This is a genomic window from Acinetobacter seohaensis (assembly GCF_056431365.1).
This window is the reverse complement of the sequence record NZ_JBWKMK010000021.1, coordinates 1-56,678: the sequence shown is the minus strand read 5'-3', so window position 1 is coordinate 56,678 and position 56,678 is coordinate 1. Positions and strand designations below refer to the sequence as shown.

The 56,678-nt window shown below is 39.4% G+C and carries 60 protein-coding genes and 3 pseudogenes (1 of these 63 running past the window's edge); 36 read left to right on the top strand and 27 right to left on the bottom strand.

Annotated features, from left to right (window positions below; all coding sequences use genetic code 11):
* A protein-coding gene (locus AC07E5_RS03225; RefSeq protein ID WP_131261443.1) for a phospholipase D family protein crosses the window boundary here: on the top strand, positions 1-966 show its 3' portion. Its footprint begins 558 nt before the window's first position; only the last 966 of its 1,524 coding nucleotides appear in the window; the start codon falls outside the window, past its left edge; the stop codon is at positions 964-966.
* 77 nt (positions 967-1,043) lie between these two features.
* Here the strand turns inward: AC07E5_RS03225 and AC07E5_RS03220 are convergent, their stop codons facing one another.
* Together AC07E5_RS03220 and AC07E5_RS03215 are read right to left on the bottom strand one after the other, a co-directional pair.
* Entirely contained in the window at positions 1,044-1,628 is a 585-nt protein-coding gene (locus AC07E5_RS03220; RefSeq protein ID WP_498624579.1) for a uracil-DNA glycosylase family protein, read from the bottom strand.
* A gap of 381 nt (positions 1,629-2,009) precedes the next feature.
* Positions 2,010-2,837, bottom strand: coding sequence for a BRO-N domain-containing protein (locus AC07E5_RS03215; RefSeq protein WP_498624578.1), 828 nt, complete (start codon positions 2,835-2,837; stop codon positions 2,010-2,012).
* 169 nt (positions 2,838-3,006) lie between these two features.
* Between AC07E5_RS03215 and AC07E5_RS03210 the strand changes: the two are divergent.
* Together AC07E5_RS03210 and AC07E5_RS03205 are read left to right on the top strand one after the other, a co-directional pair.
* Positions 3,007-3,138, top strand: a pseudogene (locus AC07E5_RS03210) (Arc family DNA-binding protein); the annotation flags it as partial.
* A gap of 410 nt (positions 3,139-3,548) precedes the next feature.
* A complete protein-coding gene (locus AC07E5_RS03205; protein ID WP_498624577.1) occupies positions 3,549-4,220 on the top strand; it encodes a hypothetical protein in 672 nt (223 codons plus the stop codon).
* A gap of 11 nt (positions 4,221-4,231) precedes the next feature.
* On the opposite strand, the gene AC07E5_RS03200 is transcribed toward AC07E5_RS03205, so the two are convergent.
* The 3 genes from AC07E5_RS03200 to AC07E5_RS03190 all read right to left on the bottom strand — a co-directional run bounded on the left by AC07E5_RS03200 (position 4,232) and on the right by AC07E5_RS03190 (position 6,662).
* Positions 4,232-4,840, bottom strand: coding sequence for a RipA family octameric membrane protein (locus AC07E5_RS03200; RefSeq protein WP_498624576.1), 609 nt, complete (start codon positions 4,838-4,840; stop codon positions 4,232-4,234).
* Between the two features lie 107 nt (positions 4,841-4,947).
* Positions 4,948-6,021 carry a helix-turn-helix domain-containing protein gene (locus AC07E5_RS03195; protein WP_498624575.1) on the bottom strand — a complete coding sequence of 358 codons (1,074 nt, stop codon included), beginning with the start codon at positions 6,019-6,021 and terminating at the stop codon, positions 4,948-4,950.
* A 20-nt stretch (positions 6,022-6,041) separates the two neighbouring features.
* Positions 6,042-6,662: a hypothetical protein gene (locus AC07E5_RS03190; RefSeq protein WP_136144301.1), complete on the bottom strand. Its 621-nt coding sequence runs from the start codon at positions 6,660-6,662 to the stop codon at positions 6,042-6,044.
* A 521-nt stretch (positions 6,663-7,183) separates the two neighbouring features.
* Between AC07E5_RS03190 and AC07E5_RS03185 the strand changes: the two genes are divergently transcribed.
* Positions 7,184-7,579, top strand: a complete 396-nt coding sequence (locus AC07E5_RS03185) for a hypothetical protein (RefSeq protein WP_180061122.1) — start codon at positions 7,184-7,186, stop codon at positions 7,577-7,579.
* Between the two features lie 41 nt (positions 7,580-7,620).
* On the opposite strand, the gene AC07E5_RS03180 is transcribed toward AC07E5_RS03185, so the two are convergent.
* Positions 7,621-7,986: a hypothetical protein gene (locus AC07E5_RS03180; RefSeq protein WP_178319057.1), complete on the bottom strand. Its 366-nt coding sequence runs from the start codon at positions 7,984-7,986 to the stop codon at positions 7,621-7,623.
* 153 nt (positions 7,987-8,139) lie between these two features.
* On the opposite strand from AC07E5_RS03180, the gene AC07E5_RS03175 reads away from it, so the two are divergent.
* Positions 8,140-8,733: a hypothetical protein gene (locus tag AC07E5_RS03175; RefSeq protein WP_096902561.1), complete on the top strand. Its 594-nt coding sequence runs from the start codon at positions 8,140-8,142 to the stop codon at positions 8,731-8,733.
* 66 nt (positions 8,734-8,799) lie between these two features.
* Here AC07E5_RS03175 and AC07E5_RS03170 read toward each other — a convergent pair whose 3' ends face one another.
* From AC07E5_RS03170 to AC07E5_RS03150, 5 genes are all read right to left on the bottom strand, one after another.
* On the bottom strand, positions 8,800-9,510 hold the full coding sequence (locus tag AC07E5_RS03170) for an SGNH/GDSL hydrolase family protein (protein WP_096902562.1): 711 nt from the start codon (positions 9,508-9,510) through the stop codon (positions 8,800-8,802).
* A 162-nt stretch (positions 9,511-9,672) separates the two neighbouring features.
* Complete coding sequence (locus AC07E5_RS03165; protein WP_004973576.1) at positions 9,673-10,416, bottom strand: SDR family oxidoreductase; 744 nt, start codon at positions 10,414-10,416, stop codon at positions 9,673-9,675.
* A 10-nt stretch (positions 10,417-10,426) separates the two neighbouring features.
* Complete coding sequence (locus AC07E5_RS03160) at positions 10,427-11,125, bottom strand: histidine phosphatase family protein (protein ID WP_004973573.1); 699 nt, start codon at positions 11,123-11,125, stop codon at positions 10,427-10,429.
* Positions 11,122-12,243 carry a phosphotransferase family protein gene (locus tag AC07E5_RS03155; protein WP_498624574.1) on the bottom strand — a complete coding sequence of 374 codons (1,122 nt, stop codon included), beginning with the start codon at positions 12,241-12,243 and terminating at the stop codon, positions 11,122-11,124. Before AC07E5_RS03155 ends, AC07E5_RS03160 begins: the two co-directional genes overlap by 4 nt.
* A 130-nt stretch (positions 12,244-12,373) precedes the next feature.
* Positions 12,374-13,615 (bottom strand): acyl-CoA dehydrogenase family protein, encoded by a 1,242-nt coding sequence (locus AC07E5_RS03150; RefSeq protein WP_004973568.1) that lies wholly within the window; start codon positions 13,613-13,615, stop codon positions 12,374-12,376.
* A 93-nt stretch (positions 13,616-13,708) separates the two neighbouring features.
* On the opposite strand from AC07E5_RS03150, the gene AC07E5_RS03145 reads away from it, so the two are divergent.
* Complete coding sequence (locus AC07E5_RS03145) at positions 13,709-14,626, top strand: LysR family transcriptional regulator (protein ID WP_104851971.1); 918 nt, start codon at positions 13,709-13,711, stop codon at positions 14,624-14,626.
* A gap of 104 nt (positions 14,627-14,730) precedes the next feature.
* On the opposite strand, the gene AC07E5_RS03140 is transcribed toward AC07E5_RS03145, so the two are convergent.
* From AC07E5_RS03140 to AC07E5_RS03120, 5 genes are all read right to left on the bottom strand, one after another.
* The gene (locus AC07E5_RS03140; RefSeq protein WP_004973565.1) at positions 14,731-15,222 is read right to left on the bottom strand and encodes a hypothetical protein; all 492 of its coding nucleotides are present in this window, start codon (positions 15,220-15,222) and stop codon (positions 14,731-14,733) included.
* Between the two features lie 376 nt (positions 15,223-15,598).
* Positions 15,599-15,982, bottom strand: coding sequence for a type II toxin-antitoxin system HicB family antitoxin (locus AC07E5_RS03135; RefSeq protein ID WP_004973564.1), 384 nt, complete (start codon positions 15,980-15,982; stop codon positions 15,599-15,601).
* A 2-nt stretch (positions 15,983-15,984) separates the two neighbouring features.
* The gene (locus AC07E5_RS03130; RefSeq protein WP_498624590.1) at positions 15,985-16,173 is read right to left on the bottom strand and encodes a type II toxin-antitoxin system HicA family toxin; all 189 of its coding nucleotides are present in this window, start codon (positions 16,171-16,173) and stop codon (positions 15,985-15,987) included.
* 133 nt (positions 16,174-16,306) lie between these two features.
* Complete coding sequence (gene fumC, locus AC07E5_RS03125) at positions 16,307-17,701, bottom strand: class II fumarate hydratase (protein WP_498624573.1); 1,395 nt, start codon at positions 17,699-17,701, stop codon at positions 16,307-16,309.
* Between the two features lie 173 nt (positions 17,702-17,874).
* Positions 17,875-18,879, bottom strand: coding sequence for an SDR family NAD(P)-dependent oxidoreductase (locus AC07E5_RS03120; RefSeq protein ID WP_498624572.1), 1,005 nt, complete (start codon positions 18,877-18,879; stop codon positions 17,875-17,877).
* Positions 18,880-18,940: 61 nt separating this feature from the next.
* On the opposite strand from AC07E5_RS03120, the gene tusD reads away from it, so the two are divergent.
* The 4 genes from tusD to AC07E5_RS03100 all read left to right on the top strand — a co-directional run bounded on the left by tusD (position 18,941) and on the right by AC07E5_RS03100 (position 20,423).
* Complete coding sequence (gene tusD, locus AC07E5_RS03115) at positions 18,941-19,309, top strand: sulfurtransferase complex subunit TusD (protein ID WP_498624571.1); 369 nt, start codon at positions 18,941-18,943, stop codon at positions 19,307-19,309.
* A 43-nt stretch (positions 19,310-19,352) separates the two neighbouring features.
* Positions 19,353-19,703 carry a hypothetical protein gene (locus AC07E5_RS03110; protein ID WP_004973555.1) on the top strand — a complete coding sequence of 117 codons (351 nt, stop codon included), beginning with the start codon at positions 19,353-19,355 and terminating at the stop codon, positions 19,701-19,703.
* A gap of 65 nt (positions 19,704-19,768) precedes the next feature.
* Entirely contained in the window at positions 19,769-20,053 is a 285-nt protein-coding gene (locus tag AC07E5_RS03105; protein WP_498624570.1) for a DsrH/TusB family sulfur metabolism protein, read from the top strand.
* Positions 20,054-20,111: 58 nt separating this feature from the next.
* A complete protein-coding gene (locus AC07E5_RS03100) occupies positions 20,112-20,423 on the top strand; it encodes a TusE/DsrC/DsvC family sulfur relay protein (protein WP_026438386.1) in 312 nt (103 codons plus the stop codon).
* Between the two features lie 31 nt (positions 20,424-20,454).
* Here the strand turns inward: AC07E5_RS03100 and AC07E5_RS03095 are convergent, their stop codons facing one another.
* The 5 genes from AC07E5_RS03095 to AC07E5_RS03075 all read right to left on the bottom strand — a co-directional run bounded on the left by AC07E5_RS03095 (position 20,455) and on the right by AC07E5_RS03075 (position 23,333).
* Complete coding sequence (locus tag AC07E5_RS03095) at positions 20,455-20,943, bottom strand: winged helix-turn-helix transcriptional regulator (RefSeq protein WP_004973550.1); 489 nt, start codon at positions 20,941-20,943, stop codon at positions 20,455-20,457.
* Between the two features lie 198 nt (positions 20,944-21,141).
* Positions 21,142-21,600 carry a hypothetical protein gene (locus AC07E5_RS03090; protein ID WP_026438387.1) on the bottom strand — a complete coding sequence of 153 codons (459 nt, stop codon included), beginning with the start codon at positions 21,598-21,600 and terminating at the stop codon, positions 21,142-21,144.
* Positions 21,590-21,967 carry an immunity protein Imm33 domain-containing protein gene (locus tag AC07E5_RS03085; RefSeq protein ID WP_096902818.1) on the bottom strand — a complete coding sequence of 126 codons (378 nt, stop codon included), beginning with the start codon at positions 21,965-21,967 and terminating at the stop codon, positions 21,590-21,592. Before AC07E5_RS03085 ends, AC07E5_RS03090 begins: the two co-directional genes overlap by 11 nt.
* A gap of 141 nt (positions 21,968-22,108) precedes the next feature.
* A complete protein-coding gene (locus AC07E5_RS03080; protein WP_167846019.1) occupies positions 22,109-22,996 on the bottom strand; it encodes a DMT family transporter in 888 nt (295 codons plus the stop codon).
* 187 nt (positions 22,997-23,183) lie between these two features.
* A complete protein-coding gene (locus AC07E5_RS03075; RefSeq protein ID WP_004973540.1) occupies positions 23,184-23,333 on the bottom strand; it encodes a hypothetical protein in 150 nt (49 codons plus the stop codon).
* A gap of 207 nt (positions 23,334-23,540) precedes the next feature.
* On the opposite strand from AC07E5_RS03075, the gene AC07E5_RS03070 reads away from it, so the two are divergent.
* Positions 23,541-24,965: an aminotransferase-like domain-containing protein gene (locus tag AC07E5_RS03070; protein ID WP_253106905.1), complete on the top strand. Its 1,425-nt coding sequence runs from the start codon at positions 23,541-23,543 to the stop codon at positions 24,963-24,965.
* A 75-nt stretch (positions 24,966-25,040) separates the two neighbouring features.
* On the opposite strand, the gene AC07E5_RS03065 is transcribed toward AC07E5_RS03070, so the two are convergent.
* The 3 genes from AC07E5_RS03065 to AC07E5_RS03055 form a co-directional block, all read right to left on the bottom strand.
* Positions 25,041-26,363, bottom strand: coding sequence for a DcaP family trimeric outer membrane transporter (locus AC07E5_RS03065; RefSeq protein WP_498624569.1), 1,323 nt, complete (start codon positions 26,361-26,363; stop codon positions 25,041-25,043).
* A 108-nt stretch (positions 26,364-26,471) separates the two neighbouring features.
* Positions 26,472-27,845, bottom strand: a complete 1,374-nt coding sequence (locus tag AC07E5_RS03060) for an MFS transporter (protein WP_104851979.1) — start codon at positions 27,843-27,845, stop codon at positions 26,472-26,474.
* A 290-nt stretch (positions 27,846-28,135) separates the two neighbouring features.
* The gene (locus tag AC07E5_RS03055) at positions 28,136-29,050 is read right to left on the bottom strand and encodes a LysR family transcriptional regulator (protein WP_096901617.1); all 915 of its coding nucleotides are present in this window, start codon (positions 29,048-29,050) and stop codon (positions 28,136-28,138) included.
* Between the two features lie 116 nt (positions 29,051-29,166).
* Between AC07E5_RS03055 and AC07E5_RS03050 the strand changes: the two genes are divergently transcribed.
* The 12 genes from AC07E5_RS03050 (at position 29,167) to pcaD (ending at position 40,397) form a co-directional block, all read left to right on the top strand.
* Positions 29,167-30,276 carry a muconate/chloromuconate family cycloisomerase gene (locus AC07E5_RS03050; RefSeq protein ID WP_004973532.1) on the top strand — a complete coding sequence of 370 codons (1,110 nt, stop codon included), beginning with the start codon at positions 29,167-29,169 and terminating at the stop codon, positions 30,274-30,276.
* Between the two features lie 13 nt (positions 30,277-30,289).
* Positions 30,290-30,580: a muconolactone Delta-isomerase gene (gene catC / locus AC07E5_RS03045; protein WP_096901615.1), complete on the top strand. Its 291-nt coding sequence runs from the start codon at positions 30,290-30,292 to the stop codon at positions 30,578-30,580.
* 147 nt (positions 30,581-30,727) lie between these two features.
* Entirely contained in the window at positions 30,728-31,648 is a 921-nt protein-coding gene (gene catA / locus AC07E5_RS03040) for a catechol 1,2-dioxygenase (RefSeq protein WP_004973528.1), read from the top strand.
* 73 nt (positions 31,649-31,721) lie between these two features.
* Positions 31,722-33,110, top strand: a complete 1,389-nt coding sequence (gene benA, locus AC07E5_RS03035) for a benzoate 1,2-dioxygenase large subunit (protein WP_096901613.1) — start codon at positions 31,722-31,724, stop codon at positions 33,108-33,110.
* Entirely contained in the window at positions 33,107-33,598 is a 492-nt protein-coding gene (gene benB / locus AC07E5_RS03030; RefSeq protein WP_096901612.1) for a benzoate 1,2-dioxygenase small subunit, read from the top strand. The genes benA and benB overlap by 4 nt, the downstream gene beginning before the upstream one ends.
* A gap of 95 nt (positions 33,599-33,693) precedes the next feature.
* The gene (gene benC / locus AC07E5_RS03025; RefSeq protein WP_180009199.1) at positions 33,694-34,710 is read left to right on the top strand and encodes a benzoate 1,2-dioxygenase electron transfer component BenC; all 1,017 of its coding nucleotides are present in this window, start codon (positions 33,694-33,696) and stop codon (positions 34,708-34,710) included.
* A gap of 38 nt (positions 34,711-34,748) precedes the next feature.
* Entirely contained in the window at positions 34,749-35,534 is a 786-nt protein-coding gene (gene benD / locus AC07E5_RS03020) for a benzoate diol dehydrogenase BenD (protein ID WP_004973522.1), read from the top strand.
* A gap of 58 nt (positions 35,535-35,592) precedes the next feature.
* Positions 35,593-36,813, top strand: coding sequence for a benzoate/H(+) symporter BenE (gene benE, locus AC07E5_RS03015; RefSeq protein ID WP_004973520.1), 1,221 nt, complete (start codon positions 35,593-35,595; stop codon positions 36,811-36,813).
* 27 nt (positions 36,814-36,840) lie between these two features.
* Complete coding sequence (locus tag AC07E5_RS03010) at positions 36,841-37,527, top strand: 3-oxoacid CoA-transferase subunit A (protein WP_104851986.1); 687 nt, start codon at positions 36,841-36,843, stop codon at positions 37,525-37,527.
* Positions 37,528-37,549: 22 nt separating this feature from the next.
* Entirely contained in the window at positions 37,550-38,203 is a 654-nt protein-coding gene (locus AC07E5_RS03005; RefSeq protein ID WP_104851987.1) for a 3-oxoacid CoA-transferase subunit B, read from the top strand.
* Between the two features lie 138 nt (positions 38,204-38,341).
* Positions 38,342-39,547, top strand: a complete 1,206-nt coding sequence (gene pcaF / locus AC07E5_RS03000) for a 3-oxoadipyl-CoA thiolase (protein ID WP_070155120.1) — start codon at positions 38,342-38,344, stop codon at positions 39,545-39,547.
* Between the two features lie 70 nt (positions 39,548-39,617).
* Positions 39,618-40,397, top strand: a complete 780-nt coding sequence (pcaD, locus tag AC07E5_RS02995; RefSeq protein WP_096901607.1) for a 3-oxoadipate enol-lactonase — start codon at positions 39,618-39,620, stop codon at positions 40,395-40,397.
* Positions 40,398-40,517: 120 nt separating this feature from the next.
* Here the strand turns inward: pcaD and AC07E5_RS02990 are convergent, their stop codons facing one another.
* On the bottom strand, positions 40,518-41,687 hold the full coding sequence (locus AC07E5_RS02990; RefSeq protein ID WP_096901606.1) for a thiolase family protein: 1,170 nt from the start codon (positions 41,685-41,687) through the stop codon (positions 40,518-40,520).
* A gap of 438 nt (positions 41,688-42,125) precedes the next feature.
* Here AC07E5_RS02990 and AC07E5_RS02985 point away from each other — a divergent pair, with 438 nt between their 5' ends.
* Positions 42,126-42,734: a TetR/AcrR family transcriptional regulator gene (locus AC07E5_RS02985; RefSeq protein WP_004973506.1), complete on the top strand. Its 609-nt coding sequence runs from the start codon at positions 42,126-42,128 to the stop codon at positions 42,732-42,734.
* Between the two features lie 180 nt (positions 42,735-42,914).
* On the opposite strand, the gene cysK is transcribed toward AC07E5_RS02985, so the two are convergent.
* Positions 42,915-43,913, bottom strand: coding sequence for a cysteine synthase A (cysK, locus tag AC07E5_RS02980; RefSeq protein ID WP_004973505.1), 999 nt, complete (start codon positions 43,911-43,913; stop codon positions 42,915-42,917).
* Between the two features lie 242 nt (positions 43,914-44,155).
* On the opposite strand from cysK, the gene plsB reads away from it, so the two are divergent.
* The 8 genes from plsB to AC07E5_RS02940 all read left to right on the top strand — a co-directional run bounded on the left by plsB (position 44,156) and on the right by AC07E5_RS02940 (position 54,097).
* Positions 44,156-46,660, top strand: coding sequence for a glycerol-3-phosphate 1-O-acyltransferase PlsB (gene plsB / locus AC07E5_RS02975; protein WP_498624568.1), 2,505 nt, complete (start codon positions 44,156-44,158; stop codon positions 46,658-46,660).
* 191 nt (positions 46,661-46,851) lie between these two features.
* The gene (locus tag AC07E5_RS02970; protein WP_004973501.1) at positions 46,852-47,163 is read left to right on the top strand and encodes an ArsR/SmtB family transcription factor; all 312 of its coding nucleotides are present in this window, start codon (positions 46,852-46,854) and stop codon (positions 47,161-47,163) included.
* 118 nt (positions 47,164-47,281) lie between these two features.
* The gene (locus AC07E5_RS02965; RefSeq protein WP_498624567.1) at positions 47,282-49,006 is read left to right on the top strand and encodes a SulP family inorganic anion transporter; all 1,725 of its coding nucleotides are present in this window, start codon (positions 47,282-47,284) and stop codon (positions 49,004-49,006) included.
* A gap of 212 nt (positions 49,007-49,218) precedes the next feature.
* A complete protein-coding gene (sstT, locus tag AC07E5_RS02960; protein ID WP_179994194.1) occupies positions 49,219-50,415 on the top strand; it encodes a serine/threonine transporter SstT in 1,197 nt (398 codons plus the stop codon).
* 37 nt (positions 50,416-50,452) lie between these two features.
* The gene (locus AC07E5_RS02955) at positions 50,453-51,127 is read left to right on the top strand and encodes a YoaK family protein (RefSeq protein WP_131261946.1); all 675 of its coding nucleotides are present in this window, start codon (positions 50,453-50,455) and stop codon (positions 51,125-51,127) included.
* Positions 51,128-51,142: 15 nt separating this feature from the next.
* Complete coding sequence (locus AC07E5_RS02950) at positions 51,143-51,676, top strand: DUF2058 domain-containing protein (protein WP_004973493.1); 534 nt, start codon at positions 51,143-51,145, stop codon at positions 51,674-51,676.
* 273 nt (positions 51,677-51,949) lie between these two features.
* On the top strand, positions 51,950-53,236 hold the full coding sequence (locus tag AC07E5_RS02945) for a mechanosensitive ion channel family protein (protein WP_096901601.1): 1,287 nt from the start codon (positions 51,950-51,952) through the stop codon (positions 53,234-53,236).
* 486 nt (positions 53,237-53,722) lie between these two features.
* Entirely contained in the window at positions 53,723-54,097 is a 375-nt protein-coding gene (locus AC07E5_RS02940; protein WP_498624566.1) for a hypothetical protein, read from the top strand.
* Here the strand turns inward: AC07E5_RS02940 and AC07E5_RS02935 are convergent.
* Positions 54,094-54,845, bottom strand: a pseudogene (locus tag AC07E5_RS02935) (IS5 family transposase). The gene AC07E5_RS02940 and the pseudogene AC07E5_RS02935 overlap by 4 nt on opposite strands.
* A 369-nt stretch (positions 54,846-55,214) precedes the next feature.
* Here AC07E5_RS02935 and AC07E5_RS02930 point away from each other — a divergent pair.
* The 4 genes and pseudogenes from AC07E5_RS02930 to AC07E5_RS02915 form a co-directional block, all read left to right on the top strand.
* Positions 55,215-55,307: pseudogene (locus AC07E5_RS02930) on the top strand (IS1595 family transposase); the annotation flags it as partial.
* 36 nt (positions 55,308-55,343) lie between these two features.
* Positions 55,344-55,523, top strand: a complete 180-nt coding sequence (locus AC07E5_RS02925) for an HpaII family restriction endonuclease (protein WP_498624589.1) — start codon at positions 55,344-55,346, stop codon at positions 55,521-55,523.
* A gap of 81 nt (positions 55,524-55,604) precedes the next feature.
* Positions 55,605-56,114 (top strand): DinB family protein, encoded by a 510-nt coding sequence (locus tag AC07E5_RS02920; RefSeq protein ID WP_179989139.1) that lies wholly within the window; start codon positions 55,605-55,607, stop codon positions 56,112-56,114.
* 164 nt (positions 56,115-56,278) lie between these two features.
* Positions 56,279-56,678: transposase (locus tag AC07E5_RS02915; protein ID WP_498624565.1), on the top strand; the 400-nt coding region annotated here is incomplete at its 3' end.

The window sequence follows — 56,678 nt, the reverse complement described above, 5'->3', positions numbered from 1 at the left end:
TTTCAATTTACTGATATGGATATTCTATTCTATGGCAGTGCTGTCCCCCAAGCCAATGCCGTGTTTTTAGAGTTTTGGAATGACGAACTAAGCTATTCAGTAAAGCAATTATTAGGCACAGGCAACGCGTTGCAATTGAGAGAATTGCGTAATCGCTATGAATTAAATGCCAAATATAAAGATAAAATTCGTGAACGTGTGGCTAACGCGCAAGAAGAAGTCAGCATCAAATTAGAACAACATCCTGTACAGTGGGTATGTGCGCATTTTGTGGCAGATTCTCCGAATAAAATTCGGGGTACAGCTCAAGGCGAGCAACTGATTTACAAACAAATGTTAAAGTTAATGGGTGAGCCCAAACAACATTTAGAACTGGTTTCTGCCTATTTTGTCCCAACAGAAGATGGTCTTAAAACACTCACTCAACTGGCTGAAAAAGGAATACAGATACGTGTATTGACCAATTCATTTTTAGCCAATGATGTGCCTTTGGTACATGCATTTTATCAGCAGTATCGCGTAGATTTACTTAAATCAGGTATTCGTTTATATGAATTTAAGCCTTATATTGAACGAAAAAAGCGTACTTGGTATGAAGTTGCAACGGGTAACGTAATTCCTGCCAAAGGCAAAAACGCCTCGAGTTTACATGCCAAATTCTTTGATATAGATGGCATGGTCTTTGTAGGTTCTTTTAACCTTGATCCTCGTTCTGCAAAATTAAATACCGAAGTTGGCTTGGTGTTAGAGTCTGAACAATTGCAAAACGATGTTTCTCAATCTTTAGACCGCTATTTGCCACAAATTGCGTATGAACTGCAATTAGACGAAAACGGTCAAATTATTTGGTTAGATCATCAGGCAGATGGCAGTATTCAAACGTATCATCATGATCCTGAAACCACACAGTTTCAGCGTTTTATGATGAAAACAGTTTCATTATTCCCTATTGAATGGATGATGTAATGACAATAGATAGACATTAATTATGGAAGCGTATTTTTCTTTCTCTGCCATCACTGTCTACAATTATTTAAAGTTACTTATAGTAAGCCTATTTCTTTAAATAAGTTAAAATACGCTTCTGCCTTTTTCTCTAAAGCTAAAGGATAGGCTCGTGAAGATGAAGGCATCCGATATAAATGCAGCTCACGCTTGGCAAAATAGCAATGTGTCGCCTGCCCAATTTGAGGTTTTTCGGCAGATTCAGGCATAGATAACATGAGTGTATCAGTCGCTTTATCGCCTGTGGTCATAATGCTTTGACATAAAGGTATCTTGCTTAAAAGTGCTGCAATATCCATTGGTTTTTCAATCTGTAAAAATTTGTCTGATGCATTGCCTTTTAAGCGAATCACCTGCTGCGCCGTATCTGAAATAGCAATGCCAGTGGTGTTTAAAAAATCAATAATTTTATGAAGATGAAAATTTTTAGCTTCTAAATCTAAAAAGTAGTTTTTATCTTGAAAAAAGCATAAGCCCAAAATTCGCCACATATCATTTTGATAATTCGGATAATAAAAATCCATTTTCCAACGGCTTTTAGGTGGTGGAAAACTCCCAAGCATTAACAGCTTGGCATTGGCTGGTAAAAAGGGTTCGAGTGGATGGGTTTCCATTTCTGACATTGTTTAAAATCAATAAGTTATAATGCGATTTAAAAAATAATTTTGACTAAATATCAAAAGACTGTTTCTTAAATTTTAGCATAATTACAGTTTTTTCAACGATACAATCCATTCCATTTAGTGCTTTTTTAATTAATTCCTGCAAAACTTTTGCAAAACTATTATGGAAAATATAGAACGCATTGACCATTATGACAAAATAAAATTATAAAAATTTGGTACTAAAATGGGTGATTTTTCATAAAAAAATAGCGAACAGTAAGTCACTACTGACTTAAAAATATCGTCTAAATACGCTGTTCTTTGGAATGAAAAAGGCACCATAAGATTAATGCCAGTCACTCTCTTAACTGACTGGCATTAACCCAAAGGTGGCTAAAACTAAATGACAGGAGTTAAACTGCGGCATTCTGACAGTGCTTTGTAGCCTATCCCGCCATTATGCCAATCATGTCTTTGCGCCAACTCATAAATCGGCATATAGATTTCCCTACCTACAATTTGCCGTGCATCTTCTGCAGCAAATTTAAAATGGTCATGGATGCCATGTCCCATTGTCGGGCTGATCTTACGGATCACGTCTCCAAACTCTGTCCACCAGTGACTGAGCCATAGCGCATGCAGTGCCATTGAACGTGAGCGATCTGAAACAGCAGTATGGCTTTTCTCTGCTTGAGAAAATAACGCTATTAAGTGATGCACGTATTCCACTGCCACTGGTATAGCTTCATACGGAATATCTTCGATATGCTCTACATTGAAGCGTTGATGCACAAGTTTATAGGCTTCTGAGTAATTTAAGTGCTTGGTTTTAGCCACGAGCATATTCACAGCATTGGTTAGTGGTTCACGCTCTGATTTGTGGGTTTTGGCTACTGGTGCATCTACCGCTTTGTCCAAAATATCTAAAACCCATTTTCGGAATTGCTTAGCGATAACTGTTTTGGAAAACATAGCAATTAGGTGAGCACCACGAAGCGAGAAAATACGGTTTTCCATTTCCACTTTACCCGTCTTTCTAACGACACTCATTTTGAGGGTCGTTGTCATTGATGCAGTAAACTCATCTTTATTACGCTCATACACTTGAGTAACTGCATCAGATTTTACATAACCTAGTGCCCCTGCCAATTCGCTCGCAGTTAACCAAACTTGCCCATCTTGCTGTATGGGATTAAATTTAACTTCATTAAATGTTAGACTAATCATGTCTTTTCTCCTGGTAGAGAATTAGATAGAGCCCCTTGTTTGATGTGAGAGTCGCAAGGGGTTTTTTATCCCCATTGGGGATGTATTAAACTGTATTCTTCAAAATATATGTTGTCAATCCCCATTGGGGATATTATTATGAAAATAATTTGGACTGAACTAACTAAAAATGGCTAGAAATTTAGACGTCGAATACAAAATGCGTATGACGCAAGAGCTAAAAGACAAAATTGTCGAATCGGCTAAAGAACTAAATCGCTCAATGAATGCGGATATTGTGGCTCGACTTGAAGAAAGCTTTTTGAGAAATGAGAGTTCTGCTCCTGCCAGTTCTGATGTAAAAATCATTCATTTAAAAAATGGAAAAAAACGTGTGGTTTATGGAAAGTTGCTCAATACGCTTGATTTAGACTACACACAAGAACTCTCTGCCCTACAAAATGATATTCACCTTTCTCTTGAAGTATTAAGTGGCTCTTCTTTTTGGAATTCATTAAAGTTTTTCAATAAAGATGTTTTAGTTTTTAAGGGCGACAATCATATTGATGTTGTAGATAACGGTAAAAGAAGTCTTGGTTGGTTGGTTGTAGAAGATCATGATGTCAGTACTTAAAAAAGAAGTGATGAAAATTAATTTTAAGCTTAACTAAAACTCTTAAATTTAATAAGTATGAATATCAGCAAACTAAATTATCAATAGGGCCTTTTTAAATGGATATTTTTTCTAATATATGGGGCTTTCTTAAAGAGTATAGTGGTATTTTTGCTAGTATTCCTGTACTGATCTACTTAACAAACCTTATTATTTTAAAATTTATTAAAAAAGATGAACTGGTGCTTCAAAAGGACTTAAACATTCAATTAGAGCGAGAGAAAGCTAATTTTAATGCCAAACTTGAACGAATAAAGGCACACTATACTCAAGAGAATGAAAAGTTAAAAAGCGAATTGTCACATCAAAATGCAAGATTACAAATTGCATATTCAGGCGTATATAAAGATCAAGCTGAAGCATTACGTTTACTTTATACTTTAATCTTAGAATTTGAAGTAGCAATACGAGATAGAAGGAATCCAAATATTATAGATTCGAGCAAATATAAAAAGCCTGCCGAAATACTAGAAACTTTTAAAATTGAATTCTACAAAAATGCTATTTTTTTACCTCATCATCTCGATGAAAAAATATTTGAAATTATTGGCTTTGGATTTTCGAAATTTCTTTTCGATAAGTTTTTGCTTGCTGAACAAAAGGCAATTCAGGGTGATTTAGATGAGGCAAACAAACTTAGTGATGAAGGCTTTGTTAATGATGCTGAATTTATTAAACTTAGAGATGATTTTAGAAATGAAATAAGAAAAATCTTAGCCATCAATGAGTAATAAAAAGCCCCTCAAGGGGCTTTTTCAAAATTAATTCCATATATAAAATTTGAAAAATCAAAGCTATGAAACCAACCTAATGTGCTAAAAAACAGTGCTATCCAAGTGAGCATTAATATAAATCCAGTATAGACTGGTACCCGACTTACTGAATATTTTGTAATAATAATTTTATTAAAATCTATTTCTAAAAATTTACTTTCAGCTTTTTCAATTTTAGCTCTAACCTTTTCTTTAAACTCCTCCGTTTCTTCACCTTTTTCCAAACTAAATAAAGGAATAAAATTTTCTTTGCCAATTGTTTCTTTTAATTTGTCTTCAATTTCACTTGTCTTAAGCTCCCACCATTCTTGCCAGTACTTTGCACCTGCGGCAACTTTAATTTGATGGCCTGAAATTAATATCCCTGAAAAACAAATTATAAATTCAACGATAGGCTTAGGAGCTTGATTGCTAAAAACAGCAGCCAATAAGACCCCCTGAAATAACATGAAAAAGTTATTTCTATTGATTAATTGTGTTATCTCAAAATTTCTCGTTTCAATAGCTAATTTATACACAGCTTTCAGTTCAGAAACTTTAGCTTCATTCGACATTATTTCGCTATCTTGATTACACATATCACACTTCTTGGTTTTAAAATCAAGGGATAAAACTACTAACTTTATAATAAAAAGTAAAATTATATTTTTGAAATATTTAAAAAAAGCGCCATTAGGCGCTTCTTTTAAACAATGGTAAGAGTTCTTGGCTTTTTAGGAACATCCATTCCAACAAGATTTTCAAGGAAGCTGACATTCACATCCAAAGCTTGAGCAATATCCTCAGCAAAAATTTTCTTTTTTGCGAGCATTGCAAAGCAAGTTTGAAGAAGCTCAGGATTTTCCTTAGGAATCAAATAGTCTTCTTTTTCAGTAATGGATTCACTATTTTTTCTCAGTGCAATTACACCACTGGTGTATTGTTCCTGAGTCAATAAACCCAAAGACTTGGCTCTGTAAAGAATTGCGGCCTTACTTACCTTCCACGTCTGTTTAAACTCACTTAATTTAGCCCAGTTATAACGACCACCTTTAAACCATGTAGGGAAATGAGTTCGCATCATTGTTTGTGGAATTAACAGTGCCGAAGCAAATTGATTTGCCTCTGATTCAGTAAGACGATCGCCTGTCACCGTACCATCATGAAGAACTAAATGTCCAAGCTCATGAGCAAGGTCAAAGCGCTGGCGACATTCACTTTCTTTTGCTTCATTACGTACAAAAATAGGTCGCTTTGTTGCTAAAGATAAGGCATCTACTTCTTTTGATACAGAAGAAAATGTCGTTACTACGATTCCATGAGTTTCACAAAGACGAATCATATTGCTAATTGGACCTAAACCAAGCCCCCAATCAGCACGACACTGTTCTGCTATCGCTTCAATAGAAATAGACCGATCATAAGCCTGAATATCATATTTAGGCAATCTAAGTTTAGAATCCAGATATTCAGTCAATCGCTTAATATATTCTCCACGAGCAATAACAACTTGTTTTGTTGCTACTTTTGTAGATCTTAGGCTTCTAAAGTGGATTTGCTCTTCCTGTAAGACAGGTTTTAAATGAGTAAATAGCCCTACGGGAACATTAAAGTATGCGGCAGCTTGTTGAATAAATTGAGGACTTGGCATGGTCTGCCCTGTCTCAACTTTGTGAACATACTGCCGTGTGCACTCAAGGTGCTGACCTAACTCCTCTAAAGACAGTTGATTAAACTGTCTCAGAAGTTTTAGTTCTAATCCATTAAAAGGCGTGTTCATAATGACATTGCTTGCTACTACTATTTAAATTTGGTATCCAAATCTTCGTATTGAAGATCATCTTCATCAGGATCTCCAACTGATGGTGCATCTAAATGAATAGGTTCTGGAGTAATTGGATCTACTAAATGTAACTTATTACCATCCAGATTGTCATTAGATCGCCAATAAGCAACAGGCACTGTGGCTAAATTAAAGCCAACAAATTCAACAAATGCTTCTTCTTCCTCTGACTTTGGCGCATTCAGAATGAACTTCCAAATCACAGGCTGGTTATTATCAACCTGAAATAGGTCATAATTTGCAGGTGTATATTTTCTTAATTTTAATGATTTGGGATCCGTAAAGTCGCCTTTACAGAAACCAATTTGCGCATAACCAATTTGAAAAACGAATCTAAACGTCCCATCTTTTAAGTGAACTTCTACAGGACAGTCCTGTGATACGATTAATTTTTTAAATTGTTCATACGTACGGCCAAATATCGCTGTACCGCGAGTATAGTTATTATCATTTTCACTATTTAAAATTTCGTGAACATCAAAATAAATATCAAGCATTGGGGTAGCGAAGTATTCAAGCACTTCATCTGTTAGTAAGGGCTCAAAAGCCGATGGAGGATGCAACTTTGTTTCTGTCATATAAATTAGTCCAAAATTAATTTTGAGATGTTGGTTAAAATTAAAATAGGACTAAATTGTGAATTTGTCAACCAACTTTTTGGACTAAAACTTGGATTTGTCAACTATAGTGACATTTGGGCATTAGTACTGAAAAATAAAAGCCCGCATCAGCGGGCATTTTTTATTCTTTATTTTGTTTTGCTTCGATCTGCTCCTCACCTATATCAAAACCTATTTCTACAGCACCGTTTAGCCCAAATATAGACAACAATAATTTAAACATCATTTTCCCCAAGTTAATTCTTATCTATTTGGGTAGATTTGAGTTATGTTTCATGCGGTTCATTCGATCAATATCTGCAGGTTTGTAACCATGATCCAAGAGATACTTGGTCTTATCATCGGGATAGTCTCTCAGAATATTGACTCTCCGACAAACCCGGTACGGTTTATTCCTTCTAGAATTACTATAGATTTCCAATAATTTAAGCCACAAGGTGTATACTCTCACGCGATCATTAATCACATAAATAGACATTATGAAATTCATTATCTTGGCTTTATTTTTCTTTTCTACTTGGGCATCGGCAAAAGAAATTAATTCAATTCCAAATGAGTATATTGGACTCTGGGGTGATAGCGTCCGCACATGCAAAACTAAAGAGCCTAACGGGGACTTTATGCTCCTTGTAAATGTTACTCCAAAGCTTATTGAGGGGAGTTATGCGGAATCAAGCTTTACATTTAAACCTATTTTTATAGAAGATGACTGGATGCACAACAAAGCTCTACCAACTGCAGGATGGTATGCGCCATATTACGATGAAGATGGTGATCAGCAACAAAAACCAGTATTGATGAATGTAACGCTTTTCAAAGAGCGCAATGGATTGTACATATTGCCATTAGCTAGCACAAAACTTGTAAAATGTTAAAAAGAAGCCCGCAATCAGCGGGCTTTTTTAATAGAAAGAAATTAATAAATAATACCATCCCACCAACCACGCACATCTCTGTTGGTAGTATATGAGGCAGTGTTACCTGGTTTCAGTGTGTAGTTGCAGGTGTAAACTGTTGCATACTGACGGCCAGTTCTTGCATGTGTCAGATAATTGGTTTGTACCGCTCTTCCAGTAGAACAACCAGATAAGCTCAAGGCTTCTGATAATGTCGTATAGGAGGTTGATAGTCTTTGTGTTGGTCCATCACATTGATATTTACCTGAATTGGTCTGCCAACAAACCGCAAGTGCTGTATTAGGAGAGTCATCAGCTATTACTTGCGTGGATCCAAAAATTGAAAAACACATAGTTATAGCTGCAAATAATTTTAAAGTCTTCATCTTTAATTCCCCTTAAAAAATTAACTCTGAAATGCTGCTTAAAAATTCATATATAGCAAGACTATTTAAATAAGGATACTCCCAATATTGGGATGTCTTTTGAAAGGATCGTAGATTAATTTAAGAACAATACTGCAATAAAGGGACGCAAAAATGAAAAAAAATATAGTTGGACTAATCGTGTTTTCATTTATATCCATGTGTACATTTGCTGCGACTAATGGAACATATTCCATTCAAAATGGATATTATTCAATTGATGCGAGATTTGAAGAAAACAAACTTGTAATTGTTGAGCCGAATAAGACATCAACCTACCTAAAGAATAGTTCTGGCGATTATATTTTTACGAATCCTACAAACAATATCACCTATGGTATGCGCGTGTTGGACGATAAAACTTTAGAAGCTTTTAAACCAGGTGTTCCAAACTCGTCGACTATCCTAACTTTGAAATCTTCAGCACCAAAGGTTCAATCAGCCTCAAATGATGGTAAAAGCAATCAAATGAAAGCACTCGCTGATAAATATTTTAAGCTTGCAGAAACAGATAGTGATAATGTTCATACTTGGGCAAATTGTGCATCGGTAGCTTTGGCGTATTCAAGTCTGTCTATGGACAAAGCAAAAGAAATGGAGCTACAGGCAGCAACTTTAATTAAGTTAAGTCAATCGCCTGTAGCAAGCACATCTCCTTGCTCTGAAGTAATATCTAATAAGACTTGGATGTCCGCTCCAAGCTATTAAGCAAAAGCCCACTATTAGCGGGCTTTCTTATACGCATTACCGAGTTTTACATCATAAGAATTCTACCTAAAACCGTTCTAAAATCATCTCCGCGACTTCTTTGCCCCAAATTTGGTAAATTTCTTTACTTGGATGAAAACCATCTTTTGCCATTTCTAAATTCATGGATTGATATTTTCGAATATCATATTCAATCCACTGCATATCTTCTTGTTGTGCAATCATTTTTTCTAATTGTAAGTTCATTTGTTTTGCGTATTGTCCAAATAGCCAAGACAAGGGATTAGGTAATGCAGGAAATAAATGCATTGGTGGAACCCCCGTAGCAATGATTAATTCAGGTTGGAATTTCGCTTGAATAAGTTGATAAAAATGTTGCTGTTGTTTAATCCAAGTCTGTGCCGACATTAAGCGTGTTACATCGTTGACACCAACAGAAGTAACCACAACATCATATTTTTGATTTACCAGTTTTTTCGTTTTTTGAATGACTTGTGAGGTAGTATCTCCAGACTGCGCCTCTAAACGCCAATGTACTTGGTACTGATGCTGCAAAGCAGAAATCACCGCACCTAAAAGCGCATCATTTTGATGTGCTACCCCAACGCCTGCAGCGGCAGAATCGCCTAAAATCAATAATGACAGCGTTTGCCCTTGCCCTGTAATACCTTCTCGTGCGCCTTCGGCTTCAGGCAATCGGATCGTGTTCTTTTTAACACGACTTCCCTGAATCACCAAAGCGGGAATTAAGGCAAGGGTTGCTGTTCTAAGCCACATCACATTTCACTCTTAAATACGAAAACCGAAAATACAAATTTTAAACCCAAACAAAAGTAGAGACTCAAATATAAAAATAGCATCGTGTCATTTAAAGTGATTGCATTCATCATCAGCTTTAAATTTCAGGATGCTATTCAAATACTATGATATCGCTGCTATTTAGCCGAGTTTATTGACCAATTTTAATGGTAAAACTTTCATAGCTAAGCCCAATGGCAACCATGGCCATTTAGGTACATAGGCTTTAATTGGCGCTTTTTCAATTTCTGCAGCAAGTAAGCGTGAACCTGTTTTTTCATCAACTTCAAAAGGCAGTTTTTTTGCACCTTCGTTGATTTCGGTACGAATATAACCAGGGAAAATAGTCGTAACTTGAATAGGTGTATCAATTAATTCTGCACGAATTCCTTCTGCTAAATGTGCTACTGCAGCTTTACTTGCACCGTAAGCAGTAAGATGTTTTGGCATACCACGAATGGCACTCATAGATGAAATCATCACCAAATGCCCTGAGTTTTGCTCACGGAAAATTTCAACCGCGGCTTCACACTGCGCCAAAGCTGAAATAAAGTTGGTTTCTACTGTGGCTTTGTTGATGGCAAAATTACCTTTACCAATGCGACGTCCTTCGCCCACGCCTGCATTGACAATAATGCGGTCAATTTGTCCAAAATCTTGTTTAAATTCACGAAACACCTGAAACACCTGATCATAATTGGTGACATCCAGCGTTTTTGCAATAACACGAATACCAAACTGGCTTTCCAGTTCTTGTTTCAGCGTTTCCAAACGCTCTAAACGTCGGGCGCAAATTGCAAGGTTATAACCCATTTGAGCAAATTCACGTGCCATACCCGCACCAATACCTGAACTTGCACCTGTAATTAGAATTGTTTTTGTCATGGTTTGATCCTTAAATCCAAGTCAATAAATTTGAGTTTTCAGCTTTAATAAAATGATGTTCATTCAAGCTTAACAGTTGTGGTTCACTGCCGACCAAACGTAAAGTGGTGATACTTGAGTTAGTAATTGCCCAGTTCAATGCAAAGGTTTTATTGGGCGTTAAGCCTAAAATTTTACCTGCAGCCACAGAAATCACACCACCAGAAGTAAATACCACAGCATATCGTGGTTGTTTTTGGGCTAAGTCATCACATAAATGCTGCAATGCATCTTCGACACGCTGTTTAAAATGCGGCCAAGATTCTTCATATTCATGGTGATATTCACCGCCCGTCCAGCGTTCTATCGCACCTTCAAAAATTTTTGCCAAATATGCACGAGGATTGACCTCTTTGGCGACATCTTCTTTCATCAATTCAGGTTGATTAAAACGCGGTTCATACTGCGCGAAAACCTGTTGATGATTAAACTCGTTCCATGCACTGTCGGTATGAATTTCGACCTCAGGAAAACATTCTGCCAAAGCCAGTTGTGCAGTTTGCTGATGGCGCTGCATTGAACCAGCCACCACATAGGGTGCTTCTTTTAAAATGCGATCAAAATAACGTCCGAGCAATTTGGCTTGTAACTCACCATTAGGCGAAAGTTGATCATAACTTTCTGCCCCAAAAGATGCTTGCCCATGACGAATTAAATAAATGGTGGTCATTTCGGCATCAATTCCTTAAATTTGGCGATATATTTTTGTGCTAGTTCATTTGCTTCCAGTTTTTGTAAACCAATTAACTTTAAGGCACGAATATGCAAAGCATGAATGACAATCCAGAAATCCTTAAATGCAGGATTATTGGTTTGCTTGTGGAAATAACGATAATAAATTTGCTGGGCGATCACCGCTAAACGGAAAATTCCAAACACTTCATAGAATGTCCAGTTATCGGTGCTCAAGCCTGTTTTTTGCAAATAATAGTCCACCACTTGCTGACGTGTGAACATGCCTTTTAAGTGCGTTGGTTGACGACGGGTGGCTTTAAAAATTTGATTATCGGTATCTTCAACCCAATATGCCAAAGCCGAGCCTAAATCCATGAGTGGATCGCCCAGTGTTGCCATTTCCCAGTCCAAAACGCCAATCACTTGAGTCGGATGTTTCGGGTCTAAAATCACATTATCAAAACGCCAGTCGTTATGAATAATGCAGGTTTTTGAATCTGCAGGAATATGGTCTAACAACCATTTACGCACATATTTAAAAGATGACACGTTGATGGTATGTGCTTTGGCATAGCGTGCATCCCAACCTTCTACCTGACGTCGGCAATAACCATCACCTTTCCCTAATTTTTCTAGCTCAGTTCCTGCATAAGGTACTTGATGCAGCTCAATCAGTTTATCAATGACATTTACACAAAGTTCATGTACTTGAGTTTCGCTAAAATCAAGCTCTGGTGGCAATTTTGCACGTGGGATAATGCCTTCAATACGTTGCATCACGTAAAAATCGCAGCCAATTACAGCTTCATCCTGACACAACGCCACCATTTCAGGTAACACAGGATAAAACGGGGCTAAATTCTTTTGCACATGATATTCACGCGCCATGTCATGTGCAGATTTAGCTTTAGTACCTTTGGGCGGACGACGCAAAATTAAATCAGCATTGCTGTACTTAAGGCGATATGTCCAGTTCGATGCACCGCCTGAATATTGTGTGACTTCTACAGGTTCTACGACATCGACATTTTGTTGTTTTAACCATGCTGTCACTGCCTGAATATCGAGTTCTTCGCCTTCGCGTACTGTGCCGCCTACATCAATAACTGACATTATTTTTCCCTAATTTTCCAATTTTTTTAATCTAACATAGATTTTCCGTGTTCTCTTGAGATGTATCGGCAATATCAGAAATATTGCCGAATACACTACCAAGCGACACAATAAAAAATTCGCAACTGACTTATTTTTTTCGGCTGCTACGATAACCACGTTTAGCCAACTCAAGTTTGGCAATCATGCCTTTGTGTACTTCGTCTGGTCCATCGGCAAGACGTAAACTACGCGCTTGGGCAAAGAAACCTGTCAACGGTGTATCTCTAGATACGCCTGCACCACCATGAATCTGCATCGCCATATCAACTACTTTTTCCAAGACACTTGGTGCAACCACTTTAATGGCAGAAATTTCGGTAAGTGCTGCCATATTGCCTAAAGTATCCATTTTATAGGCTGCATAGAGAGTTAATAAACGTGCTTGGTCAATCGCCACACGTGCTTCCGCTACACGCTCCAAATTGCCACCGAGTTTCAGAATTTCCTTGCCAAATGCGGTACGACTCATGCCACGGTCAATCATCAACTCCAAAGATTTTTCGGCTGCACCAATACAACGCATACAATGGTGAATACGCCCCGGACCTAAACGACCTTGTGCAATTTCAAAACCTTGTCCTGCACCGCCAATAAAGTTGGCAACAGGCACACGCACGTTATCAAAACTGACTTCGCCATGACCGTGTGGCGCGTCGTAATCACCAAATACAGGTAACATGCGTTGAATTTTAACGCCCGCAGTATCCACAGGGACTAAAACCATAGAGTGTTGATGATGACGGTCTTTGGTTTCATCGGGTGTATGCGCCATAAAAATAATAATTTTGGCATTTGGATCGCCCAAACCTGAAGACCACCATTTACGACCATTCAAGACAATTTCATCGCCGTCTACGACTGCTGTTGCCTGCATATTGGTCGCATCACTTGAAGCCACTGCAGGTTCAGTCATACAAAACACAGAACGAATTTTACCTTCAAGCAGCGGTGTCAGCCATTCTGCCTTTTGTGCTTCAGAACCATAGCGCCATAAAACTTCCATGTTGCCGCTGTCGGGTGCATTACAGTTAAATACGGTTGGCGCAATCAAACTGCGTCCACTCAACTCTGCAATGTGTGCATATTCTTGTACCGACAAACCTTGTCCTAATTCTGGACAAGGTAAAAACATATTCCATAAACCTGCAGCTTTGGCTTTGGCTTTTAATTGTTCTAATTGTGCTGGCCATTGCCATTTAGTCCAGTCACCACCCTGATTTAATTCGTGAACTTCTGCCCAGAATTCAGCTTCAATCGGCTCAATTTCTTTGGCAATAAAGGCTTTGGTACGTTCTATATAGTCTTTGGCGCGTGCAGATAGCTCAAACATGGTTCAAATCCCTTAAAATATTGTATTCATTGCTTTACAACACCTTAACTTGAAAAGTAATATGAACAAAATGATTTAATTCAATAAAACACTATGAATCATGTTCATAACAATGCAAAAGTTGATCTTACCGTTTTTCATCGTTTAGACATCAATTTATACCCGATGTTTGTTGCAATTTATGAGCAGCGCAGTATTTCCAAAGCTGCACAAATTTTGTGTATTAGCCAATCTGCCGCCAGTCATGCTTTGCAGCGTTTAAGACAACATTTACAAGATGATTTACTGGTGCGAAGTGGCAATAAAATGCTGCCTACGCCTTTTGCCGAGCAAATTTATCCGACTATTAAAAATGCCTTGTTGGCGATTCAAAGTATTGCAATACAGAAACAGCAATTTGAGCCGAATATGTTGCAATCGCTCAAAATTGCTATCCATGATGAAATTGAACCGATTATTTTTCCTAAATTGGTGGCGCATTTTCAAAAGTTGAACTTGGATATTCAATTTCTGAGCCACAAATTAGACCGCAAAACGGTTTTGGCAGATTTAGCAACACAACAAATTGATTTTGTAATTGATTTAGAACAAAACTTTGGCGATAAAATTCAGTTTCAATCCTTAGTTCAAGACCAATTTGTGGTCTGTAGTTCACAACAAGAAATGAATACTGCACTTTATTTATCTTCTGCACATATTGGGGTTTCATCACGGCGTACTGGTATGTTGCTAGAAGATATTTATTTGCATCAAAAGCAATTATCACGGCAGGTTTTTTTACGTTGTCAGCACTATTCTACGGCGTTACAGATTTTACAGCAGCATCCTCAAGCCATACTAACTATTCCTAAAATGATTTTAAAGCATTTGAATATGAGCCAAAAATTGAATATTTTTGATGTGCCTGTAGACTTGCCTGTAATTAATATGGGGATGTATTGGCATAAAGATTTACAGGAAAATTCAAGGCATTATTTCTTAAGAGAGGAAATTTCTAAAATCTTTGCTTAGGCTATTTTGAATTAATCTTGAATTTGCAAGTGGTTGCTAATCGTCTTGTATGATTCTATAAAAAATAAAAGCCGCCGAGACAGCTTTTTAATATGGGTTTGTTCTTAAAACTTCGCTTCCAATACTTTTGTAGATACTTTGCCTTTCCATAAATCACGCAAAATTGGCAAATAGAACTTTTCACCTACTTCTACCAATTCAGCATCAATTAAGGCATGTGTTTCATGCATAAATAAGTAATCTAGCTCCACAGTTTGTAATTGTTGTTGTGCTTTGGCGAAATCTTTACGTTTTTGTTGGGCTTGTTTCACTAACTGATCTGCAAATGTCTTGCCCTTGAACTGACTGAGCGCATTTAAACGTAATTCAATCACGCCCCACCCACTGAGCAGCAATTTAAATAACTCTAAATCTGCAGTGGTTGATTCCCACGTCATTTCTTCCAGATTTTCATTTTCAGGCAATACAGGTAGTAAAAGCTCCATTACACTTGGAAAAATCTTTTTAAAATTCAAGATAAATTTAACAGGCTGCTCACCCGGGTAATCTTTAAATTGCACGTGTTGCTGAACATCTGTTAAATAAATTGAGAGCATTGAAAATTTCCGTAGTTAAGATATTGAGTTGCTTATAAAAAAATTAAATTTTGCAAAATAAATGCAAAACTTTAGCAAAACAGTATTTTGAAGTATTGCGTATTCTAGCAATTATGGCAGCTTAATCAATGTAAGTTGAATAAGGAACGGACATAAAAGAAAGCATCTAAAAGTGGTTAATGCGACTAAATGACGGGTTTTTAACTATTACATTTAGATAGCACCTTGTAGCAGCCTATTCTGCCGTTATGCAAATTATGTCTTTAAACCAACACATAAATTTAAAATCGTATTAGGATGAATTACCCCTCTACATTCAAATTAGGTGCAATAGAAAACCCAGCATTTAGGCTGGGTTTAGTATATTTTTATTTGATTAATGCAACGCCATTTCCGCACTTTTAGCTAAGAATGCCGAACGGCTTAAATGTTGTTTTTTTGCAACAGCATCAATACGTTTTACTAAAGCTTCTGGCATGCTGATATTAATACGAATAGACTTTGTATTTACTTTTGTTGTATCAATATCAACTAACAACCAAAAACCACCCTCAAATCGCTCATCACCTAACCATTGCTCTGGGCTTGATGGTTCTGGTAACGGAATATCTTCACCATCAAAGTGAACTTCAACCGCTTCCTGTGCCATGCGCTGAATATCTTGCATCTCATCTGCTGCGCTAAAGCATCCATCAAAGTCAGGAAAGGTTAAACCGTATGCGCTATCTTCATCTTTGTGAACATATACTGGATATAACATTTTTACCTCCACTCCCAACCAGCCTGTTTATATATATTGCGTAGAGTTCCTATTGGCATATCTTTACGTGGATGTGGTACCACAACATGTCCAGGCTTTTCAGGATGCTTATACTTTTCATGGTCGCCTTTACCACCCACTTTGTACCAGCCTTCCTGCTCAAGACGCTTAATAATGTCTTTGCTGCTCATTGTGTAATTATACACAACATAATTTTAATAAGAAAGAATACTTCAAAGTTTCACTGATTTTTATAAACAAAGTCTGTGTTTATCTGTCATCTTGAGCAGACAAACACAGACCTCTCAATTTACTTAAAACTGACTATTTGGTATTCGGAGCAATCATCTGTTCAGGACGTACCACTTCATCAAACTGCTCTGCTGTGACCAAATTCAGCTCTACTGCAACTTGCTTTAAGGTTTTATTTTCCTTATAAGCTGTTTTTGCCACCTCCGCTGCATTCTCATAACCAATTACAGGATTCAAAGCGGTCACTAACATGAGTGAATCATGCAAAAAGTGATCTATTTTTTCACGGTTTGCTTGAATGCCAACGGCGCAATGCTCATTAAAGCTATTACATGCATCACCCAAGAGTTGAATAGATTGCAATAAGTTATATGCAATTACTGGCATAAATACATTCAGCTCAAAATTGCCCGATGCACCAGCCACGTTAATTGTGGTGTCATTGCCCAATACCTGTGCAACTACCATGGTCATTGCTTCGCTTTGTGTTGGATTAACCTTGCCCGGCATAATACTTGAACCAGGTTCATTTTCTGGAATACGCAACTCACCAAAACCACAACGCGGGCCACTGGCTAACCAGCGAATATCATTGGCAATTTTATTTAAACTCACCGCCAAAGTTTTTAATGCACCCGAAGCAAATACTGCAGCATCACGCCCTGCCAAAGCCTCAAACTTATTTGGTGCAGTCACAAAAGCTAAGCCTGTAAGCTGTGCCAATTGCTCCGCTGCCTGTACCGCATAATCAGGATGTGCATTTAAGCCTGTACCGACTGCTGTACCACCAAGCGGCAACTCATACAAGCCTGTTAAAGCCTGTTCCAAACGCTTTAAACTATGATCTAATTGAGATACATAGCCACTAAATTCCTGCCCTAAAGTTAATGGTGTCGCATCTTGTAAATGTGTACGTCCAATTTTGACAATTTCAGAAAATTCTTCACTTTTGGCATGCAACGTATCACGCAAACCCTTTACTGCAGGAATGAGCAGTTCATTAATTTGCAAACTCGCTGCTACATGAATTGCAGTTGGAAAAGAATCATTCGTCGATTGGGCACGATTGACATGATCATTCGGATGTACAGGCTTTTGCGCACCTAAAGGATTCCCCAGTTTTTGATTGGCGATATTGGCAATCACTTCATTGCAGTTCATGTTACTTTGCGTACCCGAACCTGTTTGCCACACCACCAAAGGAAATTGGCTATCCCACTGCCCTGCAATGACTTCATCTGCTGCACCGACAATGTATTGCGCCAACTCTTGCGGGATTTGCCCTAAGTTTGCATTGGTGATTGCCGCAGCTTTTTTAACCAAACCCATAGCGCGAATCATGGCGCGTGGTAAACGCTCATTGCCAATTTTGAAATTTTGTAAGCTGCGCTGAGTTTGTGCGCCCCAAAGCGCGTCATTCGGAACTTCAACCTCACCCATGGTGTCATGTTCAATACGTGTTTGCATGTTCAGCCTCATTCCTTCGTGATTTCAATGATGTCATGTGCTCTTATCTCGATCTTATAAAAAACAGACAGCCTAGTAAATGATAATTATTATCAATAATTCCGTTGCATTGTATCTGTTTCAGCTATGAGGCTTCGTGAATCGCATCTCAACGAATTTTATAGCGCTTACTTTTAATGCTTAAGCGTATTTTGATAAAAACGCCATTCATCCTCTAGCATTTTTTCCAGACTACGTTTTGGCTGCCAGTGTAAATATTGTTGTGCCTTATCTACGACTGCACCTAACTGATCTAACTCAGGATATTCATAATGAATTGCAGGAACTGTAGCAATTTCAGTGTCAGTGACTTCACTAATACGTGCAAGTAATTGTTGAATTGAAACCACTTCTCCCGCAATATTAAAAGCTTCACAGCTATGCGTTTGCTCAAATAACCAATGCAGGCTTGCAATCACAGCATCACAGGCATCGAGTACGTGCACAAAGCTACGTTCTACAGTTTGATCTGCAGTATTAGCTTGCTGACGTAATTCAATCGCTTCACGCTGCTGTACTGCGACTTGCATCGCCAAAGGAATAATATTTTTAGGTAACGGAGCAACGACTTCACCTAAAATGCCGTATTCAAATGCACCTGCTATATTACTCAAGCGCAAAATAGCAATATTCCATTCATTATCGGTTCTAAAAGTATCGCGGATGATTTCTTCAACCATCTGCTGAGATTTCACATACGGATTGGCATAGGTGTAATTAAAACTCTGGCTTTCTTCCAGATTCAATCCTGACTTGCCATAGACCGCTATACTTGAAAGATGCACTAAACGACGCACACCTGTACGTTGCATGGAACGCAATAAACTCATAATACAACTGACGTTATCGTTATAATATTCCAGTGGTTTAAGCACCGATTCTTCTAAAGATTTAAACCCTGCACAATGCACCACCGCAATAATCGAATATTGTTCAAAAACTTTGTTCAGCGCAGGCGTATTTCTTACATCCAGTTTGGCAAAAGGCACATAACGCCCTGCAATATATTCAAGTCGCTCTAAAGTCTGCATACTTGCATTGGATAAATTATCTACAATAATGACCTCTTGCCCTTGAGCCATTAGGCTTAATGCAATGTGTGAGCCTATAAAGCCTAAACCACCAGTCACTAAAATCATTTATACTACCTTTTTTTATAAAGTCTGAATGCGCCTTGGCACATTGCATTAGTGAATTTTGATGAGCACCTTATTACTAATAACCTCCGCACCAACCTCTATTCATGCATGGCATGCACTCGGTCTTGCTCAAGCCTTACAACAGAAAAATGAGGCTTTTCGTGTGTTTTTTTATCAAGATGGCGTTGCTGTAGCGAATGAGTTGCAATGGGTACCCGATGATCAACGCAACCTCAAAATAGAATGGCAAAAATTGTCTATTCGTTTACCCGTATGTGTAAGTGCCGCACTGGCACGTGGTATTAGCGATGCAGACAATGCCAAACGCCATCAACTGAGCCAACACAATTTAGCCGCAGGCTTTGAATTGGTTGGCTTGGGCGAACTGGCCGATGCAGTGCAAAGCACAGAACGCCTGATTCAATTTTAAGCGATTCATTTTGTAAATCTGTTGCATTTAAAAGGTAAATTGTGTGAAAACTGTACTCGTGGTTTTACGTCAGGCCAATTTAAACAGCTTACAAGTGCATGAAAGCTTGTCTGCAACAATGGTACTGGCAACTTTTGGTTGTGAAGTCAAAGTATTATTACAAGATGCGGCATTAAGCCTATTACAGTCAGAACTGGCTTTTGATTCACTAAAACATGCCTTTAAAGTGGCATCCAACTTGGTTGATAGCTTTGAGTTTTATGACCTCAGCCCAATTTTGATTGAAAATAAACATGCTAACTCGCCGTTTATCAAAAATACGGTACATGAGATTGAATGGGTGGAACTGAATCGGGAGCTGATTCAAACCTTTGATCGAGTTTTATATTGGTAGGCTGATCGGTGGTTTAACAATCTGATTGATCATTTGACCATATCTAAACATCTAAAGAGAAAAACATGTCTGACGCAAATTTATATTTAATCCAAGCGAGCTTTGATAGCACCGTAACAATTTTAGCAGAGCTAAATGCCCTGTACGCTCCGCAAGATAGCGTTGTACTTATGGGTGATGCGGTATTGCACCAGCAACATCCACTCTGCGCCCAGCTAGACAAAATATATGTACTGGAAAATGATGCAGAAATATTGAATGGTCATTTGGCAAAAAACGTACAGCCGATTAATTATGCAGCTTTTGCAACGCTGTGTTTAGCACATCAGCGCTGTATCAGCTTAAAATAGCAAGCCGTAATGATATGAAACCAATGCAAAGCATTTTTAAGGGTGAATGAAACAAGAGATGACACTAGAATTAGATCAAGATGGACATTTGCTGGATTACACTGTCTGGAATGAACAAGTGGCGCAAGAATTGGCGCAAAGTTTAGAGCTTGAACTCACAGCTTGGCATTTTGAAGTTTTGCACGCTGTACGCCAATTTTATCAGCAATTTGGACACTCACCTGCAACGCGTCCTTTAATCAAATTTTTAATGAAAACTGTAAGCCCAGAGATTAACAACGCTGTTTTGCAGGAAAAATTTAATACAGGTTTGGTGGCACGGCATTTAAGTCGTTTAGCGGGTATTCCTAAACCAGCCAACTGCTTATAGACAAACTGTTGCTGATTAATACAGCACTGATTTAGGCTTGTTTTAAATTCTGCTGTGCTTGGATGTACTGATAATACACTGGGGTAAAATGTGGTTTTACTTGCTTGGCATGCAGTTCTTCACCACATTCCGAACATACCACGACAGGTTGAAACGTCTTAGCACAATTTTTATGGATGTATTCCACAGGCTTACCTAAACCTTGATCCATCCATTTATCTGCCCAATTTGCCATAGACAGCATTAAGGGATAAAGCTCCAAGCCTTTCTCAGTCAATTTATATTCAAAACGTTCTTGGCGCTCTACATAAGGCACTTTGACTAAAATTTCATGTTCCACCAAACGCTTTAAACGATCTGACAATACATGCCGCGTTACGCCCAAATGTTGTTGAAAATCATCAAAGCGACGCATGCCCATAAAGGCATTACGAATAATCAGCATCGTCCAACGGTCACCAATCACCGACAAGGTTCGTGCAATCGAACAAGGCTGCTCGCCAATTTCATCCCATTTCATCTATGTCGCCTATCCCTCAGTTCACTACCTGCAAGTTAAAAGATTCTACAGTCTTTGCAAAGTTAGTTTTGCATGAAAATTGATAAAAAATGAAGTATGACTTCACAATCTGCTTAAAAGGAATCCCCAGTTTTTGGGGTTTTATACGCCTGCATCTTCAATCTTTAAATTTGCTATTCACTTATAAGGCAGATCACACTATTTAGATGTAGCTCCTGCACAAAAAACTTGTTCAGTCATACCTGAAGCCGTGAAACTGTTGTGCTGCTGTTCTAAATAACGCTTTGCCACCATTAACATCACAGGTGCAGGATACAAGTTTGGATTGTACTCGGAAATTTCAGCAATATTTTTATAGGCGTGATAGCGTGCACAAAATGCCTGTTTTTGTTGTTCTGCCGTTGCTTGGCTCGTAGGATCATCCAATATTTTTTTGCTGTCATTCACAATTTGCGTGTATTGATTTAACAAATCTTGATATTGTGTTTGGGTCAACCCATTGGCTGTATGTGGAATTGTAATAGGTGTAGATGATGCTTCAAGTGCCAACTGCTGCGCTTGAATACCTTGTGCCATTACGCTCAGACTTTGCAGTCCAAGCATAATGCTCACCGATATTTTTGCCATGTTCGACATGCGCATAAGCTTAAGACTCATCGCCTTCTTTCCAGACATCTTCATAGTCATCAGCATCAATCATAAAGCGGTAGCCTTGTTCTAAAGCCAGATATGGAAGCACGTCAGGCAAAATATCTTGCAACTCGCGCACAGGCATGGTTTCAAAGTTCACTTCATCTTCACCCAATTCACCGCCATAAATGTACCACGCGACTTTTTCTTCACCTTCTGGCGCTTTACGCAAGCCCACAATTGGGTCTTTATTTAAGGTCTGGACTGCAACTGCGACAACATCATCGCCACTCACTGCAATATAGGCTGAACCAAATTCTTCACAGAGCAGTTTTTGTTCTTCTATCAATTCTGCCAAGGCTGAGTTTTTTTGCTTTTGCTGTGGTTTAGACATGACAATTCTCTAAGATAAGCTGTGAGTATTCTAACGAGATTGTACGGATAGAGAATCTTTATTTTTATATTTCTGAGATGCTCAAATGAAGTGCAACGGATATGACATGAATTTGAAATTACTTAGCTTTGAAATATGATGCTACGCCCAAATAACCAACATTGCCGCAAGCACGACCAATCCCAATCCCCAATGATCGGTACGAGCAAGTTTTTCTTTAAAGAAATACGCTGAAATAAGTAAGCTGAATAATATTTCAATTTGTCCGAGTGTTTTCACAATCGCCACAGTTTGCATACTCATGGCACTAAACCAGCCCAGTGATGCTAAAAAACTGCAGACGCTCACTTTAAAAGTTAATCCAACCCGCTGCCACATGGCATATAAGGTATGTCGTTTAAATATACCTAAAAAAGCCAATAAGATAAAACATTGTAAGCCAATGACCCACACCAAAACCCATGCAGCACGGTGAATAAACGGTAAGAAATCGAGTTCTAGACTGGCTTCACGCACCAATAAAGAAGTCACCGCAAAGCTGAGTCCACTACCGATTCCAATGGCTAAAGTTGTGAATGAAAAATCACTACGTTGATTGCCTTTACTCAGTAGAAATACCGCAATACCGCCTATCGCAACACCTAACCAAGCCAATGCGCTTAAATGTTCTTGTAGGAAAATCACGCCTACAATTGCGGCTAAAACTGCTTCACTTTTGGCAAGTCCGACACCCACCGCATAATTTTTCTGTTGAAACAGTTTTACCATTAAAGCTGTGGCTAAAATCTGACACACTGCTGCAATAATGATATACAGCCAAAACATCGAACTAAAATGCAGTTTTGCTTGTACAGGCTGCTGCCATTGTAAAATGCTTAAATACGCCAGTGCAAAAGGCAAGGCAAAAATAAAACGTGCCAAAGTCACGCCATAAACATCTACACTTGTGCTGAGTTGTTTTTGAAAGGCATTGCGCCATGCCTGCATAAATGCAGCCATTAAGGTAAAGAGCACCCAACTCGAAATCATTGCAACCACAAATGCTTTACTGATAAAGTTATAATTTACGCCTATTCCGTTATTTTTGCGATCTTTATTGCTTTTGAGTTATGCGCTTACGATCTCTTTTATAAACAAAAAAAACATTCATTAAAATTCAAATGAATGTTTTTCATATCTTGAAGCGATTATAGGTGTGCTGTTATTCAAAAACTGTTTAGAACTTATCTAAATTCACCACAACAGCCACGCCGATACAAAATAAAGCTACATACACGGTAAACCAAATAATCATGTGCTTAAATGCTTTGTCTGAAATACTGCTATCGGCATATTTCTGTGGTTTGCGTGAGTTATCTTCTTGCATATCGACTCCAATCTAGCCAGATTATGGGGATATACAGATTATGTAAAATTCTAAAGCATTGCTGTAGATACAAAATATTCATTAAAAACTATAACAGTTGATTTTAGATACATGCCAATCTGTTATAAAAACAGAAGTTATTTAATGTTTTAAACCTAAAAATAGATCAAAATAAGTAACAGCTGCAAAAAATGCTTGAGTCATACCATGTATAAATCTGAACAATTGGCGTTGAACATTCGGCAACTCATTGAAAATGGTGCATGGAAAGCACATAGCAAGTTACCTTCGTTAAGAGAACAATCACAAATCAGTGGTTATAGCTTAATGACCGTGCTAAACGCTTATCAAGAACTTGAAGCTCAGGGATTGGTTTACGCTAAACAAAAGTCGGGGTTTTATGTCGCAGAACGTCTCAATCAAACTGAACGACCTGTACCAAGCAGTTTGAGTTTAAATGCACATATTCAAATGAACTCTTTGGTCTTTGGCTATTTAAAATCAATTCAGTCTGCAGATGTCAGTCCTTTAGGCTCTGCCTTTCCCAATGCAGAATTACTGTTTAACCCAAAGTTAATGCAAATTTTAGCGCAGCACGCCAAGCGAAAAAGCAGTTATTTTAGCCACGACCACATGCCACCGGGCAATTATGAATTAAGAACCATAATTGCAAATCGCTACTGTTTACAAGGCATACCCACCCATGCAAATGACATTGTCATTACATCTGGCGCATTAGATGCGCTCAATTTGTCATTACAAGCTTTGACCAAACCTGGAGATTTTATTCTATTACAAGAAACTATTTTTTATGGTGCATGGCAAGCGGCTGAACGTCTTGGTTTACAGGTGATTACCATTCCAGAACACCCTGTTTCAGGTTTCGATTTAGACTCATTTGAACAAGCCTTAAAACAATACCCAATTAAAGTCTGCTGGTTGATGTTGAATATTCATAACCCTATTGGCTTTAGTGTCAGAGATGAAATTAAGCAACGCATTGCGAGTTTGCTTGAAGAATATCAAGTGTATTTAATTGAAGATGATGTCTATCAAGAATTGTATTACGGAACGCAAAAACCGCTACCCATGAAGTATTTTGACCGACAACAACGCGTACTGCATTGCGCTTCTTTTTCTAAAACTTTGGGTTCTGCTGTGCGGGTTGGTTGGGTTTATGCAGGACAATTTTCCAATGCTATTCAGCATTTGCAACTCATGAGCACGGTTTCTGCAAGTCCCTTACTGCAAAACACTTTGGTCGATTTTCTGTCACATCATCATTATGAAAAACATTTGCGTCAATTACGCAAGCAATTAGAAAAACACAAAAAAGTGTTTTATCAGCAGTTGAAACAACGCTTAAACCCAACCTGCAAAATTCACTACTATTCTAGTGGATACTTTTTATGGATTGAACTGCCTGCATATATAGATGGCTATACGATTTATCAGCTATTGATTCAAAACAAGATTGGCATTGCGCCAAGTCAGTTATTCCGTTCTGAACAGGTCAGCCAGAACTTTATTCGTTTAAACTGCTCTTTTGCTTGGAACAGTGATATTGCGACTGCACTGGATGTTTTGTCTGAGGTGATACAACAGCACATCACGCAATATACTCATGCCTAATTGCCAAGCCGATCACCCGACAATAAAAAAGAGCTGAGTTTTTGGCTCAGCTCTTTTGTGGTTTACAGTACAATTTTAGAAGTTATAAATTGCGACTGCATTGATTCGGTTATCTTCACCTGTTTTACTGCCATTCGCAGCTTCACCGAATGCTTCACGCTCACCATAAACATATTCAAGACCAAAGCTTAACGGTTTACGAGGGCTATAGAATACGTTTGCCCAAGCTTGCCATAAATCTTTGTTAATCGTAGTCTTGTCTGGTGTAGCTGCAATATAGTTAGGGTCTTTGTCAAAATTCATATAACCATAACCTAAAGTACCATGCACTTTGTCACCAAACTTTTGTGTAATACCAACCATGATTGAGTCAAACTCGCTTTGAATAAGACTACCATTTGTCTGAGCAACCACGCCTTTATTCGTGAATGACACAAAGCTGCTATCACCTTTTACATGGTAATAATCGGCTTTTAAAGTCGTGCCTGGTACAACATCATATTTTGCACCGACACCGACGCCCCATGCCATTTCTTCTTCAGAATTAACACGTTTTTCATGGCCCATAGCACGAACACTAACATTTAAATTATCTGCAAATTGATGATTTAAACGTGCTGTTAATGCAGGTAAACGCTGGCTAATTGTGGCATCTTTAGGGTCTTCAGCAGCCACCACCAAATTAGTTTGTGGGCTAAATTTTGTGGTGTGACGAACCTGTGGTGTACGTTTTACCGAGCCACCAACAAATGCCAATGCATCAATGGTTTCAGGCATATAGTCTGGAATGGCAAAGTTTGACCAAGTTTGACCAATTAACCAGTTACCGTAATTTAAGTAGGCATGGCGAATACGTAAGTTATCAAGTTTACTTCCGCCAAGGAAATCAACTTCAATTTTACCTTTTAGGTCTTGATCACCCACAGGACTCTTGAAATCCAAACCTAAGCGTGTAGCAGAAAGCGTTGATCTTAAACGATCGCTTTGTTCGTTATTGCCTTCTAGTGGAACACCATGAATTTGGTTATATGGCATATCCACAGCACCACCTTCAACCTGATAAGACGCATCTAAACGCACATTACCATATAAGTTAAACTCAGCACCTTTGGCTGTTTTCAGAATCGAACTTGGGCTTGCTGAACTGCGTTGTACATTGGCAATTGCATTTGCTGTTTGCGTATTTTGTACTTTTTGCTGTTCTATCAGACCACGTAAAGCTTGAACTTCCTGTCTAAGTTGCTCAATTTCCGTTTGCTGTTGGGTCTGCGCCTGAGCTGCAACACTCATACCGCCCATACTCAATGCAATCATGCTCATCATGAGCGTGCGCTGCATTGTTGGTCGAACCGTTGTAGATTGAAAATTTAAAGATTGGGTTAATGTTTTCGCGTTCATCCTAAACTCGCTTGTTATTGTGCCATCAAATTCTAGCAACAGATCACCATCGCTTACGATGGCGATCTATATCATTGATGACGAAAGATTAATTGAAAGGTATAGAAATTATTGGGTTGCTTTTTGTGCAATTGGATTGCTTTCTACCGCAGGCTCTGTAAGGGCTTTCGCATCTACTGAAGCTTTTAAGTTCACCATGAAGATCGCTAAAGCAGCAATTACACCTGGAATCGCAATAGCAAAGAAGTTCATTTGGTGCGGTAAATTCATGGTCAATAATGCGCCAGTTAAGACAGGTCCAACGATCGCGCCGATACGACCAATACCTGATGCCCAGCCCATACCTGTAGAACGTACAGTAGATGGGTAATATTGTGCGACGAAAGTATAAAGTAAGATTTGTGAACCAATGGTTGCTGCCCCAGCAACTGCAATTAAGGTGTACAACACAATTTGTGGACTGTTAAAGCCAAGCAGAATTAATGCTGCTGCACCACAGATAAACATAATGGTGAGTACTTTTTTGATATGGAAGCGGTCAGCCAATGCACCACCACCAATTGCGCCAATCATGCCACCAATATTCAGTGCGAATAGGAAGATCATACTTGCACCCAATGAATAACCCGCTTGGATCATTAATTTTGGTAACCAGCTGCCCAAAGCATAAACCATTAACAAGCACATGAAGAATGCGATCCAGAACATGAACGTACTGAACATACGGCCTTGCTGGAACAATGCTTTTACAGGTGCTTCATCGCCTTTAGTCACTTCATTCAGTACAAACTCAGTGTCACCATTTAATTGTTGGCTTGGTGAAATTTTTTGCACAATACTACGGGTTTGCTCAATTTCTTTCTTGTTGGTCAAATACATGAGTGACTCAGGCAAGAATTTCCAAATTAATGGTAAAGCCACCAATGGAATAATTGCGATGTAAAACATGATTTTCCAACCAAACTCTGGCACTAACCATGCACCCAACAATGCTGAAGTCATACCGCCAATGGCATAACCACTAAACATCAGCGCAACCAAAGTACTACGAATACGCTTTGGCGCATATTCTGTCATAAGGGCCACAACGTTTGGCATTACACCGCCAATACCAAGCCCAGCAAGGAAACGTAAAATACCAAATTCAACTGGATTACTTGCAAACGCACCTAAGAATGTAAAGCCACTAAAAATAGCCACACAGATCATGATGGTCTTTTTACGACCTAACTTGTCCGATAAGGTACCGAAGGTCATGGCACCAAACATCATGCCAAACAATGCCGTACTGGCCAGTAAACCTGCTTGTACCGCACTGAGCGCCCACTCTTGCATCAGTAGTGGTAATGCAACCCCATAAATGACCAAGTCGTAACCGTCAAAAATAATGATCATCAAACACCAAAACAATACGCCCCAATGGAATGGCGTGAACTTGGCCTCGTCAATCAAGGTATTAATATTAATTTTATTGCTTTGCATCTTGCTTCACCTCCTAATTGTGAAGTCCGTTACTCCAACTCAGATGCACACAATGAATAATAAGTTAAAATTTGTCCAAAACTGAATAGGCATGGATACATACCTAAAAAGTCTATAGTTTTGTAAGATATTGATTTTAAAACAGATAAAAATAACAAGGCGAAAAAAAATACTGTAATGTGATGCTTAAAAAAGTTTTTTCAGGCAATTCACATAACAGTATTTTGTTAAAAATATCTGTGCTTTTATATAAAAAATATAGTTATAAATATTTGTTTTATATGGCTTTACTAGAATACATTGCGATCATAAGTAAATGCTTCCAAATCATAAACTTGATAAATGCAGTCAAACAAAGATCGAATGTCTTCACTTTCATCCATATTACGAATTGCCATAAACACAGGACTTACAGCCGAGTCATCTAATAAAGGTATAAAGTGCAAATGTGCCAAATGAATATTTTGTGCGCTTTCTGGCACGATACACAAGCCCTCACCTGCAGCAACAAAACCCAACGCCAATTGTAATTCACGCACTTCACGAATTTTGCGAGGTTCTAAACCATACTCAGAAAACACGCCACGAATTTGGGTAGAGAAGTTTGGCTTGTTGTGATTTGGATATAAAAATAGTTGTTGATCAACAACATCCGCCAAATATACACCTTCTTTTTGTGCCGCAAATGGGTGGCTCGAATGTACTGCAACCATCAAGCGTTCTTCACGTAATAAGATACGTTTAACTGCAGGATCAGAAATTCTTAAGCGTCCAAATCCAACATCTATACGCCCTTCTTTAAGTGCCTGAATTTGGTCATTGGTGGTCATTTCCACCATTTCTATTTTTAAATGCGGATGCTGCTGCTTAAACAAATACACAATTCTTGACAATAATCCGAACAATAAAGAACCAACGAAGCCAATAGTCACAGTACGACCAGCAATACCGACACGTTTTGTCATCGACTTGATTTCTTCCGCATTAGACAAAAGTTTAACGGCATGTTGGTAAAAGAATTGGCCTGCTTCGGTGGTCTTAAGCGGTCTACTTCCACGCTCAAATAGTTGAATTCCAAGCTCTTGTTCTAAATTTTGGATCTGTCTGCTCAAAGGTGGTTGAGCAATAAAGAGTTTTTCTGCTGCCTTGGTGAAACTTTGCTCTTCTACAACAGCAACAAAATAACGTAAATGTCTGAGTTCCATAGCTCAAAATACCTTTTAAGTATAAAAAAATGCATATTTGATCTTCGACCAATGCAATTTATTCTTTTAAGGTATATCACATAACTGTAATAAAGCAATGATATGAAGGGCAAACCATGTATAAGTCAGTAGAAACTTTGCTGGTGGAAATACCAACCATCCGTCCACACAAGATGGCGGTTGCAACCATGCAAACCCAAACCCTTGTATTAGTCAAAATCACCACTGAAGATGGTTTTGTTGGCTGGGGCGAAGCAACCACGATTGGCGGCTTGGGCTATGGTGAAGAAAGCCCAGAAAGCGTAAAAACCAATATCGAAACATATTTCGCATCATTGCTAAAAACTTTAGCTGGCTTGAATGTTGCGCAAACTTTACAGGTCATTAAAAAGAATATCAATGGCAACCGTTTCGCGAAATGTGCCATTCAAACTGCTTTATTAGATATTCAAGCGCAGCGCTTAAACCAACCTTTAAGTGAAATTTTAGGTGGTCGCCTACGCAACTCGGTTCCTGTGTTATGGGTACTTGCATCTGGCGATACAGAAAAAGACATCGCTGAAGCACAAAAAATGATTGCGGCTAAACGCCACAACACATTCAAGCTCAAAATCGGTTCACGCCCAGTAGAGCAAGATGTAGAACACGTATTGGCAATCAAACAAGCATTGGGTAAAGACGTTTCTATTCGTGTAGACGTAAACCGTGCTTGGTCAGAACTTGAAGCAATTAAAGGCATCCAGCTTTTACAAGATGGTGGTGTCGATTTAATTGAACAACCATGTGCAATTGACAACATTGATGCCATGGAGCGTTTAACACGTAAATTTGATATTGCCATCATGGCAGATGAATCATTGATGGGCCCACAAAGCGCTTATCAATTGGCAAAACGTAATGCTGCATCTGTATTTGCAGTTAAAGTTGCCCAATCTGCGGGTCTAATCGAAGGTTGTGAAGTTGCAACAATTGCACAGTTGGCAGGCATCGACCTATATGGCGGCACAATGCTTGAAGGCCCTGTCGGCACGATTGCATCTGCGCATGTGTTCTCGACCTTCCAGAATTTAGCTTATGGCACAGAATTATTTGGTCCGTTATTGCTGACCGAAGAAATTTTAAAAACTCCACTTCAGTACCAAGACTTTGAATTACACCTTCCAACAGGTGCAGGTTTAGGTATTGAGTTGGATGAAGACAAAATTGACAACTTGCGTCGTCAGTAATTAGGAGAAACCCATGCTTTTCCACGTACGTATGGATGTAAACATTCCATTGGATATGCCAGCAGAAACTGCTAACGAAATTAAAGCCGTTGAAAAAGCATATTCGCAGGAATTACAGCGTCAAGGTAAATGGCGTCATATTTGGCGTATTACTGGCCAGTATTCAAACATCAGTATTTTTGATGTTGAGAGCAATGAAGAACTGCACAACATTCTGCAAGGTCTTCCGCTCTACCCTTACATGAATATTGAAGTGATGGCATTGAACCGCCACCCATCTTCAATTCGTGAAGATGACACCTGATTTAATTCGGAAACTGGAGTAAGCACCTTACTCCAGCACCAAAGTAAACATTTAGCAAACCAAGTAAACAAGGAAAGTGGCAGCCAATTATCTCGTTTTTAGTCCAGAGATATTCGCCACCAAAGCACACCTCCAAGGAGCATGAAAATGAATCGCCAAGAAATTGATGCATTAGTTAAGCAAATGAACGTTGATACAGCGACAGGCCCTGTAGATGAACGTGTACAACAAGTTGTTGTGCGTTTATTGGGTGACCTTTTCCAAGCGATCGAAGATCTTGATATTTCTCAGTCAGAACTGTGGAAAGGTCTGGAATACTTTACTGATGCCGGTCAAGCGAACGAATTAGGTTTATTGGCTGCAGGTTTGGGTCTGGAACACTACCTAGACTTACGTGCTGATGAAGCGGATGCTAAAGCAGGCATTACTGGCGGTACGCCACGTACGATTGAAGGTCCACTTTATGTCTCTGGCGCACCTGAAACAGTAAGCTTTGCGCGTATGGACGATGGTTCTGAAGAAGGCAAAATCCCGACGCTGATCATTGAAGGTACAGTGACTGATACTGACGGCAACCGTGTTGAAGGTGCTAAAGTTGAAATCTGGCATGCCAACAGCCTGGGCAACTACTCATTCTTTGACAAGTCACAGTCTGACTTTAACCTGCGTCGCAGCATCATTACCGCTGCCGATGGTCAATATACTGCATTGACGACAATGCCAGTGGGTTATGGCTGCCCTCCAGAAGGTACAACTCAGTTTGTACTGGACAAGCTAGGCCGTCACGGTAACCGTCCATCGCACGTACATTACTTCGTATCTGCACCGGGTTACCGCAAGCTGACTACTCAATTCAATATTGAAGGCGACCAATACCTGTGGGATGACTTTGCATTCGCGACTCGTGAAGGTCTGGTGGCAACTGCGGTTGACGTGACTGATGAAGCTGAAATTGCAAAACGTGGTCTGAAAGGTCCTTTCAAACACATCCAGTTCAACATTGTTCTTCAGAAAGATCAAGCTGGCGTTCCTTCTACTGAAGTTGAACGTCGCCGCGCAAGCGCATAATTTGAAATGGAATCGGGATGTGGTCGTTGCCCCATCCCGATGACTGCCCTCCTTGGAAAGTCGGAGAAAGGACATGCCTCGTATTCCTGTTATCAATACTAGCCACTTAGACCGTATTGACGAATTATTGGTTGATGATTTTGAATCTGGTGAATTTAAATTACACCGTTCAGTATTCACAGACCAAGCCCTGTTTGACCTAGAAATGAAATACATTTTTGAAGGCAACTGGGTTTATTTGGCACATGAAAGCCAAATTCCAAACAACAATGACTACTACACCACTTACATTGGTCGTCAGCCAATCATCATTGCGCGTAACCGCAATGGCGAATTGAATGCCATGATCAACTCGTGTTCACACCGTGGTGCACAATTATGTCGTTACAAGCGTGGTAACAAAGCAACTTATACTTGCCCATTCCACGGTTGGACTTTCAACAACTCTGGTAAGTTGTTAAAAGTAAAAGACCCAGCAGATGCAGGTTATTCAGATTGCTTTAACAAAGACGGTTCACACGACTTGAAAAAAGTTGCCCGCTTTGAAAGCTATAAAGGTTTCTTGTTTGGTAGCTTAAACCCAGATGTTCCTTCTTTAGAAGAATACCTAGGCGAAGCGACTAAAATCATTGACATGATTGTGGGTCAATCTCAACAAGGTCTTGAAGTTTTACGTGGTTCTTCGACTTACACCTATGAAGGTAACTGGAAGTTAACTGCTGAAAACGGTGCCGATGGTTACCACGTGTCTGCAGTACACTGGAACTACGCTGCAACAACTCAGCAACGTAAAGAAAAAGAAGCTGGCGATAACATCCGTGCAATGAGCGCAGGTTCATGGGGCAAACAAGGCGGTGGTTCTTACGGCTTTGAAAATGGTCACATGCTCCTTTGGACTCAATGGGCTAACCCAGAAGACCGTCCTAACTTTGCCAAGAAAGATGAATACACCGAGCAATTCGGTGAAGCAATGGCGAAATGGATGATCGAGCGTTCACGTAACTTGTGTATCTATCCAAACGTGTACTTCATGGATCAGTTCGGTTCACAAATTCGTGTGTTACGTCCTCTTTCTGTCGATAAGACTGAAGTGACGATTTACTGTATCGCACCTGTAGGTGAAGAGCCAGAAGCACGCGCACGCCGTATTCGTCAGTACGAAGACTTCTTTAACGCATCAGGTATGGCTACACCAGACGATCTTGAAGAATTCCGTGCATGTCAAGTTGGCTACGCAGGTATCGCACTTGAGTGGAACGATATGTGCCGTGGTTCTAAGCATTGGATCCAAGGTCCAGACGATGCTGCAAACGAAATCGGTTTAAAACCAAAACTTTCTGGTATTAAAACTGAAGACGAAGGTTTATATCTTTCACAGCACCAACATTGGTTAGATCTAATCAAAAAAGGTATTGCGACTGAAAAAGAAATTGCTGCATCTACTGAAGGAGAAAACGCATGAGCGCGATTACTTTAGAAAATATTGCTCAATTCCTTTATCAAGAAGCTCGCTTCTTAGATGATGAGCAATGGGATGAGTGGTTACAGTGCTACGCTCCTACTGCTTCTTTCTGGATGCCAGCTTGGGATGACGATGACCGTTTAACTCAAGATCCACAGTCTGAAATCTCTTTGATTTACTATCCAGACCGTCAAGGTTTAGAAGACCGTGTGTTCCGTATCAAAACTGAGCGTTCATCTGCAACCATGCCAGATACACGCACAAGCCACAACATCAGCAACATTGAAATTGTTGAACGTGATGGCGATAAAGTCACTGTACGTTTTAACTGGAACACTTTAAGTTTCCGTTACAAAACTAACTACAGCTACTTTGGTATGTCGCGCTATGAAATTGATTTTTCTGGCGACAAACCGCAAATTTTAAGCAAGTACGTGGTGCTGAAAAACGATTACATCAACCAAGTAATCGATATCTACCACCTCTAAGACTGTATTCATTTACAGCAAGGTAAAAACCTTTCAGCCAGATGGAATCTTGGCTGAAAGGTCTAGTTTCAAAGATTTATATAGGATATTCAGCCATGTCAAACCACAATGTTGCACTTCAATTTGAAGATGGCGTTACACGTTTTATTTCTGTTACAGATGGTGAAACACTGTCAGACGCAGCTTACCGTCAAAAGATCAATATTCCTTTGGACTGCCGTGACGGTGCATGTGGAACGTGCCGTGCGTTTTGTGAATCAGGTTCGTATGACATGCCTGAAGAAACTTATATTGAAGATGCATTGACACCAGAAGAAGCTGAACAAGGCTACATTCTTGCATGCCAATGTAAACCAACTTCTGACGCAGTATTCCAAATTCAAGCAACTTCTGATGTATGTAAAACTGAAATTCATGCATTTGAAGGTACTTTGGCTCGTGTAGAAAACTTATCTGACTCGACCATTACTTTTGACATTCAGTTAGATGAAGGTCAACCAGACATTCACTTCCTTGCAGGTCAATACGTGAATGTGGGTATTCCTGGTACAACAGAAACCCGTTCTTATTCATTCAGCTCTAAACCAGGCAACCGCTTAACGAGCTTTGTTGTACGTAACGTACCAAACGGCAAAATGAGCGAATTCTTAAGCCAAAATGCCAAAGCGGGCGACAAAATGACCTTCACCGGTCCATTTGGTAGCTTCTACTTACGTAACGTTGCTCGTCCAGTAGTGATGTTAGCAGGCGGTACAGGTATTGCACCATTCATGTCTATGCTGCAAGTGCTTGAAGAAAAAGGTTCAGAACATCCAATACGTTTAGTATTTGGTGTAACCAATGATTTTGACTTGGTTGCAATTGAAAAATTAAACGAACTTCAAGACAAATTCTCTTGGTTCGAATATCGCACTGTAGTCGCTAACCCAGAATCTGCACATGAGCGTAAGGGTTATGTTACAGGTCATATCGAAAACGAATGGCTTAACGGTGGTGATGTAGACATCTACTTATGTGGTCCAGTACCAATGGTAGAAGCGGTACGCGGTTGGTTAGATGCTGAAGGCGTTAAACCTGCTAGCTTCTTATTTGAAAAATTCTCTGCCAACTAAGTTTGTTAGACATTCAATAAACGCAGTCGGAGAATAAAATGAATCGCACAAAAAGATTTGAAAACAAAGTTGTAATCGTGACTGGTGCCGCTCAAGGCATTGGTCGCGGTGTGGCTTTACAAGTGGCGAGTGAAGGTGCCCAAGTGGTTATGGCAGACCTTTCTCCCTATGTAGAAGAAGTGTTGGCCGAAATTGAAGAACACGGTGGCGATGCAGTAACCGTAAAAGCCAACCTTGAAACTTTTGCAGGTGCAGAATCTGTGGTTGCTAAAGCACTTGAAACCTATGGTCGTGTTGATGTGCTCATCAACAACGTAGGCGGTGCAATTTGGATGAAACCTTTTGAAGAATTTTCTGAAGAAGAAATTATCAAAGAAGTGAATCGTTCATTGTTCCCTACTATGTGGTGCTGCCGCGCAGTATTGCCTGAAATGGTGAAAAACCAGAAAGGTACCATTGTAAACGTATCTTCAATTGCAACACGTGGTATTAACCGCGTGCCATATTCGGCGTCTAAAGGTGGTGTAAACGGTTTAACCGCTTCCCTCGCCTTTGAACATGCCAAAGATGGTATTCGTGTGAATGCTATTGCAACTGGCGGTACAGAAGCGCCACCACGTAAAGTGCCACGTAATGCCAACCCACTTTCAGAATCTGAAAAAGAGTGGATGCAACAAGTGGTCGATCAAACCATTGATCGTACCTTCTTGGGTCGCTATGGCACCATTCAGGAACAAGTGAATGCGATTCTGTTCCTTGCTTCTGATGAGTCATCGTACATGACAGGTACCGTTGTACCTGTAGGTGGTGGTGATCAGGGCTAAGCCAAGATCATGACAACTTCAACAGGATCATTGCTTGACGCAAGGAGGCAAATCGTCAATGAGTCACCTGTTCCAAACTTTAAAAAATGACTGGTCAATTTCAGCCACTGTTGCAGGATTCTTAGCAGTGCTGATCTCCTATTCAGGGCCATTGATCATCTTTTTCCAAGCGGCACAGCAAGCCCAAGTTTCCCCAGACATGATGATTTCATGGATTTGGGGAATTTCTATTGGTGCTGCTGTCGCAGGTATCTTTTTGTCCATTAAATACAAAGTGCCTGTGGTCACCGCTTGGTCTGCACCCGGTACCGCATTGCTGGTCACACTGTTTCCCGATATTACCCTGAATGAAGCAGTTGCAGCCTACATCACCTCTGCTGTGGTGATTTTTTTGATTGGAATCACAGGTTATTTTGACAAACTCCTGTCTTGGATTCCGCAAGAAGTCGCAGCAGGCATGATGGCAGGTATTTTGGTTCAATTTGGCTTAGGCTTATTTACTGCAACCGATACCCTGCCATACATTGTATTTGGGATGCTAGCGGTATTTTTATTGGCAAAGCGTTTTAGTCCACGTTATGCCATGATTTGGGTGCTTGCTGCAGGCATTATACTCAGCTTAATGCTCGGTAAAATTAACCCTGTCACCACCAATTTTAGTTTGGCAATTCCACAGTTTATTGCACCTGAATGGACGTGGAATTCAACCTTAAACTTGGCATTACCTTTAATTTTAGTCAGCTTGTCTGGGCAGTTTTTACCGGGTATGGCAATTATTAAAATTAGCGGTTATGACATGCCTGCTAAGCCTATTATTAGTGCGACCAGTATCGCTTCTCTTGCCGTTGCGTGTGTGGGAGGAATTACCATTGTACTTGCCTCTATTACTGCAGCATTATGCTTAGGTAAAGATGCGCACGAACTGAAAGAAAAGCGATATATTGCAGGTGTTGCAAACGGTATTTTCTATATTTTAGGTGGGTTATTTGCGGGTAGCATCGTCATGCTATTTAGCCTATTGCCCAAAGAACTGATTGCAGCTTTGGCTGGACTTGCACTTTTGGGTGCAATTGCCACCAATATTTCAGTTGCAATGAGTAAAGAATCACAGCGTGATGCAGCCCTCATCACCTTTTTAGCAACTGCCTCTGGCATGCAGTTTTTAGGGCTAAGTTCTGTATTTTGGGGCATCTGTATTGGTTTGATCGCACATTGGGTATTAACCAAACGCGACAACTCAGCAGCACCCCTACCTTCAACTCAAAGTTCCAAAAGTTAATGGACAGGCAATTGTCTAGGACACATTATGATTGATAAAAGTCAAACTTCTTTAACAGAAGTCCTTTCGCAAATTAAAGATGGTTCAACCATCATGATTGGTGGTTTTGGTACCGCAGGTCAGCCAGCGGAACTCATTGATGGTTTGATTGAACTTGGCATCAAAGATTTAATTATTGTAAACAACAACGCAGGTAATGGTGACTACGGTTTAGCGAAACTGCTAAAAGCTGGCGCGGTACGTAAAATTATCTGTTCATTCCCACGTCAGTCTGACTCTTGGGTATTTGATGAACTTTACCGCGCAGGCAAAATCGAGCTTGAACTGGTGCCGCAAGGTAACTTGGCATGCCGTATTCAGGCTGCAGGTATGGGTCTAGGTCCAATCTATACCCCTACAGGTTTTGGTACTTTACTTGCAGAAGGCAAACCAACCTTAAATTATGAAGGTAAAGACTACGTACTAGAAAACCCAATCCGCGCAGACTTTGCTTTAATTAAAGCACAGCAAGGCGACCGTTGGGGTAACTTGGTGTACCGTAAATCTGCACGTAACTTTGGCCCAATCATGGCGATGGCTGCCGATGTGACAATTGCACAGGTTTCTGAAGTGGTTGAGTTAGGCGCGTTAGATCCTGAACACATCATCACTCCGGGTATTTTCGTTCAGCACGTTGTTGCCGTTGGCGCAAAACAACCTGAACAATCTGCATAACTGTCACGTGAAGGAGAACATCATGAGCTATACCAAATTAACACGTGATCAAATCGCTGAACGTGTGGCACAAGACATTCCAGACGGTGCTTATGTCAACCTCGGAATTGGCTTACCAACTAAAATTTCAAACTACCTGCCTTCAGACAAAGACGTATTCTTACACTCTGAAAACGGTTTATTGGCTTTCGGTCCACCACCTCCTGCAGGTGAAGAAGACCCTGAGTTAATCAACGCAGGTAAAGAATTCGTGACCATGCTAACAGGCGGCTCATTCTTCCATCATGGTGACTCTTTTGCCATGATGCGTGGCGGTCACTTAGACATCGCAGTATTGGGTGCATTCCAAGTGGCTGAAAATGGCGACTTGGCAAACTGGCACACAGGTGCGCCAGATGCGATTCCTGCTGTTGGTGGCGCAATGGACTTAGCCGTTGGTGCGAAAAAAGTCTTTATCACAACCGATCACGTCACCAAAAAAGGTGAACCAAAAATCGTGGCTGAATTGACTTACCCAGCAACTGGCTTGAAATGTGTAGACCGCATTTACACTGACTTATGTGTGATTGACGTAACTCCTGAAGGCATGAAAGTTCTTGAAAAAGTTGAAGGCTTGAGCTTTGAAGAATTACAGTCATTGACTGGTGCAAAGCTGATTGATGCGACTCAGGCTTAATCGTCTTTAAATATAATTTTTAATCCCCCTAAATCCCCCTTTTTCAAAGGGGGACTTCCATCAAGTAATTTTAGGTGGGAATCTCCTCCCTTTTTTAAAGGGAGGTTGGGAGAGATTAAGATATTTGGAAAATAAAATATGAAAAACGCATATATCGTCGATGCCATCCGTACCCCATTTGGTCGTTATGCAGGTGGTTTAGCTCCAGTCCGTGCTGATGACTTAGGCGCATTACCGATCAAAGCACTTATGCAACGCAATCCATCTGTAAACTGGGAACAAGTTGATGACGTGATTTACGGCTGTGCCAACCAAGCAGGTGAAGACAACCGTAACGTGGGTCGTATGTCTGCACTTTTAGCAGGTTTACCGTACCAAGTGCCAGCAACCACTGTAAACCGTTTATGTGGTTCATCGCTAGACGCAATTGCAATGGCCGCACGTGCAATTAAAGCAGGTGAAGCAAACCTGATTATTGCAGGTGGTGTTGAATCAATGAGCCGCGCTCCATTTGTGATGGGTAAATCAGAATCTGCTTATGGTCGTAGTCAAAAAATTGAAGACACCACAATGGGCTGGCGTTTCATTAACCCGAAACTCAAAGAAATGTACGGCGTAGAAACTATGCCGCAAACTGCTGAAAATGTAGCGGAACAGTTCAATATTAACCGTGCCGATCAAGACTTGTTTGCTCTAACCAGCCAACAACGTACTGCTGCTGCACAAGCACGCGGTTTCTTTGACAAAGAAATTATTGCAGTGGAAATTCCACAACGTAAAGGCGAGCCTGTCGTTGTTGCTGCAGACGAACATCCACGTGCATCAACCACAGCAGAAGCATTGGCAAAATTAAAGCCAGTGGTAAAAGCAGACGGTACTGTGACTGCAGGTAACGCGTCAGGTATTAACGATGGTGCGGCTGCCCTACTGATTGCTTCTGAAGAAGCGGTTGCACAACACGGCTTAAAACCACGTGCCAAAATCATTGCTTCAACTGTTGTTGGTGTTGAACCACGTATTATGGGCTTTGGTCCTGCGCCTGCAATCAAAAAATTGTTGGCACAAACAGGTTTGACCATTGAACAAATGGACGTGATTGAACTGAACGAAGCCTTTGCTGCACAAGCATTAGCATGTACTCGTGACTTAGGCATTGAAGATGGTTCAGAGAAAGTCAATCCAAACGGTGGTGCAATTGCTTTAGGTCACCCACTTGGTGCATCTGGTGCGCGTTTAGTCACTACAGCACTGAACCAACTTGAACAAACTGGCGGTAAATACGGTTTATGTTCAATGTGTATTGGTGTTGGTCAAGGTATTGCTTTGATTATTGAACGTGTTTAATCCTCATTAAAAGTCCCCCTTTCATAAAGGGGGATTTAGGGGGATTTATAAGATTAAGGATTTAAAAAAAATGCCAACTTTTACCTCAAATGATGCGCAAATCAATTACCAAACTTTTGGTGATGCTACAAAACCTGCACTGATTTTTTCAAACTCGCTGGGTACAAACTTCAAAATGTGGCAAGCACAGATTGATTTTTTCCAGCAAGACTTTTTTGTAATTTGCTACGACACACGTGGTCACGGTGCATCATCAGCTCCGCAAGGTCCATATAGCATTGATCAATTGGGGCAAGATGTTGTAAATCTACTCGATCACTTAAATGTTGAAAAAGCGGCATTCTGTGGTATTTCTATGGGCGGTTTAACAGGTCAATGGTTAGCGATTCATCGCCCTGAACGTTTTAATCAGGTGGTGGTGTGTAATACTGCGGCAAAAATTGGTCAAGAACAGGCTTGGAATGACCGTGCCGCATTGGTACGTGAACAAGGTTTACAACCGATTGCTTCGACTGCAGCATCACGCTGGTTTACTGAACCCTTTATCCAAAGCAACGCGACAGTGGTCAACAATCTTCAAAACGACTTGGCAGCTGGCAGCGCCGAAGGTTATGCGAGCTGTTGCGAAGCTTTGGCTAAAGCGGATGTACGTGAACAACTTAAAGACATCACTGTGCCTGTTTTAGTGGTTGCAGGTCAGCAAGACCCTGTGACAACAGTTGTCGATGGTCAATTTATGGTTGAACGTATTGCCAATAGCCAATTGTTTGAAATCAATGCATCGCACATTTCTAACGTAGAATTGCCAAATGAATTTAACCAAGCAGTGAAGCAGTTTATCCAAGCATAAAACTTCATTGTTATTGTTAATAAGTTAAAAGTTAAAAGTTAAAAGTTAAAAGTTAAAAAAATAGAGTTCTTTCGAGAACTCTATTTTTTATAGATGAATCTGCAGTTAGACGAGCTGGACTTAAACTAACTCCACCGCAATCGCTGTGGCTTCACCACCGCCAATACATAAAGATGCCACGCCTTTTTTCGCGCCTATACGTTGCAATGCATGAATGAGCGTCACAATAATACGTGAACCTGAAGAACCTAGAGGATGCCCCAAAGCACATGCACCACCCTGAATATTCACTTTGGCAGGGTCTAAATCAAAAGCATCTATCGCAAGCATGGTTACCATGGCAAAGGCTTCATTAATTTCCCACAAATCTACATCGGCAACCGACCACCCTGCTTTATCTAGCACTTTTTGAATCGCCCCTACAGGAGCAAGAGTAAACTCAGAAGGATGTTGTGAATGTGTCGCGTATGCCACAACTTTTGCAAGCGGTTTTAAGCCACGCTCTGCCGCAACCACATCTGATGTAATCACCAGAGCAGATGCGCCATCTGAAATAGAGCTGGCATTGGCGGCTGTAATCGTGCCATCTTTTTTAAATGCGGGACGCAAACTGCTAATTTTATCGACTTTGGCATTTAACGGTTGTTCATCCTGATCGACAATCACATCACCTTTACGTGAATGAACAGTGACAGGCACGATTTCATTTTTAAAATAACCGTTTTGAATGGCTTCTACCGCGCGGTTTAAAGAGCGAATTGCGTATTCATCCTGCTGCTCACGGGTATAGTTTTTCTTGTCTGCCATGTCTTGCGCCAGCACGCCCATCGACAAGCCTGTTTCAGCATCTTCTAAACCTTCCTGAAACATGTGGTCTGTGACTTTGCCGTGTCCCATACGGAAACCTGCACGTGCTTTATCTAGCAAATACGGCGCATTCGACATAGATTCCATACCGCCAGCGACCACAATCTGCGCTGAACCTGCCTGAATAGCATCGGCTGCCTGCATAACAGCTTTCATGCCAGAGCCACAAATTTTATTGATGGTGGTTGCACCTGTACTATCGGGTAAACCCGCTTGACGCATCGCCTGACGTGCAGGGCCTTGCTTCAAACCTGCAGGCAATACACAACCAAAAATTACTTCATCAATGTCAGTCCCACTTAAACCTGCACGTGCAACTGCGTGTTGAATTGCAACCGCGCCTAAATCGGGTGCTGTACAACTTGCCAGTGAACCTTGAAAGCCGCCCATTGCGGTACGTACAGCATCTACAATTACAATCATTTTTAGTCCCTTATTACCGTCTTTTTAAAGTGATTACCGTAAAAGCCATGCTTTTTAAAATTACAAATAACATCCCTGTGAGTTAGCAAGTAATTCACGTTAAATGTAAATCAAAAGATGAGCATTGCAATCTCGCAAAGTGCTGAATTGCTATGCTTGATTGATCTTAGACTTTTAGGCCTTGCTTATGAAAAATAGAATAAAAGTTTTAGAAATCCAATTTTATTTCACTAAAATGACCTGTTTGGTTCAGTTTTATTGACAACCGATTTGGCTTATGGATTGTGCTATTTTTCACATGATATTTTTTAAATTCATTGGTTCACTGATGAACATACGTTAAAACTTACCTTTTCAAGACCTTGGTGCTATTTTCAAGTTGCTCAAACTGCACTAGACTCCAACATGCTTAATTGGTTGTAATTGGAATATTGATTGATGACGACTCTACGCCAAGAAAATTTCCGACGTCGTAAAGAGAAAATTTTGGCAATGGCTGAGGTTTTATTACTGGAAAATCATAATGATATTACATTAAGTGAGTTGGCTGCAGAGTTAGATATTGCCAAAGGCACAATTTATAAATATTTCAAAAGTAAAAATCAGCTCTATTTAGAGTTAATTATTTTAAATGAACAGCGTTTATTGGATATTTCCAAACAGTATCACCATAACTTTCAAACTTATGTTTCGCAGTACATGCTGTATAACATGCTTAATTCCAACCGTACGATTTTGCTGCACTCGATTGAAGAACGCTTAACCAATAATGAACGTAAACTAAATGAATTGTTTGAACAGTTATACGATATTCGTGAGCAGCGTATTTTAGAAATTAAGGACATCACCCAAGCCTATTTAGAGTCCTTTAACAGCGCGATGTCGATCCGTGATTATCTGTCTTATATTTGGACAGTAACTTATGGTGCGTCGTTATTACTCAATTCTACCCATTATCAAAAAGCTATTGGGTCACGTGAACGCTTAATCAAGCTATATATTAATCAAGCACTGATGACGCCAGATAAAGTATCTGCGATTGTTTGATTTTTACATAGTTAGCTTCGTTGGATTCATTGCTGATCCCGCTAAATATTAGCGTCTAAGTAGAAAGAAATTTGCTTTTCAGAACGTATTAACTCACCTCATAAATTTATTCTCTAAATAAAAAATCCCAAAGTTCAAACTTTGGGATTTTTCAAATTCTTTTGACTGTCTAAAGACACATCATTCTGCACTAATATCTTCAAATAATACTGAAGATAAATAACGCTCACCACTGTCAGGTAAAATCACCACAATATTTTTACCTGCATTTTCAGGACGTGCCGCCAATTTTGCAGCAGCAGCCATTGCTGCACCACTTGAAATACCGACTAAAATACCTTCTTGGGTTGCTGTTTTACGCGCCCAGTCAATTGCTTCAGCACTTTCAATCGCAATCACTTCATCCACCAAATCTAAATCTAGGTTTTTTGGAATAAAGTTAGCGCCAATCCCCTGAATTTTATGTGGTGCAGGCGTGATGGCTTCACCACGCTTGGCCTGAGCGATAATTGGAGATTCAGCAGGCTCGACTGCAACAGTATGCAATGCCTGACCTTTTACCTTTTTGAAATAACGCGAAATACCAGAAATCGTACCGCCTGTACCTACACCTGCAACAAGAATATCGACCTTGCCGCCTGTTGCTGCCCAAATTTCTGGGCCTGTGGTTTCTTCATGAATTTGCGGATTGGCAGGGTTATTAAACTGCTGCGGCAAATAATAAGTTTCAGGATGTTCGGTTGCCAAACGCTCTGCTTCATCCACCGCGCCTTTCATACCTTTTGCAGGCTCAGTCAGCACCAAATTTGCACCCAACGCTTTCAACACCTTACGGCGCTCAATACTCATGCTTGCAGGCATCGTTAGTGTAATCTCATAACCTTTTGCTGCAGCTACAAATGCCAAAGCGATTCCTGTATTACCACTGGTCGGTTCTACAATATGCATACCTGCTTTTAACACGCCACGTTTTTCAGCATCGGCAATTAAAGCAGCACCAATACGGCATTTCACAGAAAATGCAGGGTTACGGCTTTCCACTTTGGCTAAAACCGTTGCATCGCCAGAAATTAAACGGTTAATGCGTACCAATGGCGTGTTACCAATCGCTTCTGCATTATTGCTATATACGGCAATCCCTAAATTTGCTGGTGTTGAAAAAGCTGCATCTGTGGTCATGATTATTCCCTAAGTTATATCTATATAAACAAAATTTAAATTATCATACCTTTTTATAAAATTTTTGCCGATGTTTCACGAAAATTGTTTTATACAAAAATATGATTAGCTTTCAACAAAATGCGAATTAGAATAAAGAGATGACGACCTCAGTTTAATTGTCGATTTTCTCGGCACTTGGGTTTGAAATTCGCTATTTATTTTTTGACAATAGCAACACATAACAAAATGTAGGGAATGCAATGTCTAATAAACGTTACAGTCAGCTTTATCGTAATTTCACTAAAAAAATCTTAGATAAGATTGTGACGCCACAAGTATTAGGCACGACTGCAGAATTAGAACATCGTGTTGCACAAAGCTCTGAAAAAACACAATTTTGTTATGTGCTGCAAGATGCCTCTCTCAGCAATACCGTATTGATTGATCAGCAGACGCAATCTCGTGGTTTACCTTCTGTGTATGCGCCTTTAAACATTGCCGAGCATCAGGAAGACGATTCCATTTTGGTCTTGCGTGAGAAAAACCCACAGCACAGTGCTTATCACTACTCTGCTAAATTGATTCGACTCATTGAAACCTTAGAGCAACATCCTGAACATGATGTGTTGTTAGTTCCCGTAACTGTACTTTGGGGACGTTCACCCGAATACGAAGACTCTTGGTTTAAAGCATTATTTGCCGATGCATGGTCTACGCCAAACAAGCTTAAACAAACCATTAATATTTCGCTCTATTCACGTGATAACTACATCGAGTTTCATAAAGCAATTTCCTTACGTCAGCTTATTGAACAAGCCACACAACAACAACCACACTTATCGCCTGCGCACTTTATTGAGCAACATCTGGAACACAATTTTAATCAACACAAAGAAGCGATTTTAGGCCCAGACTTATCTGACCGCCGTAATTTGATTCATGCGTTGATGAAAAGTGAAGCAGTACAACAAGCTATTCGTAAAGAAAGTATCGAACAAAAAGTCAGTATGTTTGAAGCAGAAAACCGTGCTAAAAGCTATTTAACTGAAATTGTATCGGACTTTTCTTATTCGACTTTGCGTTTTGCTGAACTGGCACTGACCAAGCTTTGGACACAGCTCTATGATGGCATTGAAGTGCATCACTTTGACACGGTACGCGAACTCGCCAAAGACTATGAAATCGTCTATACCCCTTGTCATCGTAGCCACATCGACTATTTGTTGCTGTCTTATGTGATTTTTAATCGTGGCTTGATGGTGCCGCATATTGCAGCAGGTATTAATTTAAATTTACCAATTGTGGGTCAATTAATGCGTGGTGCAGGTGCGTATTTTATTCGCCGTACTTTCAGCGGCAATGAATTATACACCTCGGTATTTAAAGAATATTTACACAGTTTATTGTCACGCAACACCCCACTCGAATACTTCATTGAAGGTGGACGCTCACGTACAGGTTTATTGTTACCGCCGAAAAAAGGCATGTTGTCGATGACCATTCAAAGCCATTTACGCGGAGCAACCAAACCAATTGCATTTATTCCAACGTATTTTGGTTATGAAAAACTGATTGAAGGCACATCTTATTTAAATGAATTAAACGGCAAACCGAAAGAAGCCGAATCTTTATGGGGTATTTTAAACTCTGCCCGTAAAATTGAAAAAGTCTTTGGTCAGGTCTATGTCAACTTTGGCGAACCTGTATTTTTAGATGATGTTTTAACTGCCAACCAAGCACGCGATGTAAAACTGAACATAAATGATGAACTACCGACCTCTGTGATTCACACGGTAGATCATACTGCGCATGCAATCTTGGAAAATATCAATAAAGCGGTGGTGATTAACCCAATCGCCCTCATCTCTCTGATTTTATTAAATGCCGATCAGCATGCATTGAAACAAGATGAGCTGCTCGCCCGAATTGAACAATATCGACGTTTGCTCAAACAATTGTGCTACGACCCACGTATGATTATTACGGGTTTAAATCCACAAGAAATTATTGAATATGCGCTAAAACTTAAACAAGTTGAGCGTTATAACCAAGATGGTGTAGAACAGATTCGAGTCGCAGAAAGCCAAAAAATCTTATTGAGCTATTTTAGCAATAATATTTTGCACTGCTTTATTTTGCCTGCGTGTGTAGCATTAATTGTGCAGCAGTTTAATGAACAAAATTTAGCATTATCATGCGCAGATTTAATGCAAAAACTGCAGGCGATTTATCCATATTTGAAGCAAGAGTTTTTCTTGGCATGGACGGCGCAAGAACTTTCTCAAGAAATCGAAAAAATTGTGGCGTACTTTATTCAGCAAAATTGGGTTACAGAAGCAAATCTGCAATTACAGCCGAACCCAGCTACACAGCATGAACTCTATGCCTTAGCTGAACTGGCAAAACCAAGTTTAAATAATTTCGTATTGATTCAAGGGCTTTTGCAGCGTTATAGCGCACACATCCCTTTAAATCTGAAAGTTTTGGAAAAAATGACCAAAACCGTATTACAACGCGCTGCAGATTCTGCACAATTTAAGTCTGCATATTATTTTGATAGTGCCACCTTAAAAAGTTTTATCAGCAGTTTAGATCAGCAAGCCTTGTTGCAACACAATGCTACGCAGATAAGCCTAGATGATACTTTTAGTGCAAAAATGTCGGAATACTTTGCTTGGTATAACCCAGAAATTCACGAATTGTTAGCTGCATCGAGTGAATTTAGTGAGAAAGAATTAAAAAGTTTTGAACAAATGAAAAAATAGGTTTTATTGTAACTCAGCCACTTTTTTATCAATTTTTTGATTAGAATATCAGCCCATTATTTATGATTGGCTGATATCTTTTCTTAAATGATACTTGTTCTCATATATAAATAATGATTTATGTTATATAATTTATCTTCCACTCCCGCCTAATATATATTGGGTTAGCTGTAAATTAAGAGAATAAAACAATGAACGATGGTCTTGAAATCACATCAATGCGTGAATCTGCGGATACCGTTGTTGGAATTTTAAAATCTTTGGCGAATAGTGACCGTCTTTTAATTCTTTGTCATTTATCTCAACAAGAATTAAACGTATCGCAAATTGAAGAAATAACTCAAATTCATCAGCCTACTTTATCGCAACAATTAATGATGCTGCGTAAAAGTGATGTGGTGAATACCCGCCGCGATGGCAAGCAAATTTTTTATTCAATTAAAGATGAAAAAATGGTGCAGGTACTTAATACCCTCTATGCACTTTATTGCCCGCAGGTCTAAATGATAATGCCTGTATTATCAGGCATCACCATAAAACTTGAATACTCTCCTGCTATTTCAAAGACTTCTTAGCATTTTTTGTTCATAATATATCTAAATTTATGATTTAGATTTCAGTATGTCAGATTTCAATTCACGTTTGGCTCGTGTACTACCTGCTTGGCAATGGCTGCGAAAATACAATGCAGAAACATTGAAATCTGATCTGCTGTCTGCGTTTATTGTCATTGCCATGTTGGTACCTCAAGGAATGGCCTATGCCATGCTTGCAGGTTTGCCTCCTGTCATGGGTTTATACGCGAGCGTGATCCCCATGATCATGTACGCCTTGGTTGGTGGCAGCCCAACCTTGTCCATTGGCCCAGTCGCCATTATTTCTATGATGACCTTTGCGACGCTCAATCCTTTATTTGAAGTCGGCTCGGCAGCTTATATTCAAGCAGCTTGTTTACTTGCCCTGATGGTCGGCATTATTTCACTACTTTTAGGTGTTTTTCGTTTCGGTTTTTTAATTCAACTCATTAGCCATCCTGTTATTAAAAGCTTCATTATTGCCTCTGCATTAATGATTGCGATTGGACAGCTTAAATTTGTGTTAGACATCCCCCTTAAAGCCAATAACTTACCTGAGTTCTTATACAGCTTTTGGAAATATGTGGGACAAACCCATTTTTATAGCGTGCTCTTGGGTGTTGCTGCCATTTTATTTCTAATTTATGCCCCTAAAATCATCAACAGTAATGCCATTCGTGAGCGTGTTCGAGGTAGCGGCTTTATCTTAAAAGCCTTGCCATTGGTATTGGTGATCGGTTCAATTGCTTTGGTTTATTCATTGCATTTGCAACAAATCGGCATTAAAACAGTCGGAGAAATTCCTTCAGGATTTCCGCCTATTCAATTCCCTGAATGGAATGCACAACTTGTTCTACAACTCCTTCCTGGCGCAGCCATGATTGCCATGATCAGTTTTGTGGAATCTCTGTCTATTGCGCAAGCCACCGCCTTACAACAACGTAGTCACTTAAATAGCAATCAGGAACTGATTGCACTCGGTTTAGCCAATTTTGGCGCAGGTGTTAGCTCCTCTTTTCCCGTCACAGGCAGTTTGTCGCGTACCGTGGTCAATGCCGATGCAGGTGCAAAAACACCCATGGCAGGTGTATTTACCTCCATCGTGATTGTTATTGTCAGTTTATACTTCACGGGATTTTTCCAAGACTTACCACTGGCTGTTTTGGCTGCAACCATTATTGTTTCAATTTGGAAACTGGTCGAGTTCCAATCTTTTAAAGAAACTTGGCGTTATTCCAAAGCCGATGGTCTGGCCATGTGGGTGACGTTCTTTGGTGTTGTATTCATTGATATTTCGACAGGTTTAATTATTGGGATTGTGTCCACCTTTATTCTAATGTTGTGGCGTATTAGCCGACCACATATTGCGGTAATTGGTTTACTTGAAGGCACACAACATTTTCGTAATATTCAGCGGCATCAAGTGCGTACCGCGCCACACGTGCTATCCATGCGAATTGATGAAAATCTAACCTTTTTAAATGCCAATACTTTAAAAGGCTTTTTTATTAATCAAGTCAGCCAAAACCCTCAGTTAAAGCATGTAGTGGTGAATTGTTCGAGTATTAGCAGTATTGATTTAAGCGCACTCGAAATGCTGGAAGATTTAAATCTTGAACTAAAAAAATTGAATATTTGTCTGCATTTTTCAGAAATTAAAGGCCCGGTAATGGACAAATTACAACACTCAAAACTTTTGCAGCATTTAAATGGAAAAGTTTATTTGTCACATTATTTAGCCATGCAAGAGCTTGCGCCTGAACTGACTTAAAGATCAAGAAATTGATCTTTAATTTTATCTTTAAAACTGGATGCTCAACACACATGCTTTTTGATCAAAGAGTACTTTTATCTTGCTGAAATTTAAGTAGTTTAATAAATATCACTTTTAAAAATATAGACTTAATTTTTATATAAAAATTATTTTTAAGCACATGGATATTTCAGTATAAAATAGCCGCTTTTCTTTAACCTTGTTTTCGTATGTTTTCAGCTTTTTTGCGTTTGAGTTTAGTCTCCCGAATTATGATTGCAATTGTACTCGGTGTGGCTGTTGCAATTTTATTTCCAGAATCTGCGCCCTATTTAAGCCTTTTGGGTGATATATTTATTAAAGCCCTGAAGTCTGTTGCGCCAATTTTAGTCTTTATTTTGGTCATGGCATCGATTGCCAATTTTAAAATTGGAAGCAGCAATGCCTATATCAAACCGATTATGCTGATGTATGCGATTGGTATGTTCTTGGCTGCGCTCAGTGCAGTTATTGCAAGTACGCTTTTCCCAAGTACATTATTTTTAGATGTTGCAACACAGTCAGAATTAACCCCGCCGGGCAGTCTTGCTGAAATTTTGAAAAATCTTTTACTTAGTTTTGTTGCTAACCCTGTAGTTGCCATTGCCGAAGCCAACTTTATTGGTATTTTGGCTTGGGCTGTGGCTTTAGGGATTGCCTTCCGCCATGCTACAGAGTCCACCAAAGCATTGTTGAATGATGCAGCCAATGCAGTCAATCGCGTTATTCGCTTGGTGATTAACTTTGCGCCTTTCGGTATTTTTGGCTTGGTTGCCGTGACATTTGCCGATGCAGGCTTGAGCACCTTAGCCAGTTATGCTCAATTATTGGCAGTCTTGTTAGGTACGATGTTCTTTGTCGCGTTGGTCATCAACCCAATCATGGTGGCATTTGTGACCCGCAGCAATCCTTATCCTTTAGTTTTTCAATGCTTACGCGAAAGTGGCATTACTGCTTTCTTTACCCGTAGTTCTGCAGCCAATATCCCTGTCAATTTAGACTTAGCCAAGCGTTTAGGCGTACAGGAATCAACCGCGAGTGTTGCAATTCCGTTAGGTGCAGTAATTAACATGGCAGGCGCATCGGTCACCATTACCGTTTTGACCTTAGCTGCGGTAAATACTTTAGGAATTTCTGTCGATTTTAGCACCATGCTGATTTTATCTGTGGTTGCAACGGTGTCGGCCTGTGGTGCTTCAGGCGTTGCGGGCGGCTCGTTACTGCTGATTCCTGTAGCGTGTGGCTTATTTGGTATTTCTTCAGATATTGCCATGCAAGTTGTTGCAATTGGTATGGTCATTAGCGTATTGCAAGATTCAACCGAAACTGCACTTAACTCATCTACCGATGTGCTATTTACTACTGCGGTTGACCGTGGTTTGAGTTAAGATACAATGCGTTAGGAAACTTACGCAATCATCCATTATGCCTTTTCAAACTTTACCCCTTTGGGTGCAATTTGGTGCTTTTTTTCTAGCCGTCAATGCTGGAATTATTAACGTACTCGGATTGGTGACCGTATTGCACCAGTCCGTTTCGCACATGACTGGTAACGTTAGTATCTTGGCGATGGCGCTAATCGACTGGAAACCAGAAGCCATGATTTTCTTGTTTCTGGTGATTTTGTGCTATGTGATTGGCTCATTTTATAGCGGCGTCATTTTAGGAAATAGCAATTTTCGCTTAGGGCGTCGTTATGGTTTGCCCATGAGTTTGGTGGCATTTTTTATTTTAATCTGCTGGGCATTATTGCCTTATTTCCCACGTTATGCCCTGCTTTGGGCATCGGTTGCCATGGGCATACAAAATGCCATGATCAGCTACTATAAAGGCACCATCATCCGCACCACACATTTATCTGGGGTATTGACCGATTTAGGCTTAGCTCTCGGTTATCGAGTGCGGGGCTTACAAGTTGAAAAAAGGCGTATTGTTTTACACCTACTGATTTTAATTGGTTTCTTTGTGGGTGGATTACTCGCTGCAGCCATTTATCCTACATTTAAACTGAATTCTTTTCTGGTACCTGCAGGACTCAGCCTAAGTTTGAGTTTGGTGTATTGGATTATTTATTTTCGCTATCGACATCTTCAACATTAAGTTTCGGAAATTATCATGGTTAAAAATGCACTACAGGCACAATTGCTCAAAGCGGGTTTAGTGGATAATAAAAAAGCAAAAAAACTGTCTAAACAAACCTTACACGAACAGCGCACAGGTGAAAGTAAAGATGCTGAAGTGAAAGCCAAAATTGCACAGGCACAGCAAGAAAAACTCGCCAAAGACCAAGCTATTGAGCAAGAAAAGAAAGCCGCTTTACAGGAAAAAGAACTGAAAGCAGCAATTATGCAAATGATTCAGCAGCATAAAATTCGTGATACCGATGGTGAAGTGGCTTATCAGTTTTTAGATGGCAAGATTAAAAAAGTGTATATCAATCAACAAATTTACAATGCACTCGTGGCAGGTAGTTTGGTGATTGCCAAAGAAAATGACAGTTATGCGTTCCTGCCTAAAGCTTTAGCTGAACGTATTAATAGCAAAATGGAAGGCTTTATTATTGTCAATAATGCCGAGAAAAATGAAGCCACGACAGATGAAGAAGATCCATACGCAGCCTATGTGATTCCAGATGATTTAATGTGGTAGATCACGCAAGTATTTATGCAAATATTTATGCTAGGTATCTATTCAAAGCCAGTATCTGTACTGGCTTTTTTATTATGACTGCAACTTGATTGAAAACTTTCAGTAAAAACAAATAATTGAAATGTAGCAAAAAGTTACTCAGCCTTCAAATTTAAACTTTAGTCGATACACTATCTAACAATTTCATACATCAATGAAGAATTAAGGTGAATTGCAGGCCAAAATTCTAAGTGCCGTGCAGACGAAAATCAGCAACCTTAAAGCGAGGACCTTTTGCAAGAATTTAATTTTATTCAAAATATTCAGGAATGGTATAACCAATACCCTTGGTTAGAAATGCTGACCTCACTCAGTATTGTGATTCTACTGGCAATTTTAGCCAACTTTATTGCCAAGCAAATTGTAGTGCGCGGGATTCGCAAACTGATTTCTAAAATGACCTTTGCCAATAGTGAAATTATTTCACAGCATAGTGTCATCCGACGTATTGCCAACATTGTCCCAGCTGTCGTGATTATGAACGGCATCACCACCGTACCGCATTTGTCAGATAAAGTAGAAAGCTTTGTGCAAATGGGTGCGCAAGCCTTTATATTCCTGACCATTGCATTGGCAATTTCTGAATTTTTAAATATTTTTAACCTGTTCTATCAACGCAACCCTAAGTCACGCAACAAGCCAATTAAGGGCTATTTGCAGTTAGTTAAACTCATTATTTATGTGGTCTGTGCCCTCATGATTTTAGGTACTTTCCTGAAAAAAGATGTGTTTACCTTACTCGCAGGTTTTGGTGCGATGGCTGCTGTTTTGATGTTGGTTTTCCAAAATACCATTTTATCTCTAGTGGCTTCGGTACAAATTTCTTCCTACGATATGGTACGGATTGGTGATTGGATTGAAATGCCTTCTTTAAATGCCGATGGTGATGTCATTGATATGTCATTACATACAGTCACCGTGCAAAACTGGGATAAAACCCTGACCACTATTCCAACCAATAAACTCATTACCGATACCTTTAAAAACTGGCGTGGCATGCAGGAAGCTGGTGCCCGACGTATTAAACGTGCCATTTTAATTGATCAAAGTTCTGTGCACTTTATGACTGAACATGAACAAAGCAAACTTAAAGAGTTTTTGTTATTGGATCAATATTTACATAGCAAAAATGAAGAAATTGAGCAGTTTAATCAGCAGTTAGCAAATCAATCACAATACAACCAACGCCGTTTAACCAATTTAGGGACGTTCCGTGCCTATGTTGAATTTTATCTGAAACAGCATCCTGGCATTAATCAATCTCAGTCATTGATTATTCGTCAACTACAGCCAAGCAGTGAAGGTTTACCACTAGAAATTTATGCCTTTACCAAAACCACTGCATGGAAAGAATATGAAAGTATTCAATCCGATATTTTTGATCATTTGCTGGCAATTATTCCGGAGTTTGGCTTAAAAGTGTATCAAGCCCCATCGGGTTCAGATTTAAAGCAAATTGCTGCACCATTTAAAGCAAGTTCTGTCCAAAGTCTAAATCCTTTAGAAATTGACGAGGCATAATTATGGATTTACTACCGAGCCATGTGTTGCAAAAATTCTTGCATGGCTCGGTAGTTGTTTTATTTTTAACCAAACGATAAAATAATTTTATAAATTAAAATACATTTGTATATATAAAATAAGTGAAAAATAAAGTTTTCTTTCTGAAAGAGTTAGCGTTTCTGTATTTATCTAACAAATATGAAAAGTAGTGTATTTTAATAACTTAATGGAAAACTATACTGTTTTACAGGGTTTTATTTGCGCATTTATCATTTATATAATTTGTATTTCAATTCCAATGACGGTTCAATCTATCTGAGTATAGATTTTTTTATTATGAAAAATATTTTACCTTTAAGTATATTCTCCTGTCTTTTACTAACAGCCTGTGGCGGTGGTGGTTCATCTTCTTCACCTGTAACACAAGCAGCTCCAACAGTTGTGGATTCGCCTATTTCAACATTCACCGCACCTACCCCAACTACATCATAATTAGGAACAGAAATGCTTGCGCAAGCCAAACTTGCTGCAACCGTTGAAACCGAGCTTGATGCCACTGACTTTAAAAAAGATGCAGATTTAAGCTTTGCTGGTTGTTTAGGGAAACTGGCATACAAAGACTTTTTAGATTCGCCTGAGCAACGCAAAACCTATATTGCTAATGTCGTTTTGTGTAATGGTGTTTGTTACCAAGATGATACTGCGATCAAAACTGCTCAAATTCAGTTCAATATTGTGTCAAAAGCCAATGGAACAATGGCTGTTGAAAACTTGCAGTACCGAAAATTAGATGAAAACAGCCTAAATCTATACGCACTCCAACAGCCCCTAAAATCATTACTCACAAGCAACCGAGTACTAGGGTCTGTTGAGAATTAACGTGAGTTAATGACGCTAGCACAAAGAAAAATCATTGCGGAAAAACTTGAATCTGTTTTGTCACTACGCATGGCAATACGTTTGAATTCTTTCAATTTACAAAAGTAATTTTCGATGAGATGTCGCCATTTATACATGCATTGATCAAATATACGCTGAATCTTACGATTAGATTTTGGTGGAATCACTGCCTTTGCACCTCGATCATTAAGTTCTTTTAGCAACCAATCCGCATCAAATGCCTTATCTGCCAATAATGTTTGAAAATCCATATCTTCAATTAATGGCTTAACTTCAGCTAGGTCATGATATTGCCCAGGCATCAGGCGAAATTTAACTAAGTTCCCGAAACTGTCAGTCAAAGCTAGAATTTTTGTGGTCATTCCACCTCTGGATTTTCCAATTGCCTGTGAATAGGTCCCCCTTTTGCACCTTGACCATGACGATGTACTTTTACAATAGTTCCGTCAATCATGGCATATTCCATATCAGTATCATCATTGACTGCTGCAAAAATATTTTCAAATACACTCGCTTTTACCCAATCTCGATAGCGTTTAAAAATGGTATTCCATTTACCAAATTCAGGTGGTAAATCTCTCCATGGGCTACCTGTGCGTGCAATCTACAATACGGCTTCAAGAAATAATCTATTATTTGTACCACTACGCCCACGGTCTGTAACTTTGCCTAGGCAGTGAGGCTCCATTTTTGCCCATTGGGCATCAGTCAGTATGTATCTATCCATTGAATAATTATAGATTTTTAATTCTTGTTTGGCTAATTCTCAACAGACCCTAGAAAGCCGTATTGACTTGCCTACTTCATTTGAAATGTTAGATGAAAGTCATCGTATTTTTGAGTTTTCTATTTATGACGACCCTATAAAAGATGAGCTACAAATTTCAAAACTCAAACTCGCCTTTTCTCCACATGGACAATGGTTCACGTCATTAAGCCAAGATGTTTTAGTTGCAGGTACACGTGTACAAGATGAAGCGGCTTTTGAAGAAAGCACCGCATTTAATAAGACATCTTTTAGGGGTGTTTCGTTTAACTTAACGCAAAAAATGCAGGAGCAAATTTACGACTTTAGCTTTGAAAGTTATAAATANAAGAGTATTTTGATTATCATCTTAAAGAAACAGAATGGCGTTGGATGAGGGAGCCTAATGAGCTAGCAACAGAGTTGTGGGACCTCATTAGGTAAAACTAAGTGCAAATCTGCTAGTCTAGAGCCTTAGTAATTAAAGAAGATGGCGAGATCATTTGCTATCATCTGTATCATCGCCATGAATTTGAAGAGTATTTATACAATAATACAAAGTTTGAGATGGCGAGTAAAACCAAGCATGATTTTGGTCAATTATTTCTAAAGGACAATAAATTGTATCTGTCTTTAAATCTACAAATTCGCTTTAAATGATTAAAAATATATCTTTTATCTTAATATAGTTTGAACTTTTGATTCAATTTTCATAATAAAACTCAAATAGGATAATTTTAAATGGATTTAAAAACGTTTGAGTTACTTGCCCGCTATAATCTTTGGGCAACTCAAAAACTAAATCAGACTTTGCTATTGGTTTCAGATGATGATTTTTTCTTGGATCAGGGCTTATATTTTAAAAGTATTTTTGGCACTCTGAATCACTTGTTGGTCGGTGAGCATCATTTGTGGTTTCCACGTTTTGCTTTGCACCACTCACCAATTTTGCCATTAGATAGTATTGTGGAAACCAACAGAACACAGCTTGTTGAGCAACTTGAAAAGAAGGCTGAAAACTGGATTTATTTTTTAAATCAAGTGGATGAGAAAGTTTTTCATCAAGAGCTGCACTATAAAACATCAACTGATGTGGCGATGCACTTACCCTATGCTGCAACCCTAATGCATGTGTTTAATCATGCAACTCATCATCGTGGGCAAATTACCGCGGCTTTAACCGCAATGGGATATGTCTGTCCTGAGCTGGATTTAATTTATATGTTGCTAGAAGACCAGACTAAGAAGTAAATTGAATGAAACGATTAGAAATTTTATGTCTAGTGATTTTAATTTTTCTGATTTTATATCTGATTCAGTGGGTATTTCATGGTTTTCCAACAGCGCATTAAAAGTAATTAGGACTTACGCATTGACGGATTCAAAAAAGTATTAAAATACTTTATAAAGTATCTGTGATCAGACGAATTAAACATGCTTCTACAGCAACTTGTACATTACCCATTTATATGGGCTTTCTCATGACAGAACCGAACTCTATTAGCTGCACACAACTTGCCGAGACTTATAATATCTCGCATGATAGTGTAAATCGCTTTCTAGAGCGTGAAGACTACACACCTCACGACCTATATCAAGAATCAATTCAACATATTGATAATAATAGACTTATAGTCAGTATTGATGATACTGTTTTAGATAAACCATATAGTCAACATATGGACTTGGTTAGCTATTTTTGGTCAGGCAAACACCACCGATCCGTCAAGGGTATTAATCTCATTACCTTGTATGCGACAGATCAAAATGGTCAAAATATTCCAATTAATTTCCGAATTTATGACAAATCTGAAA

What these genes read in the sequence shown, in the direction of transcription:
- AC07E5_RS03100 (WP_026438386.1), top strand. Translation starts at nt 20,112, where the DNA reads ATGACACTAGAATTAGATCAAGATGGACATTTGCTGGATTACACTGTC.
- pcaD (WP_096901607.1), top strand. Translation starts at nt 39,618, where the DNA reads ATGCCAACTTTTACCTCAAATGATGCGCAAATCAATTACCAAACTTTT.
- AC07E5_RS03120 (WP_498624572.1), bottom strand. Translation starts at nt 18,879, where the DNA reads ATGATTTTAGTGACTGGTGGTTTAGGCTTTATAGGCTCACACATTGCA.
- benC (WP_180009199.1), top strand. Translation starts at nt 33,694, where the DNA reads ATGTCAAACCACAATGTTGCACTTCAATTTGAAGATGGCGTTACACGT.
- cysK (WP_004973505.1), bottom strand. Translation starts at nt 43,913, where the DNA reads ATGACCACAGATGCAGCTTTTTCAACACCAGCAAATTTAGGGATTGCC.
- AC07E5_RS03215 (WP_498624578.1), bottom strand. Translation starts at nt 2,837, where the DNA reads ATGATTAGTCTAACATTTAATGAAGTTAAATTTAATCCCATACAGCAA.
- AC07E5_RS03200 (WP_498624576.1), bottom strand. Translation starts at nt 4,840, where the DNA reads ATGTGTAATCAAGATAGCGAAATAATGTCGAATGAAGCTAAAGTTTCT.
- AC07E5_RS03170 (WP_096902562.1), bottom strand. Translation starts at nt 9,510, where the DNA reads ATGTGGCTTAGAACAGCAACCCTTGCCTTAATTCCCGCTTTGGTGATT.
- sstT (WP_179994194.1), top strand. Translation starts at nt 49,219, where the DNA reads ATGTTTTCAGCTTTTTTGCGTTTGAGTTTAGTCTCCCGAATTATGATT.
- AC07E5_RS02940 (WP_498624566.1), top strand. Translation starts at nt 53,723, where the DNA reads ATGCTTGCGCAAGCCAAACTTGCTGCAACCGTTGAAACCGAGCTTGAT.
- AC07E5_RS02955 (WP_131261946.1), top strand. Translation starts at nt 50,453, where the DNA reads ATGCCTTTTCAAACTTTACCCCTTTGGGTGCAATTTGGTGCTTTTTTT.
- AC07E5_RS03070 (WP_253106905.1), top strand. Translation starts at nt 23,541, where the DNA reads ATGTATAAATCTGAACAATTGGCGTTGAACATTCGGCAACTCATTGAA.
- AC07E5_RS03075 (WP_004973540.1), bottom strand. Translation starts at nt 23,333, where the DNA reads ATGCAAGAAGATAACTCACGCAAACCACAGAAATATGCCGATAGCAGT.
- AC07E5_RS02920 (WP_179989139.1), top strand. Translation starts at nt 55,605, where the DNA reads ATGGATTTAAAAACGTTTGAGTTACTTGCCCGCTATAATCTTTGGGCA.
- AC07E5_RS03155 (WP_498624574.1), bottom strand. Translation starts at nt 12,243, where the DNA reads ATGTCAGTTATTGATGTAGGCGGCACAGTACGCGAAGGCGAAGAACTC.
- AC07E5_RS03060 (WP_104851979.1), bottom strand. Translation starts at nt 27,845, where the DNA reads ATGCAAAGCAATAAAATTAATATTAATACCTTGATTGACGAGGCCAAG.
- fumC (WP_498624573.1), bottom strand. Translation starts at nt 17,701, where the DNA reads ATGCAAACACGTATTGAACATGACACCATGGGTGAGGTTGAAGTTCCG.
- AC07E5_RS03085 (WP_096902818.1), bottom strand. Translation starts at nt 21,967, where the DNA reads ATGTCTAAACCACAGCAAAAGCAAAAAAACTCAGCCTTGGCAGAATTG.
- AC07E5_RS03050 (WP_004973532.1), top strand. Translation starts at nt 29,167, where the DNA reads ATGTATAAGTCAGTAGAAACTTTGCTGGTGGAAATACCAACCATCCGT.
- tusD (WP_498624571.1), top strand. Translation starts at nt 18,941, where the DNA reads ATGAGCACCTTATTACTAATAACCTCCGCACCAACCTCTATTCATGCA.
- AC07E5_RS03130 (WP_498624590.1), bottom strand. Translation starts at nt 16,173, where the DNA reads ATGAGCAGCAAAGACATTATTAAGCGTCTTGAGCAGGAAGGCTGGTAC.
- AC07E5_RS03105 (WP_498624570.1), top strand. Translation starts at nt 19,769, where the DNA reads ATGTCTGACGCAAATTTATATTTAATCCAAGCGAGCTTTGATAGCACC.
- AC07E5_RS03175 (WP_096902561.1), top strand. Translation starts at nt 8,140, where the DNA reads ATGAAAAAAAATATAGTTGGACTAATCGTGTTTTCATTTATATCCATG.
- AC07E5_RS02970 (WP_004973501.1), top strand. Translation starts at nt 46,852, where the DNA reads ATGAACGATGGTCTTGAAATCACATCAATGCGTGAATCTGCGGATACC.
- AC07E5_RS03080 (WP_167846019.1), bottom strand. Translation starts at nt 22,996, where the DNA reads ATGATTTCGAGTTGGGTGCTCTTTACCTTAATGGCTGCATTTATGCAG.
- AC07E5_RS03220 (WP_498624579.1), bottom strand. Translation starts at nt 1,628, where the DNA reads ATGTCAGAAATGGAAACCCATCCACTCGAACCCTTTTTACCAGCCAAT.
- catC (WP_096901615.1), top strand. Translation starts at nt 30,290, where the DNA reads ATGCTTTTCCACGTACGTATGGATGTAAACATTCCATTGGATATGCCA.
- benA (WP_096901613.1), top strand. Translation starts at nt 31,722, where the DNA reads ATGCCTCGTATTCCTGTTATCAATACTAGCCACTTAGACCGTATTGAC.
- AC07E5_RS03185 (WP_180061122.1), top strand. Translation starts at nt 7,184, where the DNA reads ATGAAATTCATTATCTTGGCTTTATTTTTCTTTTCTACTTGGGCATCG.
- benB (WP_096901612.1), top strand. Translation starts at nt 33,107, where the DNA reads ATGAGCGCGATTACTTTAGAAAATATTGCTCAATTCCTTTATCAAGAA.
- AC07E5_RS03180 (WP_178319057.1), bottom strand. Translation starts at nt 7,986, where the DNA reads ATGAAGACTTTAAAATTATTTGCAGCTATAACTATGTGTTTTTCAATT.
- AC07E5_RS03090 (WP_026438387.1), bottom strand. Translation starts at nt 21,600, where the DNA reads ATGAGTCTTAAGCTTATGCGCATGTCGAACATGGCAAAAATATCGGTG.
- AC07E5_RS02985 (WP_004973506.1), top strand. Translation starts at nt 42,126, where the DNA reads ATGACGACTCTACGCCAAGAAAATTTCCGACGTCGTAAAGAGAAAATT.
- AC07E5_RS03055 (WP_096901617.1), bottom strand. Translation starts at nt 29,050, where the DNA reads ATGGAACTCAGACATTTACGTTATTTTGTTGCTGTTGTAGAAGAGCAA.
- pcaF (WP_070155120.1), top strand. Translation starts at nt 38,342, where the DNA reads ATGAAAAACGCATATATCGTCGATGCCATCCGTACCCCATTTGGTCGT.
- AC07E5_RS03145 (WP_104851971.1), top strand. Translation starts at nt 13,709, where the DNA reads ATGAATCATGTTCATAACAATGCAAAAGTTGATCTTACCGTTTTTCAT.
- benE (WP_004973520.1), top strand. Translation starts at nt 35,593, where the DNA reads ATGAGTCACCTGTTCCAAACTTTAAAAAATGACTGGTCAATTTCAGCC.
- AC07E5_RS03140 (WP_004973565.1), bottom strand. Translation starts at nt 15,222, where the DNA reads ATGCTCTCAATTTATTTAACAGATGTTCAGCAACACGTGCAATTTAAA.
- AC07E5_RS03065 (WP_498624569.1), bottom strand. Translation starts at nt 26,363, where the DNA reads ATGAACGCGAAAACATTAACCCAATCTTTAAATTTTCAATCTACAACG.
- AC07E5_RS03165 (WP_004973576.1), bottom strand. Translation starts at nt 10,416, where the DNA reads ATGACAAAAACAATTCTAATTACAGGTGCAAGTTCAGGTATTGGTGCG.
- AC07E5_RS03010 (WP_104851986.1), top strand. Translation starts at nt 36,841, where the DNA reads ATGATTGATAAAAGTCAAACTTCTTTAACAGAAGTCCTTTCGCAAATT.
- catA (WP_004973528.1), top strand. Translation starts at nt 30,728, where the DNA reads ATGAATCGCCAAGAAATTGATGCATTAGTTAAGCAAATGAACGTTGAT.
- AC07E5_RS03005 (WP_104851987.1), top strand. Translation starts at nt 37,550, where the DNA reads ATGAGCTATACCAAATTAACACGTGATCAAATCGCTGAACGTGTGGCA.
- AC07E5_RS03160 (WP_004973573.1), bottom strand. Translation starts at nt 11,125, where the DNA reads ATGACCACCATTTATTTAATTCGTCATGGGCAAGCATCTTTTGGGGCA.
- plsB (WP_498624568.1), top strand. Translation starts at nt 44,156, where the DNA reads ATGTCTAATAAACGTTACAGTCAGCTTTATCGTAATTTCACTAAAAAA.
- AC07E5_RS03135 (WP_004973564.1), bottom strand. Translation starts at nt 15,982, where the DNA reads ATGTTATATCCAGTATATGTTCACAAAGATGAAGATAGCGCATACGGT.
- AC07E5_RS02965 (WP_498624567.1), top strand. Translation starts at nt 47,282, where the DNA reads ATGTCAGATTTCAATTCACGTTTGGCTCGTGTACTACCTGCTTGGCAA.
- AC07E5_RS02990 (WP_096901606.1), bottom strand. Translation starts at nt 41,687, where the DNA reads ATGATTGTAATTGTAGATGCTGTACGTACCGCAATGGGCGGCTTTCAA.
- AC07E5_RS03150 (WP_004973568.1), bottom strand. Translation starts at nt 13,615, where the DNA reads ATGTTTGAGCTATCTGCACGCGCCAAAGACTATATAGAACGTACCAAA.
- AC07E5_RS03195 (WP_498624575.1), bottom strand. Translation starts at nt 6,021, where the DNA reads ATGAACACGCCTTTTAATGGATTAGAACTAAAACTTCTGAGACAGTTT.
- AC07E5_RS03190 (WP_136144301.1), bottom strand. Translation starts at nt 6,662, where the DNA reads ATGACAGAAACAAAGTTGCATCCTCCATCGGCTTTTGAGCCCTTACTA.
- AC07E5_RS03205 (WP_498624577.1), top strand. Translation starts at nt 3,549, where the DNA reads ATGGATATTTTTTCTAATATATGGGGCTTTCTTAAAGAGTATAGTGGT.
- AC07E5_RS03095 (WP_004973550.1), bottom strand. Translation starts at nt 20,943, where the DNA reads ATGAAATGGGATGAAATTGGCGAGCAGCCTTGTTCGATTGCACGAACC.
- AC07E5_RS02950 (WP_004973493.1), top strand. Translation starts at nt 51,143, where the DNA reads ATGGTTAAAAATGCACTACAGGCACAATTGCTCAAAGCGGGTTTAGTG.
- benD (WP_004973522.1), top strand. Translation starts at nt 34,749, where the DNA reads ATGAATCGCACAAAAAGATTTGAAAACAAAGTTGTAATCGTGACTGGT.